The sequence below is a fragment of the Shewanella chilikensis genome (assembly GCF_002836945.1).
GTDB classification, from domain to species: Bacteria; Pseudomonadota; Gammaproteobacteria; order Enterobacterales; family Shewanellaceae; genus Shewanella; species Shewanella chilikensis.
This window is the reverse complement of the sequence record NZ_NIJM01000007.1, coordinates 1-57671: the sequence shown is the minus strand read 5'-3', so window position 1 is coordinate 57671 and position 57671 is coordinate 1. Positions and strand designations below refer to the sequence as shown.

Genomic DNA, 57671 nt, shown 5'->3' with positions numbered 1-57671 from the left:
CCGGGATCTCCCTGATGATGTCAAAGAGATCCTCAGGCGGCGCCATAGCCAAAATAAGGTCGACGCTGAGATTCTTCACTATGGCATTCAGACCAAGGTGGCAGATACCGAATTTCTTGCCGGTTACAACACATTGCAGGAGCAGGTGGTGTTCAGCTTAGTGCCCTTTGCCCGTTATTTGGAGCGGGGTAAGGCCAAAATTTACAGCGAAACTGATGGCAGGATCACTAACGAGTCGGTGGAGCGGCGTTATCAGATAAATCTGGTCGCCGTACTCAAAGAGGGCAAGCAGGCGCCGCGTTATGCCAGATACAAGATCACCATGAACCGCTCACAGATAGTGGATGTCAGCCTCAGTGATATTCCTGATTCACTGCCGGGAATTGAGGATCTGCCCTATGACTCCGAGGTCAAGGCCAATGGCGAGTCCAGGCGCAGTAAAGAAGAGCGCGCCGAATCCAAGACTGTGGAGGAAGAAGAACATCAGGCGAATCTGGCGGCCGTGACGCAGGCCGCCGATCTTCTGTCCGAGTTGCAACCCGGCGGTGAGAAGGAAGATAAAGCCGTCACCTCCCGGGCAAGCGAGCCTAAAAATGGCGAAGGCAGTCAGCCCTGACAGCCTTCGTTGTGAAGCTGCTAAGGAAGATCCCTCAGAGGAAAATGCTAACCCCAGACTGACCAGTAAGCCGCCTGTGGCACGTTCAACTAAGTGGTGCCATGGGTTGCTATAAATGCGCTTTATCGACTCGGCAGAGAGTGCTGGTTTGTTGGAGTGAGTCTGGGGAGGGTATGCTGCCACAAACACTGTTGTTTTGAGCTGATACAGTTAACCAGGCGCTTAGTTTTGCCAATAATCTAGAGTCGTAAAAAGATATACTGCTGTTTAGTCAAAGTTGTACTGCGTCTTTGAGCGCAGCGATTTGTGCGCGGCTGAGCTCCCTAAACTCCCCTTCAGCAAGCCTATCAAGTGTTAACTCCATTATCCGGGTACGGCAGAGATCTGTGACTTTGTAGCCCAAATGCCGACACATACGGCGAATTTGCCGCTTCTTGCCCTGAGTCAGAATAATTTCAAAACTGTTTGCTGAAACTGGCGTGACTTGTGATGCCCGCACCTGGCCATGACCGTAATCCATAGGCGCTCTCAAGGCATGGATAAACTCGTCAGTAAATGCCCGCTCCACAGTAACCCGATAACACTTGCTGTGACAGAAATCCGGGTGCATCAGTTTATGGGTCAGCTCGCCATCGTTACTGAGCAGCAGCAGACCGCGGGAATCTTTATCCAGTCTTCCGGCCGGATACAGGCGTTTATCCTGGGGCAGTAGATGCAATAGACTGCTCGGGTCATCTTTGAGTAGGCGGCAATCTATGCCGACGGGTTTATTGAATAGGAGGTACGAGTGCGGCTCAGGGGGCGATATGGGTTCACCTTGGTAAAACAGTTTTTCGAGGCAATGGCGCTGCCCGGCGGCGAGGGTGACTCTGTCTGTGTGTTTGGCGAGTTTGTCACCCAGAAAAATCTCTCCGGCTTCGATGCGCCTGGCGGCTTCGCGCCTTGAACATAGGCCGGATTGCGCCAGATAGTGGGCGAGGCGGATTGTGGCTTGTTGAGATGAGTTTGGCGCTGTCGCGTCATCCCTATACGGTTTTTCAGTCATCAATCGTTGAGCGGCTGCGACCAGTGCCACAGTCGATAAACCGTGGCTGATAGGCTGAGGCCGGCAAATACAGTGGCAATGGAGTGCAGCCACATAAACCATACCGAAAGGCAGAGGGTTTGCGCCGGGCAAAAGGCATAATTCATTGATGGCCATTGCAGCTGAGATAATAGGCCAATACCAGATACTATTCCCAGAAGGCTAAACAGGCACAGCGGCAGGTTACACAGTGCTCGATGAGAAACAAAGCAGTAGCAGCAAAGAGTAAACATCACCAAGGTATTGGTAATGAAGAAGATGGCCGCCAACTGGTGAGCAAAGAGTTCATTGTAGGGAAACACACCAAGCGCTGTTATCCCTAAGCCAACCGCTATCCCAGACCTTGACAACAAGCCGGCCGCCGCGCTGTGTTTTTGCCACCAGAGGCCACCCATGGCCAAGATGAAGCAGGCACCGCCCAGCAGCAGCGAGATGTTGTAGACATAGGCCAGCGGCGAGCTCAAGTAATCACCCAGTCTGTCCATACGCATGCTGAAAATAGCGCTGCCCACACTGTCATAAGCGGCCCAAAAGGAGGAGGCCATACCCAGTGCCGCTATACTGACGCCCACCAGAGACATCATAAATGCCAGGCGCTGCGGATCTTGTTTGTGATATTGCTCGTAAGGGGGCATGCAGTGGCTCGTTTGAACATCAGTATTCAATAATGCTTGCCAAACGGCAGCGACAAAAAACCGGTCGCAGGGACCGGTTTGGTTTTTGCATTTATTAGTTTAACTGCGGGGGCGCAGTATCACAATCACCACGGCGACCAAGGCCAGGATCATGCAGTACCAGGTATTGGCAACCGCTTCCAGGGGCGAGATCTTGAAGTGGGAAGCTATCAGCAAGGCCTGGGCACCGTAAGGAATAAGCCCTTGAATAATACAGGCGAAAATATCCAGAACACTGGCGGCGCGTTTGGGGGCCACCCCATGTTTGGCGGCCAGGTCTTTGGCGATATCACCACTGACCACAATAGAGACGGTATTGTTGGCCACGCAGGAGTTGGTCAAGGCGACAATTCCGGCCATACCCAGTTCGGCGGCGCGGCATGAGGCTTGGCCTTTGGCGCGGGAGAAACGGGCAATCAGTTTCTCAATCTGTTGGCTGACAAAACTCAGACCACCTTGCTGCTGCATCAGGGCCGCCAAACCACCAACCAGCATGGAGAGGATAAAGATCTCCTGCATATTGCCAAAGCCTTTATAGATGTCTTGGCCGAAGGTCAGCAACGAATAGTCCTGAGTGAGAAACCCCGTGGTTCCGGCCAGCAAAATACCTATGGCCAGTACCACAAATACGTTTAACCCGGCGACGGCCAGCACCAGAATACTCAAGTAAGGCAACACCTTAACAAAGTCGACCTCCTGCGGAGGCAGTTCGGCTTGACCGGAAGAGAGGAAACCGAACAGCAGCAGGGTCACAATGGCTGCCGGAATGGCAAAGATCAGGTTTTCGCGGAACTTGTCTCTCATTTCGCAGCCCTGGGTGCGGGTGGCGGCAATAGTGGTATCCGAGATAATAGACAGGTTGTCACCAAACAGGGCGCCGGACATTACAGAGCCGGCCATCAGTGGCAGCTCAATCCCTGCCTGATCGGCAACCCCAAGGGCGATAGGAGCCACGGCGGCGATCGTGCCCATGGAGGTGCCCATGGCGGTGGCGATAAAGGCGGCGATAATGAAAAAGCCGGGCAACAACAGATTAGCCGGGATCAGCTTAAGCCCCAGGGCAACTGTGGCATCAACCCCGCCAGTGGCACTGGCCACTGCGGCAAAAGCACCTGCCAGCAGGTAGATGAGGCACATGGCGATGATGTTGTTGTGGCCTATCCCCGCCATAAAGGTATTCATGGTCTGGTTGAGCTTTTGTTTGGACAGTAAAATGGCCAGTACAATTGCCGGTAATATCGCTATCGGACTTGGCAACTGATAAAAGGCAAAATCTACCCCTTGGCTTTGGAAATAGACCCCGGCACCGATAAACAGCGCCAGAAACAGAAATAGTGGCAGCAGCGCCACAAATGAGGCCGGAGCTTTAACGGCTGGAGAAGTGTTGTTCTGGGTCAAAATCTACTCTCTGTAAATCACGTTCGGCCGGGGATTCCCTCCGCAGCAGCCAAACTCGCTGAATTGCATTGTCTTAACGGCATCATCTCCTGACAAATTAGGCGAAAGAATAGGGGATAGCCAGTCGCCTGTCAATTTAGACGTCTAGATGTTTTTACTTCTATGTTGATTTTGTGCACTGTGCGGCTTAAATCTCGGTTGCGATGCTATTACCGAAGAACTTTGGTTTAGCTCAAGTGTTCAGCTGCTGTTGGCGTTGAGCTCTGTGCTGGGGTAATTCGCGACGCAACTGCTGCGCCCTGGCAAGGGTTTGGGGATTTAGCCTTTTGCCAGGGCACAACTCTTTAAGTAGTTGAGTGAGCAGCCGAGCATTATCAAACCTGACATCCTGGCTGTATTCTTTACCGGCGTAGGTGTTTCCCACTAACTCTCGGCCTCTCAGATAGGTGCATAACAGATGGCAAAACTGCTGGATCTGCACATCACTGGCCAAGATCTCCTGCTGTTCTTTTGCTTGAGCCAGAAGTTGGAGCGGAGTTTCCCAATAATCCATGGCCAGTCGATTCAGGTTACGAAGATAAGTGGCACTGGCCTTGTTGAAGATCAACCTGTTGCAGGAGATGGTGGAGATGGAGCTGCGCAGGCAGTAGGTCTCGGTAAATTGGATCTCATTGAGAATATAGGCGATAAATTTCTCCAATCCTGAGTAATCCTCCAGATTGAGCCACCAGCGAAGCCCAAGTACCTGGTCAAAGGCGCGACAGGTGAGAGCTACCAGAATATCTTCCTTGGTCTTGAAGATGCTGTAGAACAGAGTTGTGGATATGCCCAATCCCTTGGTGATGTCTGATACTTTTAGTGACAATAATCCTTCTTTGGCAATAACAGACTCTGCCAAATCCAAAATAGCTTCCCGTATACGGTTATGCTCGGGCTTATCCATTTTACAATACTCAAGAAAGTGTTGGTTTATTATAAGTTGGAGAATAAAAGTTTTTGTGTGTTAATTGGCTCTTTGTGATCCCGCTCATCAAAAAATAAAATTTTATTTTTTGATGATCCTTATTAAATCCTTTAACAAAAAAATAAAATACACATTTTCATGTGATTCAGTTCACCTATTCATTTCTGCTTCTGTAAATAATTAACTTGAGTCGGGAAGGAAGGATTGAATATGAACAATAAATTGTTATGCCCATTAATTATTTCTGTCTGTCTTGGTGGCAACTGTCAGGCGGCTATGTTGGCGGTCGAAGCCGGGATGATGGATTGGCAATCCAAAGCATCGGATTATTTTGGCGAGGCCAAAGACAATAATCCTTTTATCACTCTGAAAGGTGCCGTTGGCAACGAGTATGGTGATATTTATGGCCATGTAAAGTGGGAAGATCCGGACGATGGAGCTTACTACGGCACAGAGATCAATGTGATAGGTCAGATTAACTTAGGGGAAACAGATTGGAACCTCTACGGCCAAGTGTTTGATAAGAGTAAACCCAGTTGGGGCGAAACCAACACCATGTTGGGACTGAGCTGGGACAAGAGTTATGGCGACACCTATCTACAAGTTGCTCTGGCCGGACATTTTGTCGATGCCACTTATAAAAGCTTTGATGCCGACTTTGAAGGTGGTTTCAACGGTGGCTATGTTTATTTTCTGGCAAGCCATAAGCTAAATCTATTTAAGCAAGACTTTAAATTAACCTGGTGGCAAGAGCACTTTTTTAATCGCGAAGATGATTATTTGGTGTTATCTGGTGATGGAAAGGATTTTGGTTTTAATGGAGCTTTATCTGTTAATTGGTCTTTTACCAAAAATCTGAGTTTTATCCTGAGTTATCGGTATGCAGAAAATAACTTAGGAAAACAAGGATATCACGACGCTATTTTTTATTCCCTGCAATATCAACTCTAATTGGAAGGTGACAAGATGAAAATGAAGAGACTGTGTTATTTAATGTTGGCGGCATCCAGTCTGACATTGACGGGTTTCTCAACCCAGGTGATTGCCGGCGGCGATCTGCCGGGTACCAGTTCCAGTGCCATACCTCAGGGACAGTTGGGATATGTCTATGTGGATCCTTACAAGTTCAGCCCTTTGGTGGCGGTGATCGATCTCGGTGGCAAGTCCATCAGTGACGTCAAGGTCACAGTAAAAGGTAAGGGAAAGAAAGGGATTGATATTCAGTACCCTGTGGGATTGACTCAACTCAACACCCACAGCGGTATTCCGGTATTTGGCCTCTATCCCGATTATCTGAACCGGGTTGAGGTCAGCTACAAACTGGCCGGTAAGTCAGTGACCGAGGAATACAAGATCCGCACCAGCGCACTGCCTCACCTGCATATCGACGGCAATGCCCGCACCCAGTATGAGTATGAGCCGGTCAAAGTCGCCAAAGGTTTTGAAGACAGATTCTATCTGGTTGATGGTCAGGTGATCCCACCCAATATCCGTGACCACTGGGACTGGATCCCGACCCAGAACATCATAGATACCAACGGCGATGTGCGTTGGCATCTGAACAGCGATGTTATCTATGACCGTCCGGGCGGCTCCATGTCCTTCAAGCAGACCCGTGATGGCAAGCTGATCTTTGGTCAGGGGCTGATGTTTGAATTGCATCAAGGGTTCCAGGTGCCTTACTACGCCAAGTATGACTTTATCGGCAAGCCTATCTTCAAGCGCGAACTCCCGCGGGGCTTCAACGGTTTCTCTCATGAGATCACCGAAATGCCCAATGGTCACCTGCTGCTGAGGGTGGGTAAGCGTGATTATGTCACGCCGGATGGCCTCAAGGTCGACACAGTGCGCGACCATGTGATTGAAGTGGATCAGAACGGTGATGTTGTTAAGGTTTGGGACTTCAACAAGATACTCGACCCTATGCGTGACACTGTGCTCAAGTCATTGGATATGGGGGCGGTTTGCCTGAACGTGGATGTCTCCAAGGCCGGTGAAACCAAGACCGCCGAAGAGCTGGCCAGCGAACCCTACGGCGATGTTGCCGGGGTCGGAACCGGCCGCAACTGGCTGCATATCAACTCCATAGGTTATGACCCGGCCGATGACAGCATTATTGTCAGCTCACGCCACCAGTCTGCAGTGATTAAGGTTGGCCGTGATAATAAGGTCAAGTGGATCCTCGGCACCCCCGAAGGCTGGAAAGGAGAACTTGCCGCCAAGGTACTGAAACCCGTTGATACCAAAGGTCGGGCACTCAAGTGTGACGCCAAGGGCTGCGAAGGCAACTTTGACTGGACCTGGACTCAGCACACCGCCTGGCCGGTACCGGATAGAGGCACAGTCACAGTGTTTGACAACGGCGATGGCCGCGGTCTGGAACAACCTGCGCTGCCGACCATGAAGTATTCCCGTGGCGTCGAGTACAAGGTCGACATGGGCAAGATGACAGTGCAGCAGACCTGGGAGTACGGCAAAGAGCGGGGGTACGAGTGGTATAGCCCAATCACCTCCATCACAGAGTGGCAAGCAGATCACAAGACCATGTTTATGGCCTCGGCTTCTGCCGGACTGCTGGAAGGGGATAAGGCTCCCGAACATTGGATCACCGAAGTGGATCCCAAGAGCAATGAGGTCAAGGTTGAAATCAAGGTTAAGACTTTGATGAAACACGAGCCTGGCTATCGCTCTACTGTGGTTCACCCTGAAAGCATGTTTAATCGTTAATTATTGTTGTGGCGGCAGCCGGGCTGCCGCCTGTTTGGAGTCCGTATCATGATGAAGAAAAGTCTGTTGGCACTGAGTGCCCTGTTATTGTCCTGCTCTGTTTCTGCCGCCAAATATAATGAAGGCGAACACTATCAACTGCTGGGGGCCGCCAGCTTTGATGCCCCCAATCAAGTGGTGAAGGTGTATTCGGTCAACTGCCCCTTCTGCTACAAGTACGACAAGGCAGTGATCCCCGGCATGGTGAAAAATCTGCCCAAGGGAGTGACCTTCGATGATTATCACATCACCACAAAGCCGCCATTCGGCATGGAAAAAGCCTTGGTGCTGGCTTATGCCCAAACCCAATCCGAGCAGGCTTTAAAGACAGTCAAGATGGCACTGTACAAGAAGTATCATGACGACAAGGCCCGCTTTGCCTCTGCCGATGAAGTCATCGACTTTGGCCTCAAAGCTGCCGGCCTGGATCGCGCCGGTTTTGATGCGGCCAAGAATAGCCCTGAGGTGCAACAACTTTTGAGCAAATGGGACAGAGGTGTGGACGTCGCCAAGATCCAGGGGATCCCGGCACTGGTGGTCAATGGCAAGTACTTGATCAACACCAAGTCTATTCGCAGCATGCAGATGCTCGATGAATTGGTGGCTGAACTGGCCGCCAAGTAAGGAGTTACTGATGAATAAATTGAGTATGCTGTTTCGGGAGTTTACCCAGGCTCCCGTTCCCACACTGGCCCGCTGGCAACAGGGGCGAATACTCTGGAGCATAATGCTGGGCGCGGCGGTTTTTTTGCTCGCTTCCGCCATGGGCTATTTTCAGGTATTTCTGGAGATGGATCCCTGCGAACTGTGCGTTTACATACGCTTCAGCCAATGTTGCATAGTGCTGGCCGGTGCCATCATTTTGATCAATCCGAAGAATCATTTACTCAAGGCCTTGGGGGTTGCCCTGGCACTCTACGGCGTGATCCAGGGAATGGCCTGGTCGATTCAACTGATGAATATCCACGACGCCGCGCACCTGGTAGTGAATGAGTCGATGGACTTCTTTGCCGAGGCGGGTTCGGCGGCAGGCTCTGCCTGCTCCACCGAGCCACACTTCCCTCTGGGCTTGCCGCTGGATAAGTGGCTGCCATTTGAGTTCGCGCCTACCGGCGGCTGTGGTGAAGATGACTGGTCACTGTTTGGCATGAATATGGCGCACTATTGCATCATAGCCTATTCAGTGTTTGCCATCGGTCTGGGCGGCGCGATAGTGGGTTGGCTGGCGAGCTTCAAGGCCAAGCCATAAAAGACAGCTAATCGCGCCTGGCAAGAACCACCCTCAGGGGTGGTTTCTTTTTGTTTGGACATCTGGATGTCTGTCTGTTAATTTGATTGCTCACTCATTCAGTCAGCATTATCTGTCATCAAGGAGCGCGAGATGAAACTGGAATCCCTGGCGTTGCACCATGGTTATGAATCGGAAGCCACCACCAAGTCGGCGGCGGTGCCCATCTATCAGACGACGTCCTATACCTTCGACGATACCCAACACGGCGCCGATCTGTTTGACCTCAAGGTGCCCGGCAATATTTACAGTCGCATCATGAACCCCACCAACGCCGTGCTCGAAGCCAGAATGGCGGCCATCGAAGGCGGCATTGGCGCGCTGGCACTGGCCTCGGGAATGGCGGCCATCACCTATGCGCTGCAGGCGCTGACGGAAGTGGGCGACAACATAGTCAGCAGCAGCCAGCTCTACGGCGGCACCTATAACCTGTTCGCCCATACTCTGCCGCGCCAGGGGGTTGAGGTGCGCATGGCGTCGTTTGATGACTTCGATACCCTGGAGTCGCTTATCGATGAACGCACCAAGGCGGTGTTTTGTGAATCCATAGGCAACCCCGCCGGTAATATTGTCGATATTGCACGTTTGGCAGAAATTGCCCATAAACATGGTGTGCCCTTGGTGGTGGATAACACAGTGGCGACCCCTGTGTTGTGCCGCCCCTTCGAACATGGCGCCGATATCGTTGTCCACTCGCTCACCAAGTATGTCGGTGGTCACGGCACCACAGTGGGCGGGGTGATCATCGATTCGGGCAAGTTTGACTGGGTCGCCAATAAACACAGATTTACAGTACTCAATCAGCCGGACCCTTCCTACCATGGGGTGGTGTATACCGAAGCCTTCGGCGCGGCGGCTTATATCGGCCGTTGCCGGGTGGTGCCGCTGCGTAATACCGGCGCGGCTCTATCACCACACAGCGCCTTTTTACTGCTGCAGGGGCTGGAGACCTTGAGCCTGCGGATGGAGCGCCACTGCAGTAATGCCGAAGCGCTGGCAAGTTACCTGCAGTCCCATCCGCTGGTGAGCTGGGTCAATTATGGCGCCCTGGCAGACAGCCCTTATAAGGCCAATTGCGACAAAATCACCTCAGGTAAGGCGTCCGGCATTATCAGCTTTGGTATCAAGGGGGGCAAAGAGGCCGGCGGGCGCTTTATCGATGCGCTGCAGATGATCTTGCGTCTGGTGAATATAGGCGATGCCAAGTCACTGGCCTGTCACCCTGCCACCACGACCCACAGGCAGCTCAACGCCGAGGAGTTGGCTCGCGCCGGGGTGAGTGAAGATCTGCTCCGGATCTCTGTGGGAATTGAGCATATAGACGACATCATCAGCGATGTGGCCCAGGCGCTGGAAGCTTCCCAGGGGGGAGTCGGTCGCTAAACACATCTGTTGCAAGCCGATCTGTTGTAAGCACAGACTAACTGTCTGAAAAGCCCCCGCCGCCAATACGGGGGCTTTTGTTTAATGGCTTTTTCTTAATGGTTTTTGTTAATGGCTTTGCGCCTTTGTGGCTGTCGCGCGAGCCGTCATATAAGCCATTATTGTGACAGCAACCGGGCTCTGGACTTCTGGTAGAAGTAAGCCACCCCGAGCAGCAAGGCACCAATCAGCATAAAGACGATGATCTTTTGCAGCAGATCGGCGGCGGCCATATCCAGCAGCAATACCTTGAGGCAACTGATGGCAAACAGACCCGCGGCCAGTTTGAGCATAATCTGGCAGCCGGGACGCAGGCTGAGGAACATCAGCCAGCAGCCGTGGGACACCATGAGCACTGTGCTTAAGGTGGCATCGAATCCGGTTGGCATCTGGTAGGCCAGAGGCAGATAGGCCAGCAGCAACAGGGCATGCCAGGCGATAAACACCATATTGGTCGGCAATTGCTGACGATAGCGTCTCATGGCCAATGGTCGTTTACGGATAAACAGCGCCAGCAAGGCCAGGTTGCAAGCTTGTGCCAGCGCCATCAGCCAAGGTTCAGAGGGCCGGGTCAGGGCATCGAGCTGCAACGACTGCAGGCTGTCGAGCCAACTGAGCCAGGGCAGCAGCAAGGCGATAAAGAAGCTGGCAAAGGCAAAGAGGTAACCCGGGCGCAGAGCTTTGAGCGGTTTGCGGCTGAGCAGGATAAAGAAGTAGCCGCTCAGCACCACACTGCTCAGTGCCAACGTGTGGCTGAACAAGACCTCCAGGCTGTGGCTGACCACCGCCAGCAGCAGCGCGCCATAGAAGGGTGACAACTGCCAGCCGAGTCGGCAGGGACCTTGCCAGAGCCTTGGCAAGGATGGATAGCGCCACAGCAGCAGACCAGAATAGAGACTGCCCAGCAGCAGTGCGATAAGCCCGGGCCATTGCCCTGCTAGGCAGGCAAAAGCGGTTTGGGCTATAGCCAGCACCAGCAGTACATCCGCTTCGCGTTTCAGTATCGGCTGCCTGAACTTGCGGGCCAATACCAAGCTGACAAAGCAGGATAACCACAAGGCCGGGGCCAGCCAATCTTCAAAACGAAGGGCGATTTTGGGCAGCCACAGCAGTGGCAAGAGCACCAGGCAGGCCAGGCGAGCGTACCAGGCCAAACGCCTAAGTTCGCCCTGGGGATGGAAGCGCCGGTATGCATACCAGGCCAGTAACAGACAGAGGAACAGCTCTACCCTGGCGATTTGCGCATACAGCGGCTGAGCCCGGAAACTCAGGCTATGCACATCCACAACGGCGAAGATGACCTGTGCCGCCAGCGGTAACAACAAGGCCCAGGCCAAGGCCTCGCTGACCCTGAGTTGTTGCCTGCGCGCGAGTAGCAGCAAGGTCAGACTCAATCCGGGAATGATCACCAGGAAGTAGCTTTCACTCATCAGCCAGGCGCTAACCAGGGCTAAAGACACCAGCAGCACGTTGGCCAGCTCGCGTCCCAGCTGCAGCAGTTGTTGCTCCCAGCGGCTGAGCTCGGGCTGTTTGCCCAGCAGTTGGTTAAAGCCAAACAAGGTAAGCGTGCTTAGCCCCCAAGCCAGCAGCGGCAGTGACAAGAGCGCCGGCGCTTCATTGATCATATCGCCAAGGGCCAATAGGTTGATGACCAGTCCCAGAACCAGCAGGGTGATGGCCTCGATTCGCAGCGAGGCTTGCTGCTCTCGGCAACCTAGCCACATCAACAGCAAGGCTTCGAGCAGTAACACCAGCCCCAGCAGCTCACCACTGAGCAGGCTGAGTGCGGCAAAACCGAGACAGGCACCGGTCGCCAACCACAATAGCGTCTGCAGCTGTTTGTCTTGTTTAAGCCAGAGCGACAGTCCGATAAGCACGGCGGCGTTGGCCAGCAGCAGCTCGCCGGCATGGGGGCTGAACTGACTCAGGCTATAGACCAAAAAGGCCAGCAAGGCCGCCGGCAGAGCCAGCAGTCTGTGGCTGAGGCCTTCCCGGCCAAACAGCCAAAGGCTGCCAAGGCCATAACCATAGAAGAGGCCATGCAGGGAGATGAGCGCCAGAACTCCCAATATCCCTTGCCCTTGCAGCGGCAGCTCGACAAAGAAACTCAGACTCTCGATACAGGCGATGTGCAGTATGGCTGTCGTTTCCAGCAGCACAGGCCAGCGTATCTTGTGACTCAAGAGTAAAGAGCAGCCACCAATCAGCAGCAGGAAGGGCAGATACATCAAAGGCGCCTGACTGCCGGAAAGCAGCATCAGTGGTGCCAGGGATCCACCCAGCAAGGCGACTATGCTGATGACTCTGGCTTCCAGTTTCAGCGCCAGACTGTAACCGGCCACAGTGATAAGCAACAGCAGCAGATAGCTGACGCCATCCGGTACCAGCTCGAAGTAGGGACCGACAAAATAGGCACACAGATAGTTGATAATCAGCCCAAGGCCCACCAGACCCGAGCCGAAATCGGCCATTGTTCTTTGCCGTTTGCGGATAAAGGCCCCCAAGGCCAGAATGCCATTGGCGCAGACAAAGCCGGTCAAGGCCTTTCCTGTGTCCGACAGCCAGTGGTTCATGGAATACTGCAGCAGATAACCAAAGCCCAGGGTCATGGCGATGATCCCGGCCAGGGTCATCATAAACACCGGGCCCTGACCTTTGGCTTGATAGTGCTGATAAAAATCTTTGGCTTGTGCGAAGAGCCCCAGCAGCGGGCTCAGCATAGCGGCAAAAAAAGCGGCCACAGCCTGATCAAACTTGCGCCCCCAGTTGGGAGTCTGCTGCTCTCGACCCTCTTGTGTTTGGGGCGGTACTCTTTGGGCGGAGGTTTGTTTTGATGCGGTTTGCGCTTTGGTTGCAACTGGCGTTGCTGCCGTATCAGCTGGTGCCGGCTTGGGGTGCTCGATAGGCTGAATATCGGCCCTGCGCTGCCAGGCATCTTGGCGCTGGGTCTGTGACTCCGAGGAGAAGTTAGCAGCTTTGGGCTCGGCCTGAGGCTCATTGGGCCCAGGCATTGCTGATGGCTCGGCAACTTCATGCGTCAAAGGCTGAGCTTGCTCTTCGGCAAGCTGATTGAGCGCCATAAACAAAGCTTCGATTCTTTGCTCTATCGCGTCGAGGCGGATATCTGTCCTGATTTCCAGGTTCGTCTCTTTGAGTTTGAGATCTTCAAGCTCGCGCCTGAGATGTTGGAGTTCTTCCGTTAACTGCATGCTGCTTTCCTGATGCTAATCGCATTTGCGTAGGCTGCGGGCATTTTAAACGCGCAGACTTGTCCTGACCAGTGACCGGTTCAGATTTTGGAAAATTCCTTTATCTATTAATCACATTGCTTAGCGGAGATGAGAGAAAGCTGAACAGCAGGCAGAGGCCTCTCGCGTCTTGCCGGTGGCATAGGTACAATGAGCGGCATGCAAACTCGCCCAACGTGGGGTGAGCGGACTCACTGCAGAAGGATGGCCTTAATGCACGTACATATTCTGGGGATCTGTGGCACTTTTATGGGGGGCTTGGCGCTGCTGGCCCGCGCCATGGGACATAAGGTCACCGGCTCCGATGCCAATGTTTACCCACCCATGAGTACCCAGCTTGAGCAGCAGGGGATAGACCTTATTCAAGGGTTTGACCCGTCACAGCTGGATCCCGAGCCGGATCTCGTGGTGATAGGCAATGCCATGAGCCGCGGCAACCCCTGTGTGGAAGCCGTACTCAACCGCGGCCTGAAATACACCTCGGGCCCGCAGTTTCTGCATGACCATATATTGCCCGAACGCTGGGTATTGGCCGTTTCCGGTACCCATGGCAAAACCTCAACCGCCAGCATGTTGGCCTGGATCCTCGAAGCCTGCGGCTATCAACCTGGCTTTTTGATTGGTGGGGTGCCGCAGAATTTCGGCATTTCGGCCAGGTTGGGCGAGTCACCCTTCTTTGTGGTCGAGGCCGACGAATATGACAGCGCCTTCTTCGACAAGCGCTCCAAGTTTGTGCATTATCAGCCAAGAACCCTGGTGATCAACAACCTGGAGTTCGACCATGCCGACATCTTCGACGATCTCAAGGCGATACAGAAGCAGTTTCACCATCTGCTCAGAATCGTGCCGGGGGATGGCCGGGTGATCTGGCCGCAAGATAGCCAGGCGGTTGCCGGCGTGATAGCCAAGGGCTGCTGGAGTGAGCAGGAAACCTTGAGCCATGAAGCGGGCCTGGGTGACTGGAGTGCCAGGATGCTGGCAGACGATGGTCACGAGTTTGAACTGTTTTTCCGCGGTGAATCCCAGGGCGTTTTGAGCTGGGGCCTGATTGGGCGTCACAACATAGACAACGCCACTATGGCGATAGCCGCGGCGCGTCATGTCGGGGTCTTGCCGGTAGATGCACTCAAGGCGCTGGCAGACTTTACCCCGCCCAAGCGCCGTCTCGAGTTGCTGGGCAGCGTAGAGGGTGTCAGCGTTTATGACGACTTTGCCCATCACCCAACGGCAATCGCCACAACTCTTCAGGGAATGCGCGCCAAGGTGGGCCAGGGCAAAATCACCGTCGTGCTCGAGCCCCGCTCCAACACCATGAAGCAAGGGGTGCATAAAGACACACTGGCCAACTCCATGGCCCTGGCCGATGAGGCTGTGTTGTATCAGGCGGATAATATCGATTGGGATATTGCCGCGGCCATGCAGGCGGCGCCGCTGCCGGTGCAGGTTTTGCACGACATAGATGAGATAGTGGCCAAGGTCAGTGGTGAAGCCAAGCCCGGCGATACCGTGCTGATCATGAGCAATGGCGGCTTTGGCGGCCTGCATCAAAAGTTGCTCCAGGCCCTTAAAGCCAGAAGTGGCGAGGTCAAAGCGTGAAATATCAGCAGATTAAGAGTATCAGCCTCGCCTGGACCGGCGCCTCTGGGGCGCCCTATGGGCTGAGGCTGCTGGAGTGCTTGCTCAAGGCCGAGTTTCGGGTTTTTCTGATGGTGTCCAGCGCCGCTCGGGTGGTGCTGGCAACGGAACATGGGCTCAAACTCAGCAGCGCGCCGGACAAGGCCACCGAGCAGCTCAGAAAACTGTTTCCCGAAGGCGGTGAGCTGAGGGTACTGGGTAAGGATGAATGGTTCTCTCCGCCTGCATCCGGCTCGGCGGCGCCTAAGCAGATGGTGATCTGTCCCTGCTCAACCGGCACCCTGGCTGCGGTGGCCACCGGCATGAGCAACAGCCTGCTGGAGCGGGCCGCCGATGTAGTGCTCAAGGAGCGCGGTCAGTTGTTGTTGGTGCCCAGAGAGACACCTTTCAACGCCATTCATCTTGAACATATGTTGAAACTCAGCCAACTGGGCGCCATCATAATGCCGGCCGCACCCGGCTTTTATCACCATCCCAAATCCATTGAAGATCTGATAGACTTCATGGTCGCCCGGATCCTTGATCATCTGGGTGTCGAACATGCATTAACGGATCGCTGGGGTTATGACAAACCCAAAGACAGTGAGATCGACAATTGAGAGTGATATGAAACACACCACCGAAGTGATGATCTCGGCAGAAGAGATCAACCAGAAACTGGATGAATTAGCCGAGCGCATCAATGCGCATTATGCCAATGCCGACAAGTTGCTGATGGTCGGCCTGCTCAAGGGCTCAGTGGTCTTTATGGCCGATCTCTGCCGTCGGATTAAGGGCCATGTAGAGATCGACTTTATGTCTGTTTCCAGCTATGGCAATGCCATGACCAGCTCCAGAGACGTGAAGATACTCAAAGATGTTCAGTCGGAAATCGCCGATCGTGATGTGTTGATCGTCGAAGATCTGATTGACTCGGGCAACACGCTCAACAAGGTACGCGAAATGCTGCTGCTGCGTGAGCCAAAGAGCCTGACTCTCTGTACTCTGCTGGACAAGCCGGACCGCCGCGAAGTCGACGTACCGGTAGACTTTGTCGGTTTTACTATTCCTGATGAATTCGTGGTCGGTTATGGTATCGACTACGCCGAGCAGTACCGCAACCTGCCTTATATCGCCAAGGTGATCCCGCAGGAGTAAGCAAGCTGTGATTTCGGCTTTGTTTGTATAGTAAGACAGACTCCCGCCACGGCGGGAGTCTTGCTTTTTGCGTCCCGGGCCGCTGCCGATACCTCAGGTATTGGAGGCTCTTTAGGAGAAACATCTATGACGACCAAAGCTCTGGCGTTGGAGCTGGACAATCTTAAGAAGACCTATAAGGGCGGTGTCGAAGCCGTCAAAGGGATTAGCCTGAATGTGGCTCAGGGCGACTTTTTTGCCTTGCTCGGCCCCAACGGTGCCGGTAAGTCCACCACTATCGGCATCATAAGCTCGCTGGTGCACAAGAGTGGCGGCAGTGTGCGGGTCTTTGGCCATGATCTGGATAAAGAGCTGGAGCAGGCCAAGTTGTGTATCGGCCTGGTGCCGCAGGAATTCAACTTCAACCAGTTTGAGACTGTGCTGCAAATCGTGGTTAACCAGGCCGGTTATTACGGTGTGCCCAGAGCCGAAGCCCACAAGCGGGCCGAGAAATACCTCAGGCAACTGGATCTCTGGGACAAGCGCAACAGCCAATCCCGGCAGCTTTCCGGCGGCATGAAGCGGCGTTTGATGATAGCCAGGGCCTTGATGCACGAGCCCAAACTTTTGATCCTCGATGAGCCCACCGCCGGGGTGGATATAGAGCTGCGGCGCTCCATGTGGGAGTTTCTCAAAAAAATCAACGCTGAGGGCGTCACCATCATACTGACGACCCACTATCTGGAAGAAGCGGAAATGCTCTGCCGCAACATAGGCATTATCGATAAGGGCGTGCTGGTGGAGTGCACCAGTATGAAATCCCTGTTGTCGAAACTGGATATGGAAACCTTTGTGTTGGATATCAAGCAGCCGCTTGTTAAGGTACCCAAGCTTGGCGATATTAGCGTCAGGCTTACCGATCCAATGACCCTGGAAGTAGATTTGCTGAAGTCCCATAGCCTGAACGCCGTCTTCGGTTTACTGACTGAGCAGGAGGTTGAGGTGCTATCCATGCGTAACAAGGCCAATCGATTGGAGGAGTTGTTTGTGAAACTGGTTGAAAATGCCCAAGGAGGCCAGGTATGAGAGGTCTGTATCTGGTTGCCTTCAAGAGTATTTTAATCAAGGAAATTACCCGCTTTACCCGCATTTGGATACAGACGCTGGTACCGCCGGCGATCACCATGACACTGTATTTTCTGATCTTCGGTAATCTGGTGGGCAGTCGCATCGGTGAGATGGGCGGTGTGTCCTACATGGAGTTTATCGCCCCGGGTCTTATCATGATGTCGGTGATCACCAACTCCTATTCCAATGTGGCGTCTTCTTTTTTCAGTGCCAAGTTCCAACGTAACCTGGAAGAGCTGATAGTGGCGCCTGTGCCTCATTATGTGATGATAGCCGGCTATGTCGGTGGCGGTGTCGCCCGTGGCTTGCTGGTAGGCCTGATAGTAACCCTGGTAGCCATGTTCTTTGTCGATCTCAGTGTGCAGCACTTGGGATTGGTGATAGTCACAGTGTTTCTGACCTCAGTGCTGTTTGCCCTTGGCGGCCTTATCAATGCCGTGTTTGCCAAGAGCTTCGACGACATCAGCATCATCCCCACCTTTGTGTTGACGCCGCTGACCTATCTTGGTGGGGTGTTTTACTCGCTGTCGCTGCTGCCTGACTTTTGGCGTGGCGTATCGGCGCTGAACCCTGTGGTGTATATGATCAACGTGTTTCGCTATGGTTTCCTGGGATTTGCCGATATGAGCGTGCCGCTGTCGATTGGGGTGATGCTGGGGTTTTGTGCGGGTCTGTGGTTGCTGGCCTATTATCTGATCTCTCGTGGGATAGGGCTGCGCAGCTGACTCAGGGCTGAGCCTAGTTTTTTTGCTGCAGCAACTGTCTGTGTTGCTGCAGCTTGGCTATCTTGTCATCATTGGCGCGTTTGAGCTCATCAAAGTGGGCGTTTATTTTGCTGCGTTGCTCAACAAATGCGGGATCTTCCCGCTCCCGCTTCTGCCAATAGCGTTGCCGCTCCTGCTTTTGTAGCTCGCTGGTTCGCAGTATTTCCAGATAGCTGTTTTCCTGCTGTAGCCGATAGACTTCGGCTTCCAGTCGCTGTAATAGCTTGTCTTCGGGCAGGCTGTCGTTCTCTAAAAGGGATTGCAGCGGATCAAGGCTTTCTCCCTCGGCCGTTTCCGTGGTCACGCCATACTGGTATTCAATTCTGTGCTGTTTGAAGGCTTGCGGGCAGGGTTGCTGGCTGAATACCACCTTGTCCTCTTTGATACATTTATAGACGGTACCTGCCTGAACTTGCCAAGCGAGCAGCAACGCAGCAAAGAGCCAGAGTCTGGGCTGTCCGGGCAACATTGGGGTGGGAATCCTTTCGTCACATATCAAAAACAAGTGTAACCAATATGACTCAAACCTTTATTGAAGACCAGTTTTTGACTAAGGAAATTTTTTTGGCGACCTGGAAAAGGTCTTCGGAAGAAAGAGGGGAAGATTTCCCCTCCCTAAAGAAAAGATATCAGCGTGACAGCGTCATATTGTCTATGAGGCGAGCCTTGCCAAGATAAGCGGCGGCCAGGATCACCAGCGACTTGTCATCGCTGCTTACAGGTTTGAGGCTTGAAGCCTCACGCACTTCCAGATAGTCGGGCTCAAGCCCGGCGGCGCGCAGGAACTCTTTGGTATCGCTGATGGCCTGGTCGATATCCTGCCCCAGTACAATCGCCTCGGCCAGTTTATCCATGGCGGCCTTGAGCTTGGGCGCCAGCGCCTTTTCGGCTTCTGTGAGATAGCCGTTGCGCGAACTCAGCGCCAGGCCGGAATCCTCGCGAACGGTTTCTACCCCTATGACCTCGATGGGCAGCGACAGGTCGCTCACCATGGTCTTGATCACCAAAAGCTGCTGGTAATCCTTACGACCAAACAGGGCGATATCCGGCTGCACTATATTGAATAGCTTACAGACTATGGTCGCGACCCCGCGAAAATGCCCTGGACGGCTGGCGCCGCAAAGCTCATCGGAGATCCCTGGAACTTCCACAAAGGTCTGGGCGTCCAGTCCTTTGGGGTAGATAAGCTCAGGGGTTGGGGTAAACAGTAGCTCGCAGCCGGCTTCGGTCAGTTTTTGCTGATCGGCACCCAGGGTGCGGGGATAAGCATCGAGATCCTCATTCTTGCCAAACTGCAATGGGTTGACAAAAATCGAGGCCACCACGTGATCGGCGTGGCGCGCGGCTTCGAGGATTAAACTCACATGCCCCTGGTGCAGATTGCCCATGGTAGGGACAAAGGCTACGGTTTCCCCCTTTTGGCGCCACTCCCGCACCCGGGTGCGGATCTCATCTATCTTGGCTGTGGTCAGCATAATCTGGCGAAACTCCCCGGTTTAGTTAAAGGTGTGCTCTTCTGCGGGGAATTGTCCCTGCTGAACTTCATCGATATAGGCCTTTACGGCCTCACGGATTTCACCTGTCTGCTTGAGGTAGTTCTTGGAAAAGCGTGGGATATAGCCGCTGGAGATCCCGAGTACATCGTGCATTACCAGAATTTGGCCATCGGTATCCTTGCCGGCACCTATGCCGATTACCGGAATTTGCAGCGCTTCGGTTATCTGTTTTGCCAATGCTGCCGGGATACATTCGAGTACCAAGAGTTGGGCCCCGGCCGCTTCCAGCGCCTTGGCTTCATCCAGGATCCGCTGGGCGTTATCGGCATCGCGGCCCTGCACCTTGAAACCACCGAATACGTGCACCGATTGTGGTGTCAGTCCTATATGAGCACAGACGGGAATACCGCGCTCGGTCAACATGGAAACCGTTTCCAGCAACCATTGGCCACCTTCAATCTTGACCATGTTGGCACCGGCCTGCATCAGTTTGGTGGCATTGGTCATCGCCTGTTCGGGAGTGGCATAACTCATGAAGGGCAGATCGGCCATCAACAAACTGCGGCTGATGCCACGGCGAACACAACGGGTGTGATAGGCCATCTCCTCGACACTGACCGGCAAGGTATCATCGTGCCCTTGCAGAACCATTCCCAGTGAGTCTCCTACCAGCAGGACGTCTACACCTTCGCTGTCAAAAGCGGCGGCAAAACTGGCGTCATAAGCGGTCAGAGCGGTAAACTTTCTACCTTCCTGCTTGAATTTACGCAGGGTAGCTGTGGTGATTTTAGACATAATGCTCTTCTTATTAACCGAGTGAAGTGGTGTTATATGCCATGAGGCTTTGAACTGCAACGATCCGGCTCAGGTTCTTAGCCTGAGGGATGGATCAGTTGCAGCGATTGGCGCATGGCATCGGTGATCAGTGTGGCTATGCCGGTGCCGCAAGGCAGCACCAGTGAAGGATTGAGCTCTTCCAGTGGAATGAGGACAAACTCGCGGCTCTTGATGCCGTAGTGGGGCACTGTGAGCCTTGGGGTCTGTATCTGCTCATCGCCGTAGAGCAGCAAGTCCAGATCCAGGGTTCTGGGGCCCCAGCGCACCAGGCGTTGTCGCCCCTGTTGCAGTTCGATTGCCTGCAAGGCGTCAAGGAGTTCCAGCGGCGCCAGTTCGGTTTCGAAATAGGCCACCGCATTGACATAGTCAGGCTGGGGAACATCGCCCATGGGAACCGAACGATAGTAGGATGAAACGCGAAAGCTGTTTTGCCGCGGCAGTTGTTGCAGCGCCATGCAAGCACTATCAAGCTGGCGCTCGGGAGAGTCCAGGTTGGCGCCCAGCGCCACATAGACTCCGGTCATCTTACTCGGCCGCCTGTGGTTTTTCGCTTGGGCGACGAGGCTTACGGCGCCGGCGTTGATTGGCGTTACGGTTGCGGCTGCCGCCGGTTTTGTTGCCGCTACGTATCAACTGTTGCCTTTTATCATCATCAGACTCGACAAACTGTTGCCACCAACTGGCTTGCTTGGCCAGATTGCCGCCTTCGGCATTGGCTCTGAGCAGCAAGAGGTCATAGGCGGCGCGGAACTTGGGATGCTCCATCAGTTTAAAGGCGCGGCCCCCTTGAGAGCGTTCAAAGCGCATCTGTAACTGCCAAATATCCCGCGCCGGAGTGCTGAAGCGGCGGGGGATACTTACCGAGCGACACTGCTGCTCAAGCACATCGCCCATGGCAGCAAAGAAGGCATCATAGGGGCTGAGACCGCTTTCCAGAGCGATATCCTGGGCGCGGTTTTGCAGCGGATACCAAAGAAGCGCGGCATAGAAGAAGGCAGGAGTCACAGGCTTGTCTTCACCGACGCGCACATCTGTGTTGTGCATCATTTCGCTCAACAGTCTGGCGGCCGGGCCCTTGGGATCGTCCCGCAGCAGGCTTTCCACCAGAGGGAATATTGGCGCAAACAGTTGGTATTCGCGCATCATCTGATAGTTGTTCAGCGCCTTACCGGCGAAGAACAGCTTGAGCACTTCTTCATACATACGCGCCGCCGGAATATCTTTCAGCAGCGGAGCCAGGCTCTTGATGGGGGCCGCGGTGCGCTTGTCGATGGACATCCCAAGCTTGGTGGCAAAGCGCACGGCCCGCAGCATACGTACCGGGTCTTCTCGGTAACGGGTTTCGGGATCGCCAATCAGTCGCAGGCTTCTGGCCTTAAGATCATGAATACCGCCGCCATAGCTGCGAATGGAGTAGTCGGCAATATTGTAATAGAGGGCGTTGACGGTAAAGTCCCGGCGCTCGGCGTCCTCATCTATGTCGCCATAAACATTGTCGCGCAGCAGTCGTCCGGCCGAATTGACCTTGGAAATCTTCTCTTCGCTGTTGCCGTGGTGGCCGCGGAAGGTAGCCACTTCAATAACATCCCGACCAAAGACGATATGGGCCAGGCGGAAACGACGGCCAACCAGGCGGCAGTTGCGAAACAGCTTCTTGATCTCTTCCGGAGTGGCATTGGTGACCACGTCAAAGTCTTTCGGCTCCAGTCCCAGCAGCAGATCGCGTACGCCGCCACCAACCAGATAGGCGTTAAAGCCAGACTTATGCAGGCGGTACAAAACCTTGAGCGCATTCTCGCTAATCTGTCTGCGGGAAATGCTGTGGCCATCGCGCGGAATAATCTCCAGGCTTAAACCTGTGTCTGTGTTGTCTTCTTGTTGAGCCTTGGCTGTCTGACCATCGTCAAACAACTGCTTACAAAACTGACTGATACGGCGAAAAATGGGACACCTCGGAACGTTAACGCAAAATAAGGGTTAAAAACTGGCGGCTATGATATACCAAATAGCAGGCGATGAGTATATCAGCGGCCGATGAGGATCTCTGTCTGTTTGGGAATGCAGTCTGGATCAAACTGAGCCACCGCCTGGGCCAACATCTGAGTCACATCGGCTTGGGGCGTGACAGCCGCCTGGCCGAGAAACTCGAGTGCCGCCAGCAGCGCCGGCTGTGGATGGCGTTTATCCACCGGCGTGGCATGGTTTTGCTTGGAGAGCTTGAGTCCTGCCTGGGTGCTGGCCAGTGGCAGATGAAAAAAGCTCGGTTCCTGAAACCCGAATTGTCGATACAGGCTTATCTGTCGGCAACTGGCCTCCAAGAGATCGGCGCCGCGGACGATTTCTGTGATGCCCTGAAAGGCGTCGTCCAGTACCACTGCCAGTTGATAGGCGTACAGGCCATCGCTGCGCTTGATAATAAAGTCTTCTGCGGCGAAGGCCGGGTCGACACAAACTTCACCCAGATGGTCATCGATAAACCGGGCAACCGCCATTTGGTTGTGAATGCGAATGGCGCCTTGTTTGAGTTGCAATTCCCGGCAGCGGCCATCATAAATGCCGCCTCTTTGCTGGATCTGTTTGCGGGTGCACTGACAATAGTAGGCTTGATTGGATTTCAGCAAGGCATCTATATGTTGTTGATAGTCTTGCAAACGCTGGCTCTGGTACAGCACTTTGCCATCCCAGTGCAAGCCGAAGGCTTCCAGAGTATACATTATGTCATCGGCGGCGCCGCTGACTTCTCTCGGGGGGTCGATATCTTCTATTCGCAGCAACCACTGCCCTTGCTTTGAGCGGGCGCGCAGATAACTGCCGAGGGCGGCAACAAGAGAGCCAAAATGCAAAGAGCCTGAAGGCGAGGGGGCGAAACGGCCTATGTAGGAAGTGTTGTTCATCAAGGGCTGAGTGACAAAAAAATCGCGGGGCCAGTGTAACACTTGGCCCCGCGCTGTGGCAGATGAGATTAACCTGCCATCTGTTTTTCTTTGATCTCTGCCAGCGTTTTGCAGTCGATACACAGATCGGCTGTCGGTCTGGCTTCCAGACGACGGATGCCGATTTCGACGCCGCAGGATTCGCAGAAACCGAAGTCATCTTCTTCAATTTTCTGCAGTGTCTTTTCGATCTTCTTGATCAGCTTACGTTCGCGGTCGCGGGCGCGCAGTTCGAGGCTGAACTCTTCTTCCTGGGCGGCACGGTCAACCGGATCCGGGAAGTTTGCAGCTTCATCCTGCATATGGGTGAGAGTGCGATCCACCTCTTGACGCAACTGATTCCTCCATGCTTCAAGAATGGTTTTGAAGTGACTCAGTTGTTCCGAGTTCATGTACTCCTCACCGGGTTTTTCCTGGTAAGGGTCTACACCAGCGATAGCGAGTACACCAAGTTTTTTAGTGCCTTCAGGCATAACGCATCTCCTGTTTCCATTTGCGTCGTAGGGCGTTCTTATGAACGGCCGCTATCTATATCAGAATCTCTCTACCTAGGCAAATATTTCGATTTACTTATTGCTAATTATTTGAATATGTCTGCTAAACCCGATTAAATCAACTTTTTATCACTTTTTACAGCTGGTTCAGCGGATAAATTCGAGCCTGGATTCCACCCTGAAGCCTTCTGGGGCAAGGCTTGTGGCATAGGCCAGCACTTCTACCCCGGTATCTATGGCTTCGTTCAATAATTCAGCATATTTTGAATCTATATGGCGGGCTGCTGATACGGTTTTTATGCCGGTATGTTGCACTAAAAACACCAATACCCCACGTTGGCCACTTTTGACCACGGACATCAGTTCCCGTAAGTGTTTTTGCCCTCGGCTGGTGACGGCATCGGGGAAGTAACCGTGTCCCTCTTCCAAAAGAGTGGTGTTCTTCACTTCGATATAGCAATCAGCCTCAGCCCCTTCGCTGAGAAAGATATCGATACGGCTGTTTTCATCACCGTATTTCACTTCCCGTTTGAGGCCCTTGTATCCCTGTAGTTCCTTGATGACACCCGTTTGGATCCCTTCCTCTACCAGGGCATTGGCCCGGCCTGTATTGATTCCAATCAGGTCGCCGTCAGGGGTTTGCATCAGCTCCCAGGTGTGGGCGTATTTACGCTTGGGATTGTCAGAAAAGGAGAACCAAACCCGCTCGCCGGGGAACTGGCAGTTCTTCATCGAACCCGTATTGGGGCAGTGCAGGGTAATTTCGGTGCCATCATCCAGCCTGACATCGGCCAGAAAGCGTTTATACCTTTGGATCAAAATGCCGGATTGCAGTGGCGGGATAAACTCCATCCCCATCTCCCTGAAGTGATTGAAAACTCCCAAGCCTAGCAGGCTTTACAGTTGGCAACAATTCTCACTCGGCGCGGGGCTTCAAGTGCCGGGCAGGAATGCAGTACACTGGACGCAATTGTGACGCCTTGCGTTCACTACATATAAAAGAAGAAGGAATCGAAATGAGTCAATCCATGAAGATAGTGCTGACCCATGAGGCCCCAGCGGCCCATTGGGGCAAGGCCGATGTAACCTACAATGCTGAGCAGGCTCAGATCCACCTGCAGGGAAACGATGTCCTGCGACAAATTCAGATGGCCGCCCGCAAGCTGCGTAACCAGGGGATCAATCAGGTGTCTTTGGCGGGAGAGGGTTGGGACCTCAACAGTCAGTGGGCCTTTGCCCAGGGCTTTGTCACTGCCAAAGGCGGCCATGAGATCCAGTGGGCCGGTGATGAGGCGCTCAAGGGCGCGCTGACCAGCAGGGCTTACAGTGCATCGTTTGCCCGCAGCCTTATCAATGAAACCCCGGAAAACCTGCCACCACTGAAACTGGCGCAGCAGGCGGCCAATTGGCTGGCCGAGCTCGGTGGTGACAAGGTCAGCTACCGGATAGTTGAAGGAGAAGCCTTGCTGCAGGAGCAGTGGATAGGCATTCATGCGGTTGGCCGCGGCAGCGAAAGGCCACCTGCGTTGCTGGAACTGGACTTCAACCCTCTGGGGGAAGATGCTCCCGTGTCTGTGGCGCTGGTAGGTAAGGGGATCACCTTTGACTCAGGTGGATACAGCATCAAGGCTTCCGAAGGCATGCTGGGCATGAAGGCAGATATGGGCGGCGCGGCAACTGTTACTGCGGCGCTGGGGCTGGCGATTCAGAATGGTCTCGACAAGCGGGTCAAACTCTACCTTTGCTGCGCCGAGAACCTCATAAGTGGTCGTGCCTATAAGCTGGGCGATATTCTGACTTACAAGAATGGCACCACGGTTGAAGTGGTCAATACCGATGCCGAGGGACGCTTGGTGCTGGCCGATGGTCTGCAGGCCGCCTGCGCCAGCGGTGCGACTCGGGTTATTGATGCCGCCACCCTGACCGGCGCCGCTGTGATGGCCGTTGGCCGCAACTACAACGCCATCTTCTCCCCCAGCCAGCCATTGCTGGCGTTGACGCAGCAAAAGGCGGCTCTAGTGGCTGAAAATGTTTGGCCTTTGCCGCTGGAGCCTTGGCATAAAGAGATGTGCCCATCAGCTTATGCCGATACCGCCAACAGCCGCCCTGTAAAAGGTGGCGGCGCCGGTGGCGCTTCCAATGCCGCCGGTTTCCTGTGGCGTTTTGTCAATGAAGGGGTTGATTGGCTGCATATCGATCTGGCCGCCGCATTTGAAGACAACGCTTCGGCCCTCTGGGCTGCTGGGGCCACGACTCACGGTATGTTGACCATAGCCGAACTGTTGGCGGACTGAGCCTTAGGGAATTAACGTCCTAACCAAGCCGCCCACTGGGCGGCTTTTTAATGCAGGTGTATCGCTATTTTTTCAACAAAGGGAAGTGCAGGATGAAGTTACGCAAGGCGAGAAAGGAAGACGCGCAAGTTGCCTGGGATATCCGCAATCTGGCGATTCAGGCCGGTTGCCAGGGGTTTTACACAAAGGCAGAGCTCAGAATTTGGACCCAGGGTGAGATGCCCCAAGCCTTTCTCACTATGGTGGAGAGAGACTTTTATCTGCTCGAACATCAGGGAAAAATACTGGCGACCGGCATGCTGGATAACGACCGAATTGAAGCCCTGTTCGTGCATCCACAAGTCATGGGGCAAGGGCTCGGGCGCGACTTACTCGCTCATCTCGAGTCTTTGGCGCGTGAAAGAGGCGTGACAGCGCTGACGCTGGAGTCTACCCTCAATGCCGCCGACTTCTATCGTAGCAGTGGCTTTTGCGGTGAGGGGATAAGCCAATACCACTCCCCAAGAGGCATAGTGCTTGACTGCGTGGTGATGCACAAGGCGCTTAAGTGATTCAGTCGCTTAAAGGCCAGCTGGCCAATATCCGGTACTCGACGCCGGTTGGAGTACTCAAAGACTCGTAGAGTTGCAGCTCGCTTGGCGTTAAATCGAGCGTTGGAATATGTTCGAGTTTCGGTAGGTTGCCGGCCCTTCGCATCAAGGTGATGTGGGGGCGATAATCATATTCGCTGCTATGCAGCCCAAGGTCGTCCGCCAGTTGTTGCGCCGCCTTGGCGAGCGCCATCAGTACCGGATCTTCGGCTGTGCCGGTCAGGCAGAGTATTTTCGGCCCGGGCCAGAAACAGAGATGCTCGAGCCGCACCCGAAAGTGTTTCAGGGGCAAGCCGGGAATGGCGGCGAGTAAATCCCTCTGCTGTTTTGCCGTCACCTGGCCGAGAAACGCCAGGGTTAAATGCAGATTGGCCGCAGTCACTTTTTTTAGACCGGGGCCTGACTGCTCATCAGCTTGTTCACAAGCTTGCTGCAACTTCAGTAGGCTGGTTTTTTCTGCCGCGGTTGGCGCAAATCCGAGAAATAGTCTTTTAGGCGTAATTGGGCTCATTTTTCGTTTCCGGTTAGGTGCTTGACCTATACTGTGGCTTATACCATTTTGCATTAGAGTTGACTCACTGCGTTAAAATGGAAGCATAATGGTATCAGATGGATTCTTCAGTTCAGGAACAGTCGTAAGGAAATGACCCCACTATGCCCGTGAGTCTAGCCAATCAATTGCAACATGCCCTGGTGGATGTCTTCAGCGATTCTCCGTTGATCACCCTGGAGCAGAATGTTGATCGTGCCCTGGAGATCATTACCCGGCAACTGGATTGTGACGGGGTGTTTGTGCTGGCGGCCGGAAAGGCGCCAGGGCGGCTCAAGACCCGTAATCTCTACCTCAAACCCCAATTCAATACTCTGCAAGGCACCCGTGAGTGGGGATTAGGGAACATGCCTTTTTTTCGCAATCTGTTACGCCATCCCAAACTCCTGACCCTGGACAGTATTGAGGAGCTTCCCAAGGAAGCTCAGGAAGAGAAACGTTTCTTACGCCAGTGGCAGGTACGTAGCCTGCTGGTTCTGCCGCCACTGCATCTGGGGGATACCCATATCGCCGTAGGCGCCTTGCAATGCGGTGGTGAAAAGCGCTGGCAGGAGGACTTTGTCAATGAGCTTAGCCATGCGGCCGCCATGATAGGCTCGGCGATGGAACTGACCCGTATCGCCTTGGCGCTGCTGGCCAGTGAGTGCAAGTATCAGGAGCTGTTCCAACAGTTACCCCTGGCTTGTGGTCAGTTGGACAGCAGCAACCAACTGACCATGATGAACCGGATAGCCAAACAGACACTGGTAGCCGCTGATAGCCAGGATCTGCTGACCTTGGTGCGTGAGGATGACAAGGGCATTTTGCTCGATACCCTGGCCGTGGTGCGCGATGGGGTATTGAATCAGGCCTGGTGTGAGGTTGGTTTTCAGCATGGACAGGAGCTCTCCTGGCAAAAGCTCAGTATCAGTCGTAGCAAGGCTGATAAGCGTACCCTGGTGTTGATGGCCGAAGATGTCAGTGAACGTCACAGGCTGGCCAGCGAGCTGTCATTCCATGCCAATTATGATGCGCTGACCGGCCTGCCCAATCGGGTGCATTTCGAAGCCTTGCTGGCCAAAGTGCTCGGCGAGGAACAGGCTCCTCCTGTGTGTATTGCCTTTGTGGATCTGGATCAGTTTCGGGTGATCAACAATGTCAGCGGGCATATCGCGGGTGACAGGCTCTTGTGTCAGGTGGCGCAGCGGCTCAAGCAGTTGGTGCGCAAGGGGGATGTGGTGGCCAGACTCGGCGGCGATGAGTTCGGGATCCTGATGCATTTTTGTAACCCAGAGTCGGCCAAACATATCGCCGAGCGTATCTGTCAGCAGCTGTTTAATCATGAATTCAACTGGGAAAACCGCAAACACGGGGTCTCGGCCAGCATAGGCATAGCCCAGTTGGAACCATTGGCGCAGGACATCTATACCGTCATGGGCCAGGCCGATGCCGCCTGCCGACTGGCCAAGGAGCAGGGGCGCAACGGCTGGTTACTCTACGACAGCAGCGATCCCCGCCTCAAGCGGCTCTACAGCGAAATGACCGCCTCGGTCGATGTCCTGGGTGCCCTGGCCAACGACAAATTTGAGCTTTACTTCCAGGAGATCCGCCCGCTGGAAGCCACAGATAGTGGTATGCACCTGGAGATCTTGCTGCGTATGTATCAGGAGGAGGGAGAGATGTTGTCACCGGCAATATTTTTGCCGGCGGCCGAGCGTTATAACCTGGCGTCCAGAGTGGATCGCTGGGTGATAGATCATCTGCTGCTTTGGGGCAATCGGCATCTTGAGTTGTGGCAATCTCTGTCTTTGGTGTCGCTGAATCTTTCGGCGTCCTCGCTTGAGGATGAGGAGTTTATGGACTGGCTTGAGATGCGTCTGCTGGCCGAGCCGGAGTTGGTCGATAAGCTGTGTATCGAAATCACCGAAACATCGGTACTCAGCCAGCTCGAGCAGGCCCACAGGTTGATTGAACTGCTTAAACCTTTGGGTTGTAAGCTGGCTATGGATGACTTTGGCGCCGGTTTTTCCTCTTTTGCTTACCTGAAACAGTTGGCGGTGGATTATGTGAAGATTGATGGCCAGTTTGTGGTCAATCTCTGTGAAGACAAGGCAGATCAGGCGATTATTGCCGCCATGTGCCAGTTGGGGAGGCAGATGGCGTTTCAAACTATTGCCGAGTTTGTGGAAACCGAGGCCATAGTGGCGAAACTGCGGGAGCTAGGGGTGGATTATGCTCAAGGTTACGCCATAGGCAAGCCCAGGCCCTTATTGGCGCTGAGCGAGTCACCCCCGTTAGGTTAGCCACGGCGGCAGAAACTGGTTACACTGAGCGCCTGTTTTTGTAAGCCATGCCCTGAATCTTGAACGACTTACCCATTCAATCCCTGTTGCCTCAACTGCGCCAAATCTTGGCCAGTTGCCTGCAAGTTATCCTCGAAGCGCCTACCGGAGCCGGCAAATCCACCGCGCTGCCCTTGGCACTGCTCGACTGGCCGGAAATCGACGGCAAGATCCTTATGCTTGAGCCCAGACGGGTTGCGGCGCGGGCCATCGCCGGCTTTTTGGCGCGCCAAAGAGGGCAGGCGCTGGGGCAAGAGGTGGGGTTTAGGGTTCGTGGTGAGAGTCAGGTCAGCAGTAACACCCGACTCGAGATCATCACCGAGGGGGTACTGACCCGCATGATCCAGCAGGACCCTGAGCTCAAGGGCGTTGCCATGATCATTTTCGATGAGATCCATGAGCGCCATCTGAGCACAGATCTCGGTCTGGCGCTGGCACTGGAAGTGCAGGCCTCATTGCGGGACGATTTGCACTTGTTGGCCATGTCGGCAACGCTCGAAGGCTTGCCGTTACAAACCTTGATGCCGGATGCCAAGCTGCTTGCCAGTGAGGGCCGCAGCTACCCTGTGACTATCGCCTACAGCGCCGCTTCGGCGCAGAGGCGCAGCGGTTCGGGGGCCGGCACAGGCATGGCGCCTTGGCTTGAACACATGGGGCGGCAGTTGCTGGCGCTGCTGGACCCTCAGCAGGCCTGCGCTTTGGGGGTTAGCGAAGCGCAGCAACAGGGCTCGATACTCGCCTTCCTGCCGGGACAGGGGGAAATTCAGCGCCTCAAGCACTATCTGCAATCCAGGGTTGCGGCCAATGTGCGCATTTGTCCTCTTTATGGTTCATTGAGTGCCAAAGAGCAGGATGCGGCGATTGCCCCAGCCAATGCCGGTGAGCGTAAACTGGTGCTGTCCACCAACCTGGCGGAATCCAGTCTGACCATAGAGGGGATTACTCTGGTGGTGGACAGTGGTTACAAGCGCCAGGCCAGTTTCAATCCCCGCAGTGGCGTGACCCGTTTGGGACTCAAGCGCATCAGCCAGGCATCGGCCACTCAAAGAGCCGGGCGGGCGGGGCGCACCAGTGCGGGTTTCTGCTTAAGGCTTTGGGGCCAGGAGGAGCACGGCCGCTTGCCGCAGGCGGATGAGCCGGAAATCTTGCATGCCGACTTGCTCTCCATGGCCCTGGATGCGGCCTGTTGGGGCGTGCGCAGCCTCAGTGATTTGCCTTTACTGACACCACCGGCCAGAGCCAATGAGGCGGTGGCCTGGCAGCTGTTGCAGTCGCTGCAATTGGTAGACCCGCAACGTAAGCTTACCGCCCATGGCCGCGCGGCCTATGCACTGGGGGCGGCGCCGCGGCTGGCGCACATGCTGCTTCGGGCGCAGAGTTTGGGGCAGGCGCGCGGCGAACCCGAACTCGCCGGTCTGGCTTGTCTGCTGGCTGCCTTATTGGAGGCCAGAAGCCTTGCGGGCAACAACGCCGATATTATGGATAAACTTTCTCAGGCCACTCAAGGCCTTGAGGCCAGACAAGTCGGCAACTGGCTCAGACACTTGGGGCTTAACGGCAAGGCGGCGGATTTTCTGAAATTGGCGAATCGTGCCGATTGCGCCCTGTTGTTGGCGTTGGCATTTCCTGACAGGATAGCCAAGGCAAGAGGCGTTGAGGGCTATCAACTGGCCAATGGCAGCGGCGTGGTGCTCGATGCCGGTGACAGCCTCAGCGGCTGCGCGTTTCTGGTGGTGGCCGACTACCAGGAAACCGAGGGCCGCAGCGCCGGCCGTATCTACCTGGCGGCCGAGTTACCGGCGGGGTTGCTGGAAAATGAGCTGGCCTTTCTCTGTACCTGGCAACAGCAGGCGGGCTGGGATGAGTCCAAGGGACGTTTCTTTGCCGAGCGCCAACTGCGTCTGGGGGAGATAGTGCTCAAACGGGAGGCCGAGAAAGAGGCGGATCCCAAGCTGAGGGCTCAGGTGATTATGGTGCTGCTGCGCAGTAAAGGCTTGGCGCTGCTCAATATGGATGAGGATGTCAGGCAGCTCCAGTTCAGGCTGGCACTGGCAAGATCCAAAGATCCGAGCCTATTTCCGGACAGCAGCGATCCGGCGCTGCTGGATTCTCTTGAGGAATGGTTGGAGCCGTTTTTGAGTGATATCAAGCAGCTAAAGGGATTAATGGCATTGGATATCAAGCAGCTGCTGCTCAATCGCCTCGAGTGGCAGGCGCAGCAGATGTTGAATGAATGGCTGCCGAGCCATTGGAAAATGGCCACGGGCACCCGGGCACCGATCCGCTATGATGCCGGCGGGCGGGCGCTGCTGAGTGTTCGCTTGCAGGAAGCGCTGGGCATGGCCGAAAGCCCGCGGCTGCTGCAAGGGGAACTGACCGTAACCGTGGAACTCTTGTCTCCGGCGCAGCGCCCTTTGGCGCTGACGGCCGATCTGGCCAGTTTTTGGCAAGGGCCCTATGTCGAAGTGAAAAAAGAGATGCGTGGGCGCTACCCTAAACACCTGTGGCCCGACGATCCGGCCAATACTTTGCCGACCAAGTTCACCAAGAAAAAGACCTTGAATATCCAGCAGTAAATTTTGGGATAAGCATGACCACCAAGAAAAGTACCACGAAAAAAAGTACCAGAAAAACCAGCAGCAAGAGCAAGCCGGCGCAGCAAAGCCCCGGGTTGTGGCGCAGGTTATGGTCGATAACCTGGAAGCTGACCCTTATTCTGGTAGCGGCGTTGACTATCTATTGTATCTACCTGGATCAGATCATCGCCCGCAAGTTTGAAGGGCAGAAGTGGCACCTGCCGGCGCAGGTGTTCAGTCGCTCCATGGCACTCTATCCAGGGGCGGCGGTGAGCCACGCCCAACTGATGGCCGAACTTAAGCTGCTGGGCTATCGCAAGGTGGCCAATCCGCGCCAGGTGGGGGAGTTTTCTGCCTCCAGTACCCGAATCGAGCTGTGGCGCCGCCCCTTCCTGCATCCTGAGGGAAGCCAGGCAGAGCAGCGGGTGATGATAAGTTTTGACTCCAACGGCGTTACTTCGGTGGCGCGCATGAGCGACAAACGACAACTGGCGGTGTTTCATCTTGAACCTGTACTGCTGGACAGGATCATCGCCGGCGATGGTGAGGACAGGCTATTTGTACCAACCGAACAGATCCCTGAGCACATAGTCGAAGCGCTTATTCTGGTGGAAGACCGCAGCTTCTATGAGCACCACGGAGTGAACCCCTTTGCCATCGCTCGTGCCCTGCTGGTCAATATCAGCGCCGGTCGCACGGTACAGGGCGGCTCGACCCTGACCCAGCAGTTGGCGAAGAACTTCTTCCTCTCCAGCGAGCGCTCCTTAATCCGTAAGGCCAGAGAGGCCTTGATGGCGCTGATTATCGATTTTCGTTACAGCAAGGATGAAATCCTCGAGGCCTATCTCAATGAGGTCTACATGGGACAGGACAAATCCAGAGCCGTGCATGGCATGGGGCTGGCGTCGCAATTCTATTTTGGCCGCCCGGTCGGAGAGCTGACCCTGGCGCAGCAAGCCTTCCTGGTCGCCGCCATCAAGGGGCCATCTTACTACAACCCCTGGCGCTATCCTGACAGGGCTCAGGAGCGGCGCGATCTGGTGCTCAGGCTCTTGATGGAAGGCAGCAAAATTTCTGTCGATCAATACAAGGCGGCAGCAGAGTCGCCGCTGGGATTAAGGCGCTCGGACAAACCTGTGCATCAGAAACTGCCGGCCTTCTTTGCCGTGGTCAAACAGGAACTCAAGAACCGCTATGGTGCAATGCTGCTGAAGCAGTCCGGCGTCAAGGTCTATACCACCTTGGATCCCATGGCGCAGGAAGCCGCCGAAAACGCCGTTGAGCGAACCCTGAAGGAGCTTGGCAAGAAAGATAAAGAGGTGCAGGTGGGCATGGTGGTGACCGACAAGTACAGCGCCGGGATCGCCGCCATGGTGGGCGACAAGGTGCCGGGCTACGAGGGGTTCAACCGGGCGGTGGAAATTCGCCGTCCCATAGGTTCACTGGTCAAGCCCTTTGTTTATGCCACTGCGCTGGCTCAGGGCAACAAGTTTAATCTCGCCAGCCCACTCAAAGATGAGGCTATTACCCTCAAGAATGAGCAGGGCAAGACCTGGTCGCCCCAGAATGTGGATCGCAAGTTCCGCGGCCAGGTACCACTGTTGACGGCGTTCAAGAAGTCGATGAATGTGCCGACCGTAAATCTGGGTATGATGGTTGGCGTCGATGCCGTGGCCGCAACGCTGAAGGAGGCTGGTTGGAATGAGGCTGTACCGGCTTATCCTTCCATGTTGCTCGGCGCCGTAAACGGTTCCCCCTTGATGGTGGCACAGGTATATCAGACCCTGGCAGACGGCGGCCGTTATCGTCAGCTCAATGCGGTGACTGCCGTGCTGGACAGCGACAACCAGCCTCTGCCTGTGGCCAGTATGCCACGCCATGAGGCGATAACGCCGGCGGCTAACTATCTGGTGCAGTACGCCATGACCAAGGTGGTGGAGTCCGGTACGGCTTCGCGCCTGGGGGCGGCCTTCCCCGGAGTGATGCTGGCGGGCAAGACGGGCACCAGCAACGACCGCCGCGATTCCTGGTTTGCCGGATTTGACGAGCGTAACGTTGCCGCCGTTTGGGTTGGCCGTGATGACAACGGCAAGACCCAGTTCTATGGCAGCAGTGGTGCCATGACGGTTTATCAACGTTTCCTCGCCGAGCGGCCGCCGCTGGGGCTGAGATTGCCGCCGGTCAACGGCGTGGTGCAGGGCTATTTCGACCGGGATACAGGTGCGGCGAAACAAGCCGATTGCCGTAATGTGGTGGCGGTGCCTGCGCTGGCTGACAGTTATCACCCGGCACCCAACTGTGGTGAACCTTTGCCTTGGTGGAAACGGATCCTCGGTGGTTAACGGCTGAAACTAAGTAGGGCAGCTATATTTGCGGCCCTGCTTGGTGAGCAGGCCAAGCTGGGACTACTGAGTGTGCGTGAGCCCTGAACGGGGATTCTTCCACACCAACCCTTGGGGGATAAATGGATCAACAACCGGTTGTTCCATGCCTGAATGGACACCAAGATTTGTCAGTCCCAGAGCAAAATTGGCATAGTGGTTGTTTTGGCATAGTGGCTATTTCGGCATAGTGGCTGTTTCGACATAGTGGCTGTTTCGACATAGTGATGCCACCTTGCTAGATTGCATTTAATGCCATTCTTAACGCTGAGCTTGTCCTTGTGAATCTCCCCTCAGTGCCAAGTGCAAGGTAAAGTTATTGCAGCGGAGGGAGAGCCGAAGGCTCGCACTAGAGTAATTAAGACAACTTCTGACTGGTTCCTCCAGGTGAAATTCTAAGTACAAAAAAGCCCCTGTAATTAATTCTACTGGGGCTTTTTTGCAATCCTTTTAGTTAAGGATTTAGAACAGGATACCCTTGACAACTATCTTGTATACATGGAGTTTCGTTTGAGATACTCCATGAACCAGAATAATTGTTATACATAAAAGTTTGTTCAGACTCTCTTGAGGTAAAACGAACAACGAAAGGAGTGTATTGAGAAATACCCGATTGCATTGCCATCTCGGTGATTCCTACGTACATCATGAGTGAGCCATAACCTCCCCAACTTTGTAGTAGACGTCCCTCGACTTCTATCCGCTCAATTTCATCATCTTCACCTGATGTGGTTTGAAATACCTTATCCAAAGAAATGTTATGCAACTTTGCATTCAGCCTAGAGTAGGTTGCATATTGAGTGATAAGTCTATCCATTGAAGACTCAGGAATACCAAGACTTTGAGCCATGTTTAGCCTACGTGCTTTTATCAAAGCAAAGAGTTCACTCTTTTGCTCAACAGAAAGTGTGGAATAAGTAGTTCCAGCCCCCAAAGAGTTGATGTAAGTAGTCGTTTTTAAAAGAGGTTCTCCTAGGGTTTTCTTCCCGGACATCAGCTGATTTAATTCAGCCGAAAAGTGCAGATAAGCCTCTGGACTTTGAAAACCAAAGTACTGAGCGTGAGCTTGTATTTTTTTTTTCACATCGCTTTCTGGTTTCGCAATCGCGTTTTGAGACCAACACCCCAATAACAGAATTGCAAGTAAGATCCGTATACTCATTTCACATCTCCTTTACGTTTTTCTAATCTGAGTAGATCTAACAGACGTTACATGCAGGGTCAATGATTGAGTTGTTTATAAATTAAACAGCAAACGGGCGGGGATTCGGTGGGCTTGAGACCATTATAACCTGTCTTAGCAGCAGGTATGCACTTCCTGGATCCTATGGCGCAGGAAGCCGCCGAAAACGGCGTTGAGCGAAGCCTGAAGGAGCTTGGCAAGAAAGAGAAAGAGGTGCAGGTGGGCATAGTGGTTGTTTAGGTATAGTGATGCCACATTGCCAGATTGCGTTTATTGCCATTCTCAACGCTGAGCTTATCCTTGTGAATCTCCCCTCAGTATCACGAGGACTTATTCGCACCTTCCCTAAAGACAGACAGCTTGGTGGCAGTAGATAACGGCCTGAGTGCTCAAACCTGTAGAGCCGGCAAAAGAAGAGGGAGCCATCGGGCTCCCTCTTTGACTATGGGTTTAGCAGGCTATTTAGAGCGATTTCAAAATCGCTTCTACGCTGGCCTTGGCATCGCCGAACAACATCTGGGTGTTGTCTTTGAAGAACAGCGGGTTCTGCACCCCGGCATAACCTGTATTCATCGAGCGTTTGAAGCCGATGACGTTGCGGGCCTTCCACACTTCCAGTACCGGCATGCCGGCGATTGGGCTGGAAGGATCTTCAGTGGCCGCCGGGTTAACCGTGTCGTTGGCACCTATTACCAGCACTGTATCTGTATCTTCGAAATCATCATTGATCTCATCCATCTCCAGCACTATGTCATAAGGCACTTTGGCCTCGGCCAACAGCACGTTCATATGGCCCGGCAGACGTCCGGCAACCGGGTGGATACCGAAGCGCACCTTAACCCCCAGATTACGCAGTTTCTGGGTGATCTCGGCCACGGGATATTGTGCCTGGGCTACTGCCATGCCGTATCCGGGGGTGATGATCACTGAGCTGGAGTTTTTCAGCAGCTCGGCCACATCCTCGGCCGTGGTTTCACGGTATTCGCCCATCTCTTCATCACCGCTGGAAACGGCGCCATCGGTACCGAAACCGCCGGCAATCACAGAGATAAAGGAACGGTTCATCGCCTTACACATGATGTAAGACAGAATGGCACCGGAAGAACCTACCAGGGCACCTGTAACGATCAGCAGGTCGTTGGACAACATAAAGCCCGCCGCTGCGGCCGCCCAGCCAGAGTAGGAGTTGAGCATGGATACCACAACCGGCATGTCGGCGCCGCCTATGCTGGCTACCAGGTGCCAGCCAAAGGCAAAGGCTATCAGTGTCATGATAAGCAGAGGCCAGATGCTGCCACCTACGTTGACGAAGTAAATCATCAGCAGCAGGGATACCACAACCGCCAGCAGGTTGAGCTTGTGGCGATGAGGTAACATCATCGGCTTGGAGGAGATAATGCCTCTGAGCTTGCCGAATGCCACCACAGAGCCGGTGAAGGTCACGGCACCGATGAAGATCCCCAGGAAGACTTCCACCAGGTGGATGTTGAGCATGGCACCCGTCATGGGCTCATGGGCTGCCGAGGCGGCGGCCTGTTCAATGGCAACCTTGGCGGCTTCCAGCGTGGCATTGAGGTCATTACCGACAGTGACTATCACTTCATTCATCGCCTGTGGATGCAGGCCGAGGAAAGAGTTGAAACCCACCAATACGGCGGCCATACCCACAAAGCTGTGGAGAATGGCGACCAGTTCGGGCATTTCTGTCATCTCAACCTTGAGCGCCAGACGAATACCTATGGCACCGCCTATCACCATGGCGAGAATGATCCAGTGAACCCCATTGGTTTCGGGATTCAGTATGGTAGCGATCAAAGCGATCGCCATCCCTATAACCCCAAACAGGTTTCCATTTTTTGCAGACTCCTGCTTCGATAAGCCGGCGAGGCTTAAGATGAAGAACAGGGCTGCTATGATATAGGCTGCTGTTACCAGTCCTTGAGACACGATATACCCCCTTAATCCTTACGGAACATCTTCAGCATGCGCTGGGTGACGGTAAAACCGCCGAAGATGTTGATACTGGCAATCAGCACGGCGATAAATGCCAGTGCGGTCATCAGGGCCGAGCCCTGGCCAACCTGCAGCAGTGCACCTACCACAATAATGCCGGAAATAGCGTTGGTGACAGACATCAATGGCGTATGCAGCGCATGAGTCACGTTCCAAACCACGTAGTAACCCACCACACAGGCGAGCACGAATACAGTAAAGTGCGACAGGAACTCAGCCGGAGCCACCGAGGCCACGGCACCGAAGGCGGCCACACCCAGAGCGCCCAAAATATACTTGAGCTTGGATGGCGCTTTCTCTTCTGCTTTTTTCGGCTCAACTTTGGCTGCCGGTTTCTTGGGCGCCGCGGTCACAGAGATCTGTGGTGGCGGGAAGGTGACTTCACCGGCCTTGACGACCGTCATGTTGCGCATCACTACGTCTTCGAAGTCTATGTTGGCGTTGCCGTCTTTCTCCTTGCACATCAGCTTCATCAGGTTCACCAGGTTGGTGCCGTAAAGCTGGGAGGATTGTGCCGGCAAACGGCCTGGCAGATCTGTGTAACCTATGACTTTAACGCCATTGTCGGTCACAAAGAGTTCACCGCTTTGGGTGTATTCGCAGTTGCCACCGGTAGCGGCCGCCAGGTCAACGATCACTGAACCCGGCTTCATGGAGTCGACCATCTCTTTGGTGATGAGCTTGGGCGCAGGTTTGCCTGGAATAAGTGCGGTGGTGATGATGATATCCACTTCCTTGGCTTGCTCGGCGAACAGCGCCATTTCAGCCTTGATGAATTCATCAGACATTACTTTGGCATAGCCATCGCTGGAAGAGCCGTCTTCACCGCCGAAGTCCAGCTTGAGGAACTCACCGCCCATGGACTCGATCTGCTCGGCCACTTCCAGACGGGTATCGAAGGCGCGCACTATGGCGCCCAATGAACCGGCGGCACCGATGGCGGCAAGACCGGCAACCCCGGCACCTATCACCAGCACCTTGGCAGGTGGGACTTTACCCGCGGCAGTGATTTGGCCGGTAAAGAAGCGGCCAAACTCGTGGGCAGCTTCCACTACGGCGCGATAACCGCCGATATTGGCCATGGAGGAGAGGGCGTCGAGTGACTGGGCGCGGGAGATCCGCGGCACCATGTCCATTGCCATCACGTTGATGTTGCGCTGTGACAGCTTTTCCACCAATTCAGGATTCTGGGCCGGCCAGATAAAACTTACCAGGGTGGCTCCATCTTTGATTTGGCTGATTTCATCTTCGGTTGGCGCGTTGACCTTAAAGATCAAGTCGGCCTGCCATACATTCGGTACCACACTGGCACCGGCGGCTTCGAAGGCGGCATCACTGAAGCTGGACAGCGCACCCGCGCCTGCTTCCACCGCCACTTCAAAGCCGAGTTTTTTAAGTTGCTCTACCGTTGCCGGGGTCGCAGCGACCCGGGTTTCACCGGCGAGACTCTCTCTCGGTATTCCAATCTGCATGACTATTCCCTGATGGTTGATAAACAAAATTCACCCCGCCAAAACTCCGCTGGCAGAGTGAAAGAATGCAAGTCTGTTGACCTGGACTCGGGGGACTGGTCTTTCCCTTTCCATTGGGGACTTCCTGAAATAATTTCAGGAACCAAGCCCGCTCATGAATGAAATCCTGGGTGTGGGGTACAGATATTCCCTTCATGGCACCTAGCGTGCTTTTGGCATTGTCGCAAGTCTTTCAATGGAAACAAGCTCATATTCTTCATGTGGTGTGTTTCTCCACTGGTCAGAGCAAATTCTTTGCGCCAGGCCACACTTTTGTAGCTTAATTTTTATACCATGCATATTCCTTATTGATATAAAAAATTAAATATTATTCTTTTTTGCTTTTCGATGGTGGGGCTAAGCTTGCTGACATTACTCTGTCACTGGGCCGTCTCAATGTTACTGAAAGAACTCACTTCACTGGCTTCGCCACTCTCAGCGCCACAAGTGGATAAGCTTAAACAACTCACCGCCGAGCTCAGCCCGCTGCAGCTGGCATGGGTCAGTGGTTATCTGGCCGCCAGCGCTCAGGGGCAGGAGGGTGCTCCCCCCAAAAACCAGAGCGGGCAAACTCTGACCATACTCTATGGCAGCCAGACGGGCAATGGCCGGGGTGTCGCCAAGGCGTTGGCCGCCAAGGCCCAGAGTCTGGGCTATGGGGTCAATCTGGCATCTATGGGCGAATACAATGTCCGTAACCTCAAGCAGGAAACCCTGCTGGTGGCCGTAGTGAGTACCCATGGTGAAGGTGAAGCCCCCGATGATGCCATTGAGCTGCACAAGTTTCTCGGCTCCAAACGCGCCCCCAAGCTGGATAAGCTTCAGTATGCGGTTCTCTCTCTGGGGGATTCCTCCTATGAGTTTTTCTGCCAGACAGGCAAAGACTTCGATGCCCGCCTGAGTGCCCTCGGGGCCAAGCCTTTACTGCCGAGAGTGGACTGTGATGTGGACTATCAATCACAGAGCGACAGCTGGCAAACCGAGCTGCTTGAGCGGGTTAAGCCTCTGCTGCAGGTGGCCGATGGCGCTGCGACCAATGTAGTGTCTATCAATGCCGCCAATCTTGGTATCAATAGCAATACCGGTCAGGAATATGACAAGCAAAACCCTTACAGCGCCGAAGTGATAGTCAGCCAGAAACTGACGGGCCGGGATTCACTCAAGGATATCCGTCATCTGGAAATCGATTTGGGCGAGTCGGCCATCAGCTATCAGGCGGGTGATGCGCTGGGGGTCTATTTCCATAACGATGAGGCTCTGGTGGCTGAAATTCTCGAAGTGCTGGCGCTGGCGCCGGATACCCGGGTTCAGCTTGGCGCCGAGTCTTTGGAGTTGCGTGATGCCCTGATTGAACACAAAGAGCTGACTCAACTCTATCCCGGTCTGGTGCAGTTTTGGGCCGAAACAGTAGAGAGCGGCGAGCTGCTTACTATTAGCCAAGACAAGGAGCAGACCCGGCGGTTTATTCTCAGCCACCAACTGGTGGACCTGGTGAAACGTTACCCTCTCAATGGCGCCAAGCTGGATTCGGCCCAGGCTCTGTTGGACAAGCTGCGCCCCATTACCCCAAGGCTATACTCCATCGCCTCGAGTCAGAGTGAAGTGGAGTCTGAAGTGCATCTTACCGTGGCGCTGGTGGAAGAGGAGCGTGATGGCCAACGCCGTTTCGGCGCCGCTTCTCACTTCCTGGCTCGGGCCGAGGAGGGCGCCCAGGTGCGGGTGTATGTGGAACCCAACAAGCACTTCCGCTTGCCCGAAGACCCCCAGACGCCAGTGATCATGATAGGGCCGGGAACCGGTGTCGCGCCATTTCGGGCCTTTATGCAGCAAAGAGTGGCCGAGGGCGTAGCCGGCGACAGCTGGCTGTTCTTCGGTAATCCCCATTTCGAGCAGGATTTTCTCTATCAGACCGAGTGGCAACAGTACCTCAAGAGTGGCGCCCTGAGCCGGATCTCGCTGGCCTTCTCCCGGGATCAAGCGGAGAAAGTCTATGTTCAGCACAAGATTAAACAACAGGCCAAAGAGCTGTGGCAGTGGCTTGAGCGCGGGGCTCATATCTACCTGTGCGGCGATGCCGAGCGAATGGCCAAAGATGTGCACCAGGCACTGCTGGAAGTGGCCATGGAGCAAGGCGGTTTGACGCACGAGGCCGCTGAAGCGTTTCTCGATCAACTGCGCAGCGCCAAGCGTTACCAGAAAGATGTCTACTGAGCTGAAGAACCTAGGAATAAAGAGATAAGGCCATGAGTGAGCAGAAATTATCCGCCAACGAGCATATCAAGACCGACAGTGACTATCTGCGCGGCACCATACGCGAGGGCCTGGGCACGGAAGTGACAGGCGCCTTCAGCGACGACGATCAGCAGCTGATCAAGTTTCACGGTTTCTATCAGCAGGACGACAGGGATCTGCGCAACGAACGTAAGGAGCAAAAGCTCGAGCCGCTGTACAGCTTTATGCTGCGAGCCCGGGTGCCGGGTGGTGTCTGTACTCCAGAGCAGTGGCTGGGTGTGGACAAGATAGCCTCTGAGCTGACCAGCTCCAACAGCATACGTTTGACGACCCGGCAGACATTCCAGTATCACGGTATCCCCAAGCGCAACCTGAAAACCATTATTCAGGGGCTGGACAGGGAAGCGCTGGACTCGATTGCCGCCTGTGGTGATGTGAACCGCAACGTCATGTGTAACCCCAACCCGGTAGAGTCCAAGCTGCATCAGCAGGCTTATTTCTGGGCCAAGAAGTTGTCGGATCATCTGCTGCCGCACACCCGTGCCTATGCCGAAATTTGGCTCGACGAGGAGAAGCTGCTCAGCACAGAAGACGAGCAGCCAGCCAAGGTCGAGCCTGTGTACGGCAAGACCTACCTGCCGCGTAAGTTCAAGATGGCGGTAGCTGTGCCACCGGACAACGACGTGGATGTTTACACCAATGACCTGGGTTTTATTGCCGTGGCGCAAGAGGGCGAGCTGGTGGGCTTCAATCTGGTGGCCGGTGGCGGTATGGGCTCGACCCATGGCGAAGTGGAAACCTTCCCGCGGCTGGCCGATGACTTTGGTTTTATCAAGGCCGAAGACACCATTAAGTTTGCCGAGGCCGTGATGACAGTGCAGCGCGATTGGGGTAACCGCAGCAATCGTAAACGCTCGCGTCTCAAATACACCATAGTGGATCACGGCTTTGAGACCTTTAAGGCCGAGGTTGAGAAGCGCGCCGGGGTTAAGTTCGCCCCCAAGCGTGAGGTGGTCATAGGGGATCGCGGTGACAGATACGGCTGGGTTAAAGGCATAGACAACCACTGGCATCTGACCCTGTTTATCGAAGGTGGCCGGGTGAAGGATACCCAGGGTAAATTGTTGCAGACCGGGCTTCGGGAAATCGCCAAGATACATAAGGGCGATTTTCGGATGACTTCCAACCAGAACATCATCATCGCCAAAGTGGCGGATGAGGATAAGGCTGAAATCGAAGCGCTGGCACGAAAGCATGGCCTGATGGGGCAGGTGATCACCGCAACCCGTGGCCATTCTATCGCCTGTGTGGCGCTGCCGACCTGCGCCCTGGCCATGGCCGAAGCCGAGCGCTATTTCCCTGAGTTTATCGACCATGTGGATGCGTTGCAGGCCAAGCACGCCATAGGCGAGCAGGCGATAGTCGTGCGCATGACGGGCTGCCCCAACGGCTGTGCCCGCCCCTTTGCCGCCGAAATTGGTTTTGTGGGCAAGGCCCCTGGGCGCTACAACATGTATCTGGGCGCCAGCTTCGAAGGCACCCGATTGAACAAGATGTACCGCGAGAATATTCAGGAAGCCGAAATCCTCAGTGAGCTGGATACCCTGTTTGGTCGCTACGCCGCCGAGCGCGAAACCGGCGAGAGCTTCGGTGATTTCACGGTGCGCGCCGGGATAGTGAAACCTGTATTGGACGCGGCGAGGGACTTTCATGGCTGATACCACAAGTTTATTGCACAGCGCCGAAGCGCTGCTGACCTTGCTGGATGCGCCGGCCTCTGAGCAGCAAAGCGCCCTGGCTGCCATCAATGGCTATCTTGGCGGATTAAGTGCCGAGGAGCGGATCCAATGGGCCTTGGCCTATCTGCCGGGGAGCCATGCCTTGTCGTCCAGTTTTGGCATTCAGGCGGCGGTGATGCTGCATCTGGTGAACTCGGTGCAGCAAGGTACACAAGTGATTTTGACCGACACCGGCTACCTGTTTCCCGAGACCTATCGATTTATCGATCAACTGACAGAGCGGCTCGGACTCAATCTTAAGGTCTATCGGGCCGAGACGAGCGCCGCTTGGCAGGAGGCCAGATTCGGCAAGCTTTGGCAGCAGGGGCTTGAGGGGCTGGAGCAATACAACCGCATCAACAAGGTAGAGCCGATGCAGCGGGCACTGGCTGAGCTGGATGTTGGCACCTGGTTTGCCGGGTTGCGCCGCTCCCAGGCATCGACCCGGGAGGCGTTGCCGATTTTGGCTATCCACGGCAAGCGCTATAAGATGCTGCCGATTATCGAGTGGAGCAATAAACAGGTGCATGAGTATCTCAAGCGCTATGACTTGCCCTATCACCCCCTCTGGGAGCAGGGTTATGTCTCTGTGGGGGATACCCATTCGAGCAAACCCCTGGAGCTGGGGATGACAGAGGAAGAGACACGTTTCAACGGGTTAAAACGTGAGTGCGGATTGCACTACGAGATCTGATTTGTGGCCGCTGTCATCAGCGGCTTTTTTCTGCCTGTGGACAAGTTGCCCGGCTTGTCATCTTGTGGTCATCTTGGGGCGTTAGTTTTGGCAATGTCGATTGTTAGTGCCTTTAGATAATCTGGACTCATACTTTAGTACATATTTGTTCACAGAGTTATGCACAGGGTGGTTTTCTGGTTTATAATCCAAAGTTCCCGCAGGGGAAGTGTGATATGCCATTCTGTATCGGGTGTTTTTATGGAACATCGGCTTAGCGGCAGGCAGTGCAGTCGGCAATACACATCAAGACGGCTCGCCCTTATGGCATCGGTTGCCCCGTTTTTTCAGCAGTCGGTCGCGAGTGACCCCGAGCTTTGATTGGCTTGCTGGCGCAGCTTCAAAGCACTCTCCGTGTCCCGGATAGCCCGATCACCCTTTCATGGGGCTATCCGGGAATTGTTTGTTCCAAACTTCAACTTCATCTGTGTCTCCACTCCCCCAGTTTTTCGCCGAGCAACTTTTTGAATGAGTCAACTAATGGTAACAATACGTCAGTTCAGTGCTGCCGAGCAGCTGAACTGGGCGTAGCCGAGCTTAATTGAGTATTGGGTAATGCTAGTTCTGATTGAGCATCCGTAGGCTTTCGCAGACACTGCTCCGGGGAGATGAGAGACAGCAATCCCTGCCATTGCAAGGGGGCATCTGTGGGGAGCTGCAGATCCGGTTCTGTGCCGATTCCTGAAAGCAATTGGCCATAGCCATCATAGCCAAGCGAAGCGCTGATACTCAGTTTAAGGCCACTGGCCGGCAGGGTAAAATGATGTAAACGCCCCAGATCGCCGCGGGTCGGTTCGCCCACCAACAGCGCTCTGCGCCAACGTTTGGCTGCATAGGCAATCCATTCACACTCCTGGCGGCAGTCCGGGCCGATAAGCAGTACCAGGCGTCCCGAGTCAGGGACGGTCGCTGCAACCAGTTTGGGGATCGGGCGGGCATACCAGTGACTCAGGTTGGGCTGTGGCTGATTGTCCAGTGCGGCCTGTACCGGCGGAAATGGTGCGAATTGAGTGAGCGGCTCAAAGTGCAGCGGCCGCAGAAAGTCGCGCCGTAGCTGTGGTGAACGGCGGTAGCGGCCATAGCCCAGTGGTTGGCTGCTGAGTCCATCCTGATAGTTGCCGAGAAACTGCAACAGGCTGTCGCTGAAGCCGTGGGCATGGCGCAGATCCAGCACCAGGATGTGATGACTCATCGCGCGCAGCAAATCTTGTTGCAGCTGAGGGTCAGTCTCTATCGCATTGAGATCCGTCAAGGTAAACAGTGCAATCTCAGGCGCCAGTTGCTGCCAACTGGCCAGAATAGATAGAGGGGCACTGAGAAACTGCTGCGGTACTTTCACCTCTATGTTTTGCGGCTGGAGGTCAGCCCCATAGAGCGTCAGCAGCACCTCATCTTTTACTCTAAGCCCCATCTCCCGCCTTAGCAGATCCAGCTGTTGCAGCCAAGGCATCTGCATAGGTACGCTATTTCGCTGCTCCGGCGGCAAAAAGTGATTGGCAATCTTCTGCCAATGGCTGATGGGCAGGCCATCGATATGGCTGATAAAAGGTGTATCATTGTGAAGGGGCTCGTCTTTGTCATTGAGCGCCAGCCATTTGTCTTCCATGGCTCTCAGTCTGAGGGGCAAGACCCCGGAAGGCTGCGCCGCTTGGCTGAGTCGAATGCCCGGGTCTTTCAACTCTCCCAGCAGCTTATTGACTTCGGCGGTAAAACGGTTGATGGCAATGCTGTCTCGGTATTCCTGTTTCAGTCGTTGCAGCCGTTTCTCGAGCCGGGATTCAATGTCCGGATCCAGTACCATAAAGGCCGAGTGCTGCTGCAGTTGCTCGAGTAGCACAGTCAGATCGGCCTGCATCTGCCTTTGGCTCAACAGCTCTTTTTTCGCAGGCTCAGGCAGCAGAAATCGTCCCAACTGCAGAATGGAGATCAACAGCAGCAGGACAAAGCAACTCACTATTTCACGGTATCCCGGTTTCATATTACTCCCGGATGTCAGCCTCTGGACTGTTTAGCGGCTCAGAGGCTGTTATCGAGTTCGCCTTTGGCGGCTCAAAGAATATCGTTGATGGCAACCCCTATGCCTATACGCTGGTTATGGGCGTTATAGTCGATAAGGCTTTCACCATAGCCATTGAAGTACTGGGCATACAGGCGCAGGTTGCCGAGTATGGGATAACTCCAGGTAAACTCCACCGCGCCGCGGTTGGGACTCTGCAGATTGTTACGCAACATCAGGCTGAATCTGTGGTCGTCTATGCCGTAGACGCCGGTCAGCTCGAAGTGGCCGAGGTAATCGCTGATATCCGGGTTATCGTCGCCGCGGGGATCGCCTTCATACTCTTTTTCACTTTCCGGGATCCGCCACCACACCTTGGCTGATATTGCCATCGGCCCTTTGTCGAACACCATGGTGCCATAAATACGGTTCCAACTGCGGGACAGATCGCCCGACTTGCCATTGGACTGATGCACCGCGCCAAAGCCCCAGAAGGAGTTGGTGAAACCGGCTATTTTCCAGTCGTTGTTGAACAGCATAAAGAGTTCGGGCTCGTGGTTGGTTTCCCGAAACGGCGAGGAGATATCCTTGTTGTACACCTGCCACCAGGATTGGTTGGTATAGGCGAAAAACAGATGACCATTGTCGCCAAACACGTTGTACATCAGCGGGAATTTGAAGCTTATTTGGAATTTGGCTTCATATTTATCCAAAGTTTCATTTTCTGAAGTCGTTTTCGATTCAAAAGGGGCCATGTTGGGCGAGGGGTTATAGGTGACCGGCAGTATATAGTTGACCTTGTGCGGAGTGATCACAAAGGGTCGCTCTGAGGTTTCCAGTTCCTCTTTTACCCTCTGGTCGACCAGCGAAGGGGCATTGTCTTCGGCGGCAGAGAGTTGGCCGGTCGGCAGTATCGCTAGGGCCAAGGTCAGGCCGCTGAGGCTGGAACGGATTTTGGTATACATATTCTTCCCTGTTGTCTCTGAGGCTTGATGGAGTGCCCGGCTGTTGCTTCGGCCTGAGAGTGTAACATCCTGGCTTTAGCCTGCACATTCCCATTCCAAGCCGTTGTCACCGAGACAAAACTATAATTTTTTGCCATAAGTTAGTGCCAAAAGCGGCAGTAGACAATAGGAAATTTCATCAACCTAGTTTGGCTTTGATTTTGTAATTTACTGAAAATAAAAACTAATATTTTTTGTTAACCGATTTTTATGCCTCAGAGATCCTTCCAACTATCGCCGCACCCTCTTATATATCCAAAAGTAATAACAACTAATGATTCTCTATTTATAGTGGAATATAACTAGCCGCTATATTGCTTACATCAGCAAGATGGGGAATAGCGCATGGAATTACTGACACTGCCCGGCAAGCGGGCCAAGGGCAAAGTTTATCTGCTTGGAGCCGGTCCCGGCGATCCTGAGCTATTGACCGTCAAGGCCTGGCACCTGCTGCAGCGCGCCGATGTGGTGCTGTTCGATGCCTTGGTAAGTCCCGAGATCCTGGCGCTGATCCCCGAAAGTGCCGAGCGCATCGCCGTGGGCAAACGGGCCGGTGAGCACAGTGCTTCCCAGAGAGAAATCAACCGTTTGTTGCTGACCAAGGCTTTTACCCGCCAAACCGTGGTCAGGCTCAAAGGGGGCGATCCCTTTATCTTCGGTCGCGGCGGCGAGGAGTTGCAGACTCTGGCACAGGCCGGTGTCGCCTTCGAAGTGGTGCCGGGCATCACGGCCGCCAGCGGTACCGCAGCCTATGCGGGTATTCCCTTGACCCACAGGGATTTTGCCCAGGGGGTCAGCTTTATTACCGGTCATTGCCAGCTGCAAAACCGCCCCATGGATTGGCAAGGCTACGCCAACCCGGCCAACACCTTGGTGGTGTACATGGGGATCCTCAATGCCGGGCTTATCCAGCAACAACTGATTACCCATGGTCGTAGCCCGCAGACGCCGGTGGCCATAGTATCCAAGGCCACGACCAGACAGCAGCAGCGTGTTATCGGCACTCTGGAGCAGTTGCAAACCCTGGCTCAGGACCCGCGGGTAGTGATGCCGGCGCTGATGATCATAGGCGAAGTCGTCGCTCTGGCAGACAGCCTCAGCTGGTTTGAACCCGAGGCGGCGAATAATGACCTGCAGCTACAACATGAACATGATGCTGCTACAGCACTTTGAATCAATTGGAGAAATAAGATGTCAGGGCCAGTGTTGAGTCACCTTGAACAGTTGGAAGCCGAGAGCATCCAGATCTTTCGCGAAGTTGCCGCCGAATTCGACAACCCGGTGATGTTGTACTCCATCGGCAAGGATTCTTCCGTGCTGTTGCATCTGGCGCGCAAGGCCTTCTATCCGGGCAAGATCCCATTCCCCCTGCTGCATGTGGATACTGACTGGAAGTTTCGCGAGATGATACGTTTTCGTGATCAGGCGGCCAAGCAGTATGGCTTCGAGCTTCTGGTGCACAAGAACCCGCAAGGCCTGGCGATGGGCATGAATCCCTTTAGCTTCGGCTCGGCCAAGCACACAGACGTGATGAAGACCGAAGGCCTGAAACAGGCCCTGGATAAATACGGTTTCGATGCCGCCTTTGGCGGCGCCCGCCGCGACGAGGAGAAGTCCCGCGCCAAGGAGCGTGTCTATTCCTTTCGCGATCGCCATCACCGCTGGGATCCCAAGAACCAGCGCCCCGAGCTGTGGCACACCTATAACGGCCAGGTCAACAAGGGGGAGAGCATCAGGGTCTTCCCGCTTTCCAACTGGACTGAGTTGGATATCTGGCAATACATCTATCAGGAAAACATCGACATAGTGCCGCTCTATTTTGCCGAGCAGCGCCCGGTGGTGGAGCGCGATGGCAGCCTGATCATGGTTGATGACGAGCGGATGCCGCTCAATGAGGGCGAAGTGCCCGAGTATCGCCGGGTGCGTTTTCGCACTCTGGGGTGTTATCCCCTGACCGGCGCCATAGAGTCCAGTGCCGCGACGCTGGCAGAGATTATCGAAGAGATGTTGCTGTCCCGCTCCAGTGAGCGTCAGGGACGGGTCATCGACAGGGATTCGTCCGGGTCGATGGAAAAGAAAAAGCGTGAGGGGTATTTCTAATGTCGGTTGCACAACAAGTCAATGAGCTGGGTATAGAGCAATATCTTAAAAATCAGCAGCATAAATCGCTTTTGAAGTTTCTGACCTGTGGTTCCGTGGATGACGGCAAGTCGACCCTGATAGGCCGTTTGCTGCACGACAGCGCCCAGATCTATGAAGATCAACTGGCGGCACTGCACAAGGATTCCAAGAGCCATGGCACCACGGGCGAAGCTGTGGATCTGGCTTTGCTGGTGGATGGCCTGCAGGCCGAGCGCGAGCAGGGGATCACCATAGATGTGGCCTATCGTTACTTCTCTACCGAGAAACGCAAGTTCATCATTGCCGACACTCCCGGGCATGAGCAGTACACCCGCAATATGGCGACCGGCGCTTCCAACTGCGATCTGGCGATTATTCTGATCGACGGTCGCTACGGGGTGCAGACCCAGACCCGCAGACACAGCTTTATCTGCTCTCTCTTGGGGATCAAGCAGTTCATCGTGGCCGTCAATAAGATGGATCTGCTGGATTTCAGTGAGGAGCGTTTCGAGGCGATCAAGGCCGACTATCTGGCGTTTGCCGGCCAGTTGCAGATGGACGATATCCGCTTTGTACCACTGTCGGCACTCGATGGCGACAACCTGGTGAACCGCTCGGCGCGCACCCCTTGGTATCAGGGCGAAACCCTGCTTGCCATGCTGGAGAGTGCGCCTGTGACCGGCTTTAACCACGCCTTCGATGCCCGCTTCCCAGTGCAGTATGTCAGCCGTCCCAACCTGGATTTCCGCGGTTTTGCCGGTACCTTGGCCTCCGGCAGTCTGCAAGTTGGCCAGAGGGTCAAGGTGCTGCCCTCGGGGAAAGAGTCGACTATCGCCTCGATTGTCACCTTCGATGGTGAGCGGCAGCAGGGCTATGCCGGCCAGGCACTGACCCTGACCCTGAGTGATGAGATAGATATCAGCCGCGGCGATGTGATTGTGCCGGCGGCGAGCCCAGTGGGCGTTTCCAATCGGCTGCTGGCCAAGGTGGTGTGGATGCACGAGCAGCCGCTGACACCCGGCAAGCAGTACAACATCAAGCTGGGAACCAAGAAGGTGCCCGCCAGTGTCAGTCGTATACAGCACAGCATAGATGTGAATACCCTGGCACAGGACAGTGTTGCCGAGCTGAGTCTCAACACCATAGCCCTGGTTGAACTGGAGTTGAGTGAGGCCGTGGTGTTCGATGCCTATAGTGACAATCGCGATACCGGCGGTTTTATCTTTATCGATCGCATCAGCAATGTCACTGTCGGTGCCGGTATGGTGCAGCAGGCGCTTGGGGAAACTGAAAAAACGACCCATTTCAGTGAGTTTGAATTGGAACTCAATGCCTTGATCCGAAAGCATTTCCCCCATTGGCAGGCGCTGGATATCCGCGCTCAGGGAGACTGAATTGTCTGAAACCTGGATCCTGGGGTTAATACTGCTCGCGCTGGTGGCCGGAGTCGTCAGTGGTCTGGCATCACCGGCCATGCTGTTTACCATAGCGGCGCTGCTCAGTTACCTCTTGGGTATGCTGGAGCTTGAGTCGCTGCTGGGCAGTTTTACCAACGCCAGTCTGGTGACTCTGGTGCTCCTGGTGCTGGCAACCACGGCGCTGGAGAAGACGCCCCTGCTCGGCAGGCTCAGCCAGGTCATAGGCTCAGGCCCCTTGGGGCTGACCATGGCCAAGCTGGGGTTTTCCACTGCGTTGCTGTCGTCTTTCACCAACAATACTGCAGTGGTGGCCTCGCTGATTGGCGTGGTGCGTCGCAATCAGCAGCACGCACCGGCCAAGTTATTGCTGCCCTTATCCTACGCGGCGATTTTGGGCGGCACTCTGACCCTGATTGGCACCTCGACCAACCTGATAGTGAACTCCTTTGTTGAAAACGCCGGGCTGAAACCCCTGGGCTTTTTTGAGTTTTCCTTGATTGGCCTGGCCGTGGTGGTGGCCGGTATCGCGCTTTTGGTGTTGCTGTCACACCTGTTGCCCGATGGCGATGAGCAACATGGTGATGAAAGTCTGCCCTATCTGTTGGAAGCCAAAGTGCTGCCCGGCTCAACCCTGGTGGGCCGCAGCGTGCAGGACAACAGACTCAGAGCCCTGAAAAAGCTCTATCTGGCGGAGCTCGAGCGCAGCGGCATTCGCATCTGCCCTGTGCCGCCGCAACTCGTGCTGGCCGCGGGGGATGTGCTGCGCTTCAGCGGCGCGGTGGAGTCGGTGGAGTTGCTGCATCAATTCGATGGTTTGGAGTGGTTCGGCAAGCAGCAGGCCAGGGGCCAGAATTTGGTGGAAGCCGTACTGGCGCCGTCTTCGGCTTTGGTGGGCTCTTCACTCAAGGCCTCGCGATTTCGGGAGCAGTTTGATGCCGCCGTAATGGCGATTCGCCGCGGCCATCATCCACTCAAGGGCGGCTTGGGCGACATAGTGCTGCAGGCCGGAGATGTGTTGCTGTTGACCCCGGGCGATGGCTTTGGTCGTAATCCGCGTCTCAGTACCGACTTTGCCGCCGTCAGCGGCCTGGACCTGAGTGTCAGGCTGGACAGTCGCCGCAGTCAGTGGGTGCTGGCGGGCTTTGTGCTCACCATAGCTGCCAGTCTGCTGGGCTGGCTGCCGCTGGCCAAGGGGCTGGTGCTCTTGTTGCTCAGTTATCTGGCGATAGGTGCCGTGACCCTGGGCGAGCTCAAACGGCGGTTCCCGCTGGAGCTGGTGTTGATTGTCGGCAGCGCCCTAAGTCTGGCCAAGCTGATGTTGGATACCGGCTTGGCCAAAGGGATGGCCGATACTCTGCTCGGCGCCTTTTCCGGCTTTGGGGTCTTTGGCGCCTTTGTCGGGGTTTATTTGCTGACCTTGCTGTTGACCGAACTCATCACCAACAACGCGGCGGCGGCCCTGGCTTTTCCCGTGGCCTATGCGATTGCGACCAGCTTCGGAGTCGACAGTCGGCCCTTTATTCTGGCAGTGGTGTTTGGTGCCAGCGCCAGCTTTATTTCGCCCTATGGCTACCAAACCAATCTGATGGTGTTCAACGCCGGTAATTACCGCTTTATTGATTTTGTGCGCTTGGGGCTGCCGCTGTCGTTGCTTTACTCGGCGATAGTTTTGTTTCTGGTGCCCATGCTGTTCCCCTTTGATGCGGGTCTTTAAGGAGTGACGATGAAGAATTCTACCCAGCCCAATGCCGATATCGTTTGGCATCAGCATGCTGTCGATCAGGCGGCAAGGGCAGCCCAGAAGGGCCAACAACCTGTGCTGCTTTGGTTCACCGGGTTGTCCGGCGCTGGCAAGTCGACCTTGGCAGGTGCCCTGGAGCGGGCACTGTTCGAGGCGGGGTTTCACACCTATCTGCTCGATGGCGACAATGTGCGTCATGGTCTTTGCAAAGATCTTGGTTTCAGCGCCGCCGATAGGGATGAAAACCTGCGAAGAGTGGGCGAAGTTGCGCACCTGATGGTGGATGCCGGTTTGCTGGTACTGTCGGCCTTTATCTCGCCGACCCGGGCCGAGCGCGATGCCATTCGCTGCCGGTTTGCCGCGGGACGTTTTATCGAAGTGCATGTTTCCACGCCGCTGGCTGTGTGTGAGGCCCGCGATCCCAAGGGCTTGTATCAGAAGGCGCGTAAGGGGGAGATCCGTGACTTTACCGGGATTTCGGCGCCCTACGAAGAGCCGCTGGCTGCCGAGTTGACCATAGATACCAGCAAGGGCGATCTCAATACCCAGGTGCAGGCATTGCTGGATTACCTCTCAGCCTTGGAAGTGATCCCGTCGACGCGATTACAGGCCAGCGTCTGAGGCTTAGTAGATGCCTAGCTAATGCTGAAGTCTTTGGTAAACAAGGCCTTCAGCGCATTGATATAGGCTTCGTCTTCCCTTGGACGCACCAAGAGTGCCAGTTCATCGCCCACTGGGGTAAAGCGGTAGTAGCTGAACAGCAGGTGGCCTGATTTTGGGGTTAGCTTAAGGTGTTGCTGCTGGATCTGCAGTTGCAGCGGGCTCTTGCTGTCCAATATGCCGGTTTCGAACTCGCCCCTGTGCAGTATGCCGCCATCCACCAGGGTGAGTATGCTTGAGTAGGGCATGCCGAATTGCGACAACCCCAGGTTGACCGCGCTGTGTTTACGAAAATACTGGCCTATGCCGCCGCTGACTCTGTAACCACTGATAAGCTTGAGTCGGCTCTCATTGTTGACCTTGACCGCCATCCCCAGCGCTTTTTCCAGTATGTGTGCCTCTCTCAAGGTCAACTGTTTCAGGGTTGCCAGGGTACGCAGGCTGAAATTACCTGGATTGATGATTTCACTTGAGAGTATCCGAGCCCACAGATCCTGCATCTTGCGATTGTGGATCTGCTCGGCCATTTGGAAGAACTGATGTACCCAGTCGGGATCCAGCTCCACCCCGGTCACATCGGACGGGGTATAGCTCAGTGCCATGGCGTAGATGTTTTCCAGGTTGCGTTGGTACTGGGCTTGTTGTTTGTCGATGCGAAAGGCCGCCCGTTCGGCAACGCTGGCGTTGGCAGGTTTATAGTCCTGTTCAGAGGCGAGTCCCAGCAGGCGCCCGAGGCGCAGTGCCTTCTTGCGGGCCGATGCCTGACCTGGCTCTTCTATTTCTCTGGGGAGTTTTTCCTCTGCCATTCTGATTATCTTCTCGCGAAAACTATGCTTCTTTATGCATAATTTTCAGTTAGTTGTCCAGCAGTTCAGCCGGCTTCCTGCTGTTGGGTTTCTGCAACGAGGGCCTTGTGCCAACTGAGTTCTCGTCCGGGGGCCGGGGCCTTGGGCACCAGGCGTGCCAGCAACAGCGAACAGGCGGCGAGTCCGGCACCGATATAAAACACTGCCGCAGGTGAACTGAGCCAGAGCACTCCGAGCAATACCGGGATCACCACGGCCGCGATATGATTGATGGTAAAGCTGACCGACATGGTGGCGGCAATGTCTTTGGGATCGGCAATTTTTTGGAAATAGGTCTTGATGGCAATCGCCATGGCAAACAGCAGGTGATCTATCACATAGAGCGCCGCTGCCATGTGGCCGTCCTCCACCAGGGCATAACTGATAAACAGCAGCACCAGGCCTATATATTCCAGGGTCAGGGCGTGCCTTTCTCCTATGCGGCCGATAAAGCGACCTATGGCCGGGGCAAACAGCAGGTTGACTACATAGTTGATCAGAAACAGAGCCGTGATCTCACTGACGCTGTAACCGAACTTCTCCACCATCATAAAGCCGGCGAACACCATGAAGATTTGCCTTCTGGCTCCCGAGAAAAAGGTCAACAGGTAATAGAGCCAGTAGCGTTTTCTGAGGATGATTTTCTTGTGCTGGACTTCGCCGGTATTGAACTTGGGGAAATAGCAGTAGAGAGTGATTACCATCAAAAGCCCCAAGGCCCCTATAAGGCTGTACATCCAGACATAGTCCAGCTTGAAGACTGTCATCACCAACCAGATGCTGCCGTAGCCGCCCAAGGCGGCCGCGGCGCGCCATGACATGGCCTTTCCCATGAAACCTGCTGTCTGGGACTTGTCGACCCACTGCAGGGTCAGCGATTGATTGATGGTTTCAAAGTAGTGAAAGCCGACCGACATTAAAATGGTCGTCAGATAGAGCCCCAATACCTGGGGAAAGAAACCGGTAATGCCCACCCCGATGCACAGCAGCGCCAGTGACAACAGGGCGAAGGCCTGTTCTTTAATCAACAGCAGCACAAAAATGGCGCTAAAAGCCAGAAACCCGGGAACCTCCCTGAGGCTTTGCAGCATGCCTATTTCGGCGCCGGTGAATAGTGCTCTTTCAATAACAAAGTTGTTCAGCAGGGCCTGCCAGACGGCAAATACCAAGGACATGACAAAGGTCATCCACAGTAGCAAGGCCTCGGGATTGCGGGTTGGTTGCTGCATCTTGTTTCGAAAATGGCTGCAGAGTATCAGCTTATGCTAATACCAGAACCTGGAGATAACCAGAAAACTTTGTTGAAAAATATTATCCGGCTGTAAAGCTGCTGTAGCGCCAAGGTTCCACTGCCATAACGGCTTCTTGGGTGGCGGTGATCCTTAGGTTCCCACAGCGGTTATTTTTTGTGAACTACTCGGTATTTCCGCGGCTTGGATAGCGTTTCGCCCTTTGCCCGTGATCTGTTTCATGTAAATGAGCTAATGGATCACCTAAGATGGCATCAGTACTAAGAGATTGAACTACTAGGGGTTAAGGTGAGCAAGACTCTTCTGCTGTATTCCAGCGTGCATGGTCAGACCCGCAAGATCTGTGACGTTATGGCAAAGCAACTTGGCGCTTTGGGGCAGCAAGTGACCATGGCGGCGATAGATGATGCGCCGGATCTGGCCGATTTTGATCGGGTCGCCATTGGAGCCAGTATTCGTCACGGCAAGCACAATCCTGCCGTGTTCGACTATATCCGTCAACATCAGCAGCAACTGGAAAGCAAGGCCAATGGCTTCTTTTCTGTGAGTCTGGTGGCGCGCAAGCCGGAAAAAAATACTCCTGAAACCAACCCTTACATGCAGGCGTTTCTTGCCAAGACTGAATGGAAGCCCAAGCAGTTGGCCGTATTTGGCGGCAACCTTGACTATCAGGGCTATGGAGCCATGGACAGAAATATCATACGTTTCATCATGTGGATCACCAAGGGACCGACCGATCCCAATACCTGTATTGAATACACTAATTGGGACAAGGTGCAGGAATTTGCCGAGCAATTGGCGGCGCAGGCTCTGATCTCCAGGGCGGGTTAAAGCGAGGCTGAAATGGCTCTGTTGCAACGTCTTTGGCGCTTCTATAGTGCCCATCAACACTTGTTGTTAATTCTCTTGTGTTTGTTTCTGGTGCTGGGTAGCAGCAGTTTGATGATGATCCGCAGCATCAGGGCCGGTGCCGGTTTCTGGGATCTGAGCCATGTCTATCTTGGGCTCCTGTGTGTGCCGCTGTCGCTGACGTTTCTTGTGAGTAACTGCACCTCCGGCCGCTGGCGTCAGTACTTTAGTCTGTTTATCGGCGATTGGCGTCAGATAGGTGCTGATATCGGCGGCTTGTTCAAAGGCAAGTTACCTGTTGCTGGCGGCAAGGGGCTGTTCAGCCTGATAGAAGGGCTGGGGATGTTGCTGCTGCTTGGGGTGGCTCTGACAGGCTTACTCTGGTATTTGACCCAAGGCTCCAGTGATGCGTTGCTCTGGCGTGGTTGGCATAAGCATCTGGCCCACGGTTTTATCGGTTTTCTGATAGTGCACGCCATCTGTGCCCTCAGCCATCTGCTGGACTTCTTTCGTCAGTAGTAGAACGCTGAAAGTAAAAGAGTTCTTATAATAAAAATGCCGCTTTTAAGCGCAATGTAGATCAGATAAGGATCGGTTGACCGATCCTTCTGATGAGAGACAATCGGAAACCTGTTTGTAGGTTTCCGATTTTTTATGTCTATTCAAAACTGCTTTGCCGACTTTCTTGAAGAGAGTCCTGTTGATGTCGCTCAGCTAACCACCTTCTCCGAGCATATTCCTGACGAGTGGATTGCTAAAGCGGTAACACTTTCCGATAAAGCGACGATTCGTCGACGTCGCTTACCGAGTGATATGGTTCTTTGGCTTATTGTTGGAATGGCGTTTTTCCGCAACGAACCGATTGCCGAAGTCGCACGGCGAATGAATGTCTGTGCCGAGGGGTTGGCTAATGAGGAGCTGTTAGCAAAAAGTGCTTTAACGCAAGCAAGGCAACGCCTTGGCAAAGCAGCCCCAGAATGGTTGTTTAGGCAATGCAGCCATAGGTGGGGGTTAGAGCGTTACCCTGAGGATACATGGCAAGGTTTGCAAGTCTTTGCTGTGGATGGCGCGCTTTTTCGAACCGCTGACACACCGGAACTAAGAGACCATTTTGGGTCAGGTAATACATCCAGCGACAGACAGACGCCTCATCCAGTATTAAGGGTGGTGACCATGATGAATGTTCGCTCTCATGTCATTGTCGATGCCGCTATAAGCCCTTATCGTCGAGGCGAAATTCCTCTTGCTATGCCCTTTATTGACTCCTTACCGGATAATTCCGTGACCTTATTGGATAAGGGTTTTTATGGAGCAGGCTTACTTCTTTCTCTCCAAAATAGTGGTGCTAACAGACATTGGTTGTTACCGGCGAAGAAAGGGGTGAAATACACCCTGCTGGACGATGAAGAGAGTGACGACATGCGAGTCGAAATGAAAGTCTCTCCACAAGCACGCAAGAAAAATCCTAACCTACCTGAAACATGGCAAGTGAGAGCCGTGACTTATCAGGTACAAGGTAAGCCAAAAACCGTATTTACGTCTCTTCCCAGAGAGCAGTACGATGCGGGAGCAGTCGCGGCGCTTTACCACGAGCGATGGGAAATTGAATTAGGGTATCGAGACATAAAAAGTTCGATGCAACACAATGCGTTAGTGCTGAGGAGTAAGACAGTCGAACTTGTCTATCAAGAGTTATGGGGGCTGCTGCTTGGTTATAACTTGGTGAGACGAGAAGCGAGCCAAGCGGCAGTAGAGCATGGTC

The 57671-nt window shown here is 54.4% G+C and carries 48 protein-coding genes (1 of these 48 running past the window's edge); 27 read left to right on the top strand and 21 right to left on the bottom strand.

Annotated features, from left to right (window positions below; translation table 11 throughout):
- Positions 1–616 carry the end of a hypothetical protein gene (locus CX651_RS03985; protein ID WP_229839761.1) on the top strand. The gene continues 995 nt to the left of window position 1, outside the view, so 616 of the gene's 1611 nt are visible here — the last part of the coding sequence; the start codon falls outside the window, past its left edge; it ends in the stop codon at positions 614–616.
- 271 nt (positions 617–887) lie between these two features.
- Here the strand turns inward: CX651_RS03985 and CX651_RS03980 are convergent, their stop codons facing one another.
- From CX651_RS03980 to CX651_RS03965, 4 genes are all read right to left on the bottom strand, one after another.
- Positions 888–1601, bottom strand: coding sequence for an RNA pseudouridine synthase (locus CX651_RS03980; RefSeq protein ID WP_101053867.1), 714 nt, complete (start codon positions 1599–1601; stop codon positions 888–890).
- A gap of 59 nt (positions 1602–1660) precedes the next feature.
- Complete coding sequence (locus CX651_RS03975; protein WP_101053739.1) at positions 1661–2335, bottom strand: hypothetical protein; 675 nt, start codon at positions 2333–2335, stop codon at positions 1661–1663.
- A gap of 99 nt (positions 2336–2434) precedes the next feature.
- Entirely contained in the window at positions 2435–3772 is a 1338-nt protein-coding gene (locus CX651_RS03970; protein ID WP_101053737.1) for a Na+/H+ antiporter NhaC family protein, read from the bottom strand.
- A 232-nt stretch (positions 3773–4004) separates the two neighbouring features.
- Complete coding sequence (locus CX651_RS03965) at positions 4005–4715, bottom strand: TetR/AcrR family transcriptional regulator (protein ID WP_101053735.1); 711 nt, start codon at positions 4713–4715, stop codon at positions 4005–4007.
- 231 nt (positions 4716–4946) lie between these two features.
- Between CX651_RS03965 and CX651_RS03960 the strand changes: the two genes are divergently transcribed.
- The 5 genes from CX651_RS03960 to CX651_RS03940 all read left to right on the top strand — a co-directional run bounded on the left by CX651_RS03960 (position 4947) and on the right by CX651_RS03940 (position 10173).
- Positions 4947–5687, top strand: coding sequence for a nucleoside-specific channel-forming Tsx family protein (locus CX651_RS03960; RefSeq protein ID WP_101053732.1), 741 nt, complete (start codon positions 4947–4949; stop codon positions 5685–5687).
- Positions 5688–5702: 15 nt separating this feature from the next.
- Positions 5703–7463: an aryl-sulfate sulfotransferase gene (locus tag CX651_RS03955; protein WP_101053728.1), complete on the top strand. Its 1761-nt coding sequence runs from the start codon at positions 5703–5705 to the stop codon at positions 7461–7463.
- A 48-nt stretch (positions 7464–7511) separates the two neighbouring features.
- Positions 7512–8126 (top strand): thiol:disulfide interchange protein DsbA/DsbL, encoded by a 615-nt coding sequence (locus CX651_RS03950; protein ID WP_226565676.1) that lies wholly within the window; start codon positions 7512–7514, stop codon positions 8124–8126.
- A 10-nt stretch (positions 8127–8136) separates the two neighbouring features.
- Positions 8137–8751, top strand: a complete 615-nt coding sequence (locus CX651_RS03945; RefSeq protein WP_101053725.1) for a disulfide bond formation protein B — start codon at positions 8137–8139, stop codon at positions 8749–8751.
- Positions 8752–8883: 132 nt separating this feature from the next.
- Positions 8884–10173, top strand: coding sequence for an O-acetylhomoserine aminocarboxypropyltransferase/cysteine synthase family protein (locus tag CX651_RS03940; RefSeq protein WP_101053722.1), 1290 nt, complete (start codon positions 8884–8886; stop codon positions 10171–10173).
- Positions 10174–10331: 158 nt separating this feature from the next.
- On the opposite strand, the gene CX651_RS03935 is transcribed toward CX651_RS03940, so the two are convergent.
- Entirely contained in the window at positions 10332–13421 is a 3090-nt protein-coding gene (locus CX651_RS03935; protein WP_101053718.1) for a DUF2339 domain-containing protein, read from the bottom strand.
- A gap of 252 nt (positions 13422–13673) precedes the next feature.
- Between CX651_RS03935 and mpl the strand changes: the two genes are divergently transcribed.
- From mpl to CX651_RS03910, 5 genes are all read left to right on the top strand, one after another.
- On the top strand, positions 13674–15056 hold the full coding sequence (gene mpl / locus CX651_RS03930) for a UDP-N-acetylmuramate:L-alanyl-gamma-D-glutamyl-meso-diaminopimelate ligase (RefSeq protein WP_101053715.1): 1383 nt from the start codon (positions 13674–13676) through the stop codon (positions 15054–15056).
- Positions 15053–15694, top strand: coding sequence for a flavin prenyltransferase UbiX (locus tag CX651_RS03925; protein WP_025010042.1), 642 nt, complete (start codon positions 15053–15055; stop codon positions 15692–15694). Before mpl ends, CX651_RS03925 begins: the two co-directional genes overlap by 4 nt.
- 7 nt (positions 15695–15701) lie before the next feature.
- Positions 15702–16232 carry a hypoxanthine phosphoribosyltransferase gene (gene hpt, locus CX651_RS03920; RefSeq protein WP_025010043.1) on the top strand — a complete coding sequence of 177 codons (531 nt, stop codon included), beginning with the start codon at positions 15702–15704 and terminating at the stop codon, positions 16230–16232.
- 126 nt (positions 16233–16358) lie between these two features.
- Complete coding sequence (locus CX651_RS03915; RefSeq protein ID WP_101053712.1) at positions 16359–17297, top strand: ABC transporter ATP-binding protein; 939 nt, start codon at positions 16359–16361, stop codon at positions 17295–17297.
- Entirely contained in the window at positions 17294–18064 is a 771-nt protein-coding gene (locus CX651_RS03910; RefSeq protein ID WP_071475780.1) for an ABC transporter permease, read from the top strand. Before CX651_RS03915 ends, CX651_RS03910 begins: the two co-directional genes overlap by 4 nt.
- A 13-nt stretch (positions 18065–18077) precedes the next feature.
- On the opposite strand, the gene CX651_RS03905 is transcribed toward CX651_RS03910, so the two are convergent.
- The 8 genes from CX651_RS03905 to sfsA all read right to left on the bottom strand — a co-directional run bounded on the left by CX651_RS03905 (position 18078) and on the right by sfsA (position 24715).
- Entirely contained in the window at positions 18078–18572 is a 495-nt protein-coding gene (locus tag CX651_RS03905; RefSeq protein WP_101053709.1) for a DUF4124 domain-containing protein, read from the bottom strand.
- A 160-nt stretch (positions 18573–18732) separates the two neighbouring features.
- Positions 18733–19578 carry a pantoate--beta-alanine ligase gene (gene panC / locus CX651_RS03900; RefSeq protein ID WP_101053706.1) on the bottom strand — a complete coding sequence of 282 codons (846 nt, stop codon included), beginning with the start codon at positions 19576–19578 and terminating at the stop codon, positions 18733–18735.
- A 21-nt stretch (positions 19579–19599) separates the two neighbouring features.
- The gene (gene panB / locus CX651_RS03895) at positions 19600–20394 is read right to left on the bottom strand and encodes a 3-methyl-2-oxobutanoate hydroxymethyltransferase (protein WP_101053703.1); all 795 of its coding nucleotides are present in this window, start codon (positions 20392–20394) and stop codon (positions 19600–19602) included.
- 77 nt (positions 20395–20471) lie between these two features.
- Entirely contained in the window at positions 20472–20960 is a 489-nt protein-coding gene (gene folK, locus CX651_RS03890; RefSeq protein WP_101053701.1) for a 2-amino-4-hydroxy-6-hydroxymethyldihydropteridine diphosphokinase, read from the bottom strand.
- Position 20961: 1 nt separating this feature from the next.
- Positions 20962–22347 carry a polynucleotide adenylyltransferase PcnB gene (locus tag CX651_RS03885; protein ID WP_283103246.1) on the bottom strand — a complete coding sequence of 462 codons (1386 nt, stop codon included), beginning with the start codon at positions 22345–22347 and terminating at the stop codon, positions 20962–20964.
- Positions 22348–22460: 113 nt separating this feature from the next.
- The gene (gene gluQRS / locus CX651_RS03880) at positions 22461–23330 is read right to left on the bottom strand and encodes a tRNA glutamyl-Q(34) synthetase GluQRS (protein ID WP_101053861.1); all 870 of its coding nucleotides are present in this window, start codon (positions 23328–23330) and stop codon (positions 22461–22463) included.
- Positions 23331–23398: 68 nt separating this feature from the next.
- On the bottom strand, positions 23399–23842 hold the full coding sequence (dksA, locus tag CX651_RS03875; protein ID WP_101053694.1) for an RNA polymerase-binding protein DksA: 444 nt from the start codon (positions 23840–23842) through the stop codon (positions 23399–23401).
- A gap of 168 nt (positions 23843–24010) precedes the next feature.
- Entirely contained in the window at positions 24011–24715 is a 705-nt protein-coding gene (gene sfsA, locus CX651_RS03870; protein WP_101053691.1) for a DNA/RNA nuclease SfsA, read from the bottom strand.
- A gap of 164 nt (positions 24716–24879) precedes the next feature.
- On the opposite strand from sfsA, the gene pepB reads away from it, so the two are divergent.
- A complete protein-coding gene (gene pepB / locus CX651_RS03865; protein WP_101053688.1) occupies positions 24880–26157 on the top strand; it encodes an aminopeptidase PepB in 1278 nt (425 codons plus the stop codon).
- Positions 26158–26249: 92 nt separating this feature from the next.
- On the top strand, positions 26250–26708 hold the full coding sequence (locus tag CX651_RS03860; protein ID WP_101053685.1) for a GNAT family N-acetyltransferase: 459 nt from the start codon (positions 26250–26252) through the stop codon (positions 26706–26708).
- Between the two features lies 1 nt (position 26709).
- Here CX651_RS03860 and thpR read toward each other — a convergent pair whose 3' ends face one another.
- Complete coding sequence (gene thpR, locus CX651_RS03855) at positions 26710–27258, bottom strand: RNA 2',3'-cyclic phosphodiesterase (protein WP_101053683.1); 549 nt, start codon at positions 27256–27258, stop codon at positions 26710–26712.
- Positions 27259–27401: 143 nt separating this feature from the next.
- Between thpR and CX651_RS03850 the strand changes: the two genes are divergently transcribed.
- From CX651_RS03850 to mrcB, 3 genes are read left to right on the top strand one after another with little or no spacing between them, the layout of a single operon-like run.
- Positions 27402–29579, top strand: a complete 2178-nt coding sequence (locus CX651_RS03850) for a putative bifunctional diguanylate cyclase/phosphodiesterase (RefSeq protein WP_101053680.1) — start codon at positions 27402–27404, stop codon at positions 29577–29579.
- A 59-nt stretch (positions 29580–29638) separates the two neighbouring features.
- The gene (gene hrpB, locus CX651_RS03845; RefSeq protein ID WP_101053678.1) at positions 29639–32194 is read left to right on the top strand and encodes an ATP-dependent helicase HrpB; all 2556 of its coding nucleotides are present in this window, start codon (positions 29639–29641) and stop codon (positions 32192–32194) included.
- Between the two features lie 14 nt (positions 32195–32208).
- A complete protein-coding gene (gene mrcB / locus CX651_RS03840; RefSeq protein ID WP_101053676.1) occupies positions 32209–34536 on the top strand; it encodes a penicillin-binding protein 1B in 2328 nt (775 codons plus the stop codon).
- Between the two features lie 493 nt (positions 34537–35029).
- On the opposite strand, the gene CX651_RS03835 is transcribed toward mrcB, so the two are convergent.
- From CX651_RS03835 to pntA, 3 genes are all read right to left on the bottom strand, one after another.
- Positions 35030–35737, bottom strand: a complete 708-nt coding sequence (locus CX651_RS03835) for a hypothetical protein (RefSeq protein ID WP_101053674.1) — start codon at positions 35735–35737, stop codon at positions 35030–35032.
- Between the two features lie 483 nt (positions 35738–36220).
- On the bottom strand, positions 36221–37705 hold the full coding sequence (gene pntB / locus CX651_RS03830) for a Re/Si-specific NAD(P)(+) transhydrogenase subunit beta (protein ID WP_101053672.1): 1485 nt from the start codon (positions 37703–37705) through the stop codon (positions 36221–36223).
- 11 nt (positions 37706–37716) lie between these two features.
- A complete protein-coding gene (pntA, locus tag CX651_RS03825) occupies positions 37717–39243 on the bottom strand; it encodes a Re/Si-specific NAD(P)(+) transhydrogenase subunit alpha (protein ID WP_101053670.1) in 1527 nt (508 codons plus the stop codon).
- Between the two features lie 435 nt (positions 39244–39678).
- Between pntA and CX651_RS03820 the strand changes: the two genes are divergently transcribed.
- The 3 genes from CX651_RS03820 to CX651_RS03810 are packed head-to-tail and all read left to right on the top strand — an operon-like array spanning position 39679 to position 43986.
- Positions 39679–41493, top strand: a complete 1815-nt coding sequence (locus CX651_RS03820; protein ID WP_101053668.1) for an assimilatory sulfite reductase (NADPH) flavoprotein subunit — start codon at positions 39679–39681, stop codon at positions 41491–41493.
- 32 nt (positions 41494–41525) lie between these two features.
- Entirely contained in the window at positions 41526–43232 is a 1707-nt protein-coding gene (gene cysI, locus CX651_RS03815) for an assimilatory sulfite reductase (NADPH) hemoprotein subunit (protein ID WP_101053666.1), read from the top strand.
- On the top strand, positions 43225–43986 hold the full coding sequence (locus tag CX651_RS03810; RefSeq protein WP_101053664.1) for a phosphoadenylyl-sulfate reductase: 762 nt from the start codon (positions 43225–43227) through the stop codon (positions 43984–43986). The genes cysI and CX651_RS03810 overlap by 8 nt, the downstream gene beginning before the upstream one ends.
- 538 nt (positions 43987–44524) lie before the next feature.
- On the opposite strand, the gene CX651_RS03805 is transcribed toward CX651_RS03810, so the two are convergent.
- Both CX651_RS03805 and CX651_RS03800 read right to left on the bottom strand, forming a co-directional pair.
- Positions 44525–46003 carry a S41 family peptidase gene (locus tag CX651_RS03805; RefSeq protein WP_101053662.1) on the bottom strand — a complete coding sequence of 493 codons (1479 nt, stop codon included), beginning with the start codon at positions 46001–46003 and terminating at the stop codon, positions 44525–44527.
- Between the two features lie 71 nt (positions 46004–46074).
- Complete coding sequence (locus CX651_RS03800; RefSeq protein WP_101053660.1) at positions 46075–46986, bottom strand: phospholipase A; 912 nt, start codon at positions 46984–46986, stop codon at positions 46075–46077.
- Between the two features lie 384 nt (positions 46987–47370).
- Here CX651_RS03800 and cobA point away from each other — a divergent pair, with 384 nt between their 5' ends.
- From cobA to cysC, 5 genes are read left to right on the top strand one after another with little or no spacing between them, the layout of a single operon-like run.
- Complete coding sequence (gene cobA, locus CX651_RS03795; RefSeq protein ID WP_101053658.1) at positions 47371–48198, top strand: uroporphyrinogen-III C-methyltransferase; 828 nt, start codon at positions 47371–47373, stop codon at positions 48196–48198.
- A gap of 18 nt (positions 48199–48216) precedes the next feature.
- A complete protein-coding gene (gene cysD, locus CX651_RS03790; RefSeq protein WP_101053656.1) occupies positions 48217–49125 on the top strand; it encodes a sulfate adenylyltransferase subunit CysD in 909 nt (302 codons plus the stop codon).
- A complete protein-coding gene (gene cysN, locus CX651_RS03785; RefSeq protein WP_101053654.1) occupies positions 49125–50540 on the top strand; it encodes a sulfate adenylyltransferase subunit CysN in 1416 nt (471 codons plus the stop codon). The genes cysD and cysN overlap by 1 nt, the downstream gene beginning before the upstream one ends.
- A 1-nt stretch (position 50541) precedes the next feature.
- Entirely contained in the window at positions 50542–52278 is a 1737-nt protein-coding gene (locus tag CX651_RS03780) for an SLC13 family permease (RefSeq protein WP_101053652.1), read from the top strand.
- A 9-nt stretch (positions 52279–52287) separates the two neighbouring features.
- Positions 52288–52926: an adenylyl-sulfate kinase gene (gene cysC / locus CX651_RS03775; protein WP_101053650.1), complete on the top strand. Its 639-nt coding sequence runs from the start codon at positions 52288–52290 to the stop codon at positions 52924–52926.
- Between the two features lie 14 nt (positions 52927–52940).
- Here the strand turns inward: cysC and CX651_RS03770 are convergent, their stop codons facing one another.
- Both CX651_RS03770 and CX651_RS03765 read right to left on the bottom strand, forming a co-directional pair.
- On the bottom strand, positions 52941–53771 hold the full coding sequence (locus CX651_RS03770) for a TIGR03899 family protein (RefSeq protein ID WP_025886905.1): 831 nt from the start codon (positions 53769–53771) through the stop codon (positions 52941–52943).
- 65 nt (positions 53772–53836) lie between these two features.
- On the bottom strand, positions 53837–55039 hold the full coding sequence (locus CX651_RS03765) for an MFS transporter (protein WP_101053648.1): 1203 nt from the start codon (positions 55037–55039) through the stop codon (positions 53837–53839).
- 309 nt (positions 55040–55348) lie between these two features.
- Between CX651_RS03765 and hemG the strand changes: the two genes are divergently transcribed.
- The 3 genes from hemG to CX651_RS03750 all read left to right on the top strand — a co-directional run.
- Positions 55349–55891: a menaquinone-dependent protoporphyrinogen IX dehydrogenase gene (gene hemG / locus CX651_RS03760; protein WP_039033119.1), complete on the top strand. Its 543-nt coding sequence runs from the start codon at positions 55349–55351 to the stop codon at positions 55889–55891.
- Positions 55892–55903: 12 nt separating this feature from the next.
- Positions 55904–56428, top strand: coding sequence for a cytochrome b/b6 domain-containing protein (locus tag CX651_RS03755; protein ID WP_101053646.1), 525 nt, complete (start codon positions 55904–55906; stop codon positions 56426–56428).
- A 135-nt stretch (positions 56429–56563) separates the two neighbouring features.
- Positions 56564–57671 (top strand): IS4 family transposase (locus CX651_RS03750; RefSeq protein WP_101053644.1); only part of this gene is annotated, 1108 nt, incomplete at its 3' end.

Coding starts and splice junctions, on each gene's coding strand:
- CX651_RS03975 (WP_101053739.1), bottom strand. CDS start 2,335: ATGCCCCCTTACGAGCAATATCACAAACAAGATCCGCAGCGCCTGGCA.
- CX651_RS03965 (WP_101053735.1), bottom strand. CDS start 4,715: ATGGATAAGCCCGAGCATAACCGTATACGGGAAGCTATTTTGGATTTG.
- CX651_RS03960 (WP_101053732.1), top strand. CDS start 4,947: ATGAACAATAAATTGTTATGCCCATTAATTATTTCTGTCTGTCTTGGT.
- CX651_RS03955 (WP_101053728.1), top strand. CDS start 5,703: ATGAAAATGAAGAGACTGTGTTATTTAATGTTGGCGGCATCCAGTCTG.
- CX651_RS03950 (WP_226565676.1), top strand. CDS start 7,512: ATGATGAAGAAAAGTCTGTTGGCACTGAGTGCCCTGTTATTGTCCTGC.
- CX651_RS03945 (WP_101053725.1), top strand. CDS start 8,137: ATGAATAAATTGAGTATGCTGTTTCGGGAGTTTACCCAGGCTCCCGTT.
- CX651_RS03940 (WP_101053722.1), top strand. CDS start 8,884: ATGAAACTGGAATCCCTGGCGTTGCACCATGGTTATGAATCGGAAGCC.
- CX651_RS03935 (WP_101053718.1), bottom strand. CDS start 13,421: ATGCAGTTAACGGAAGAACTCCAACATCTCAGGCGCGAGCTTGAAGAT.
- mpl (WP_101053715.1), top strand. CDS start 13,674: ATGCACGTACATATTCTGGGGATCTGTGGCACTTTTATGGGGGGCTTG.
- hpt (WP_025010043.1), top strand. CDS start 15,702: ATGAAACACACCACCGAAGTGATGATCTCGGCAGAAGAGATCAACCAG.
- CX651_RS03915 (WP_101053712.1), top strand. CDS start 16,359: ATGACGACCAAAGCTCTGGCGTTGGAGCTGGACAATCTTAAGAAGACC.
- CX651_RS03910 (WP_071475780.1), top strand. CDS start 17,294: ATGAGAGGTCTGTATCTGGTTGCCTTCAAGAGTATTTTAATCAAGGAA.
- CX651_RS03905 (WP_101053709.1), bottom strand. CDS start 18,572: ATGTTGCCCGGACAGCCCAGACTCTGGCTCTTTGCTGCGTTGCTGCTC.
- panC (WP_101053706.1), bottom strand. CDS start 19,578: ATGCTGACCACAGCCAAGATAGATGAGATCCGCACCCGGGTGCGGGAG.
- panB (WP_101053703.1), bottom strand. CDS start 20,394: ATGTCTAAAATCACCACAGCTACCCTGCGTAAATTCAAGCAGGAAGGT.
- folK (WP_101053701.1), bottom strand. CDS start 20,960: ATGACCGGAGTCTATGTGGCGCTGGGCGCCAACCTGGACTCTCCCGAG.
- gluQRS (WP_101053861.1), bottom strand. CDS start 23,330: ATGAACAACACTTCCTACATAGGCCGTTTCGCCCCCTCGCCTTCAGGC.
- dksA (WP_101053694.1), bottom strand. CDS start 23,842: ATGCCTGAAGGCACTAAAAAACTTGGTGTACTCGCTATCGCTGGTGTA.
- sfsA (WP_101053691.1), bottom strand. CDS start 24,715: ATGGAGTTTATCCCGCCACTGCAATCCGGCATTTTGATCCAAAGGTAT.
- pepB (WP_101053688.1), top strand. CDS start 24,880: ATGAGTCAATCCATGAAGATAGTGCTGACCCATGAGGCCCCAGCGGCC.
- CX651_RS03860 (WP_101053685.1), top strand. CDS start 26,250: ATGAAGTTACGCAAGGCGAGAAAGGAAGACGCGCAAGTTGCCTGGGAT.
- thpR (WP_101053683.1), bottom strand. CDS start 27,258: ATGAGCCCAATTACGCCTAAAAGACTATTTCTCGGATTTGCGCCAACC.
- CX651_RS03850 (WP_101053680.1), top strand. CDS start 27,402: ATGCCCGTGAGTCTAGCCAATCAATTGCAACATGCCCTGGTGGATGTC.
- mrcB (WP_101053676.1), top strand. CDS start 32,209: ATGACCACCAAGAAAAGTACCACGAAAAAAAGTACCAGAAAAACCAGC.
- CX651_RS03835 (WP_101053674.1), bottom strand. CDS start 35,737: ATGAGTATACGGATCTTACTTGCAATTCTGTTATTGGGGTGTTGGTCT.
- pntA (WP_101053670.1), bottom strand. CDS start 39,243: ATGCAGATTGGAATACCGAGAGAGAGTCTCGCCGGTGAAACCCGGGTC.
- CX651_RS03820 (WP_101053668.1), top strand. CDS start 39,679: ATGTTACTGAAAGAACTCACTTCACTGGCTTCGCCACTCTCAGCGCCA.
- cysI (WP_101053666.1), top strand. CDS start 41,526: ATGAGTGAGCAGAAATTATCCGCCAACGAGCATATCAAGACCGACAGT.
- CX651_RS03810 (WP_101053664.1), top strand. CDS start 43,225: ATGGCTGATACCACAAGTTTATTGCACAGCGCCGAAGCGCTGCTGACC.
- CX651_RS03805 (WP_101053662.1), bottom strand. CDS start 46,003: ATGAAACCGGGATACCGTGAAATAGTGAGTTGCTTTGTCCTGCTGCTG.
- CX651_RS03800 (WP_101053660.1), bottom strand. CDS start 46,986: ATGTATACCAAAATCCGTTCCAGCCTCAGCGGCCTGACCTTGGCCCTA.
- cobA (WP_101053658.1), top strand. CDS start 47,371: ATGGAATTACTGACACTGCCCGGCAAGCGGGCCAAGGGCAAAGTTTAT.
- cysD (WP_101053656.1), top strand. CDS start 48,217: ATGTCAGGGCCAGTGTTGAGTCACCTTGAACAGTTGGAAGCCGAGAGC.
- cysN (WP_101053654.1), top strand. CDS start 49,125: ATGTCGGTTGCACAACAAGTCAATGAGCTGGGTATAGAGCAATATCTT.
- cysC (WP_101053650.1), top strand. CDS start 52,288: ATGAAGAATTCTACCCAGCCCAATGCCGATATCGTTTGGCATCAGCAT.
- CX651_RS03770 (WP_025886905.1), bottom strand. CDS start 53,771: ATGGCAGAGGAAAAACTCCCCAGAGAAATAGAAGAGCCAGGTCAGGCA.
- CX651_RS03765 (WP_101053648.1), bottom strand. CDS start 55,039: ATGCAGCAACCAACCCGCAATCCCGAGGCCTTGCTACTGTGGATGACC.
- CX651_RS03755 (WP_101053646.1), top strand. CDS start 55,904: ATGGCTCTGTTGCAACGTCTTTGGCGCTTCTATAGTGCCCATCAACAC.